Origin of the sequence: Bradyrhizobium sp. GCM10028915, assembly GCF_042666195.1 — a bacterium.
Taxonomy (GTDB): Bacteria; Pseudomonadota; Alphaproteobacteria; order Rhizobiales; family Xanthobacteraceae; genus Bradyrhizobium; species Bradyrhizobium canariense_D.
In genome coordinates this window covers 1-56,283 of the sequence record NZ_JBHTFN010000007.1, presented here as the reverse complement: position 1 = coordinate 56,283, position 56,283 = coordinate 1, and the positions used below count along the sequence as shown (strand labels likewise).

49 protein-coding genes and 1 tRNA gene are annotated in these 56,283 nt (G+C 64.5%); 27 read left to right on the top strand and 23 right to left on the bottom strand.

Annotation, left to right across the window (positions count from 1 at the left end):
* Positions 1 to 5: 5 nt before the first annotated feature.
* The 3 genes from acnA to ACFQX9_RS05545 all read left to right on the top strand — a co-directional run bounded on the left by acnA (position 6) and on the right by ACFQX9_RS05545 (position 4,698).
* Positions 6 to 2,726, top strand: a complete 2,721-nt coding sequence (acnA, locus tag ACFQX9_RS05555) for an aconitate hydratase AcnA (RefSeq protein ID WP_018459820.1) — start codon at positions 6 to 8, stop codon at positions 2,724 to 2,726.
* A 234-nt stretch (positions 2,727 to 2,960) separates the two neighbouring features.
* A complete protein-coding gene (locus ACFQX9_RS05550; protein ID WP_085348698.1) occupies positions 2,961 to 3,737 on the top strand; it encodes a thioredoxin family protein in 777 nt (258 codons plus the stop codon).
* A 592-nt stretch (positions 3,738 to 4,329) separates the two neighbouring features.
* The gene (locus ACFQX9_RS05545; RefSeq protein WP_377787062.1) at positions 4,330 to 4,698 is read left to right on the top strand and encodes a DUF2794 domain-containing protein; all 369 of its coding nucleotides are present in this window, start codon (positions 4,330 to 4,332) and stop codon (positions 4,696 to 4,698) included.
* 92 nt (positions 4,699 to 4,790) lie between these two features.
* Here the strand turns inward: ACFQX9_RS05545 and ACFQX9_RS05540 are convergent, their stop codons facing one another.
* The 4 genes from ACFQX9_RS05540 to ACFQX9_RS05525 all read right to left on the bottom strand — a co-directional run bounded on the left by ACFQX9_RS05540 (position 4,791) and on the right by ACFQX9_RS05525 (position 9,901).
* Positions 4,791 to 5,321: a GNAT family N-acetyltransferase gene (locus ACFQX9_RS05540; protein ID WP_377787059.1), complete on the bottom strand. Its 531-nt coding sequence runs from the start codon at positions 5,319 to 5,321 to the stop codon at positions 4,791 to 4,793.
* A 228-nt stretch (positions 5,322 to 5,549) separates the two neighbouring features.
* A complete protein-coding gene (locus ACFQX9_RS05535) occupies positions 5,550 to 6,341 on the bottom strand; it encodes a Bax inhibitor-1/YccA family protein (protein ID WP_007598855.1) in 792 nt (263 codons plus the stop codon).
* Positions 6,342 to 6,611: 270 nt separating this feature from the next.
* Entirely contained in the window at positions 6,612 to 9,182 is a 2,571-nt protein-coding gene (locus tag ACFQX9_RS05530; protein WP_377787056.1) for an ABC transporter permease, read from the bottom strand.
* Positions 9,179 to 9,901 carry an ABC transporter ATP-binding protein gene (locus tag ACFQX9_RS05525; RefSeq protein ID WP_018459825.1) on the bottom strand — a complete coding sequence of 241 codons (723 nt, stop codon included), beginning with the start codon at positions 9,899 to 9,901 and terminating at the stop codon, positions 9,179 to 9,181. Before ACFQX9_RS05525 ends, ACFQX9_RS05530 begins: the two co-directional genes overlap by 4 nt.
* A gap of 55 nt (positions 9,902 to 9,956) precedes the next feature.
* Between ACFQX9_RS05525 and ACFQX9_RS05520 the strand changes: the two genes are divergently transcribed.
* The 12 genes from ACFQX9_RS05520 to ACFQX9_RS05465 all read left to right on the top strand — a co-directional run bounded on the left by ACFQX9_RS05520 (position 9,957) and on the right by ACFQX9_RS05465 (position 24,034).
* Entirely contained in the window at positions 9,957 to 10,592 is a 636-nt protein-coding gene (locus ACFQX9_RS05520; RefSeq protein ID WP_026233885.1) for an arylesterase, read from the top strand.
* Between the two features lie 174 nt (positions 10,593 to 10,766).
* On the top strand, positions 10,767 to 11,303 hold the full coding sequence (thpR, locus tag ACFQX9_RS05515; RefSeq protein WP_007598862.1) for an RNA 2',3'-cyclic phosphodiesterase: 537 nt from the start codon (positions 10,767 to 10,769) through the stop codon (positions 11,301 to 11,303).
* Between the two features lie 217 nt (positions 11,304 to 11,520).
* Positions 11,521 to 12,705 (top strand): cell division protein ZapE, encoded by a 1,185-nt coding sequence (gene zapE / locus ACFQX9_RS05510; RefSeq protein WP_085348694.1) that lies wholly within the window; start codon positions 11,521 to 11,523, stop codon positions 12,703 to 12,705.
* 183 nt (positions 12,706 to 12,888) lie between these two features.
* Positions 12,889 to 13,857, top strand: a complete 969-nt coding sequence (mdh, locus tag ACFQX9_RS05505; protein ID WP_007598869.1) for a malate dehydrogenase — start codon at positions 12,889 to 12,891, stop codon at positions 13,855 to 13,857.
* Positions 13,858 to 14,077: 220 nt separating this feature from the next.
* Positions 14,078 to 15,274, top strand: coding sequence for an ADP-forming succinate--CoA ligase subunit beta (sucC, locus tag ACFQX9_RS05500; RefSeq protein WP_027566399.1), 1,197 nt, complete (start codon positions 14,078 to 14,080; stop codon positions 15,272 to 15,274).
* A 4-nt stretch (positions 15,275 to 15,278) separates the two neighbouring features.
* Positions 15,279 to 15,758 (top strand): DUF1579 family protein, encoded by a 480-nt coding sequence (locus ACFQX9_RS05495; protein WP_007604324.1) that lies wholly within the window; start codon positions 15,279 to 15,281, stop codon positions 15,756 to 15,758.
* Between the two features lie 34 nt (positions 15,759 to 15,792).
* Entirely contained in the window at positions 15,793 to 16,677 is an 885-nt protein-coding gene (sucD, locus tag ACFQX9_RS05490; protein ID WP_007604325.1) for a succinate--CoA ligase subunit alpha, read from the top strand.
* Between the two features lie 137 nt (positions 16,678 to 16,814).
* Entirely contained in the window at positions 16,815 to 19,784 is a 2,970-nt protein-coding gene (locus ACFQX9_RS05485; protein ID WP_085348693.1) for a 2-oxoglutarate dehydrogenase E1 component, read from the top strand.
* Between the two features lie 179 nt (positions 19,785 to 19,963).
* A complete protein-coding gene (odhB, locus tag ACFQX9_RS05480) occupies positions 19,964 to 21,199 on the top strand; it encodes a 2-oxoglutarate dehydrogenase complex dihydrolipoyllysine-residue succinyltransferase (protein ID WP_026233886.1) in 1,236 nt (411 codons plus the stop codon).
* 52 nt (positions 21,200 to 21,251) lie between these two features.
* Entirely contained in the window at positions 21,252 to 22,013 is a 762-nt protein-coding gene (locus ACFQX9_RS05475) for an SDR family oxidoreductase (RefSeq protein ID WP_018459834.1), read from the top strand.
* 56 nt (positions 22,014 to 22,069) lie between these two features.
* Complete coding sequence (gene lpdA, locus ACFQX9_RS05470) at positions 22,070 to 23,470, top strand: dihydrolipoyl dehydrogenase (protein WP_085358293.1); 1,401 nt, start codon at positions 22,070 to 22,072, stop codon at positions 23,468 to 23,470.
* 33 nt (positions 23,471 to 23,503) lie between these two features.
* On the top strand, positions 23,504 to 24,034 hold the full coding sequence (locus tag ACFQX9_RS05465; RefSeq protein WP_085348691.1) for a hypothetical protein: 531 nt from the start codon (positions 23,504 to 23,506) through the stop codon (positions 24,032 to 24,034).
* 144 nt (positions 24,035 to 24,178) lie between these two features.
* Here the strand turns inward: ACFQX9_RS05465 and ACFQX9_RS05460 are convergent, their stop codons facing one another.
* The gene (locus ACFQX9_RS05460; protein ID WP_026233888.1) at positions 24,179 to 24,769 is read right to left on the bottom strand and encodes a DUF4337 domain-containing protein; all 591 of its coding nucleotides are present in this window, start codon (positions 24,767 to 24,769) and stop codon (positions 24,179 to 24,181) included.
* Between the two features lie 117 nt (positions 24,770 to 24,886).
* On the opposite strand from ACFQX9_RS05460, the gene ACFQX9_RS05455 reads away from it, so the two are divergent.
* On the top strand, positions 24,887 to 25,459 hold the full coding sequence (locus ACFQX9_RS05455) for a hypothetical protein (protein WP_085358291.1): 573 nt from the start codon (positions 24,887 to 24,889) through the stop codon (positions 25,457 to 25,459).
* A gap of 4 nt (positions 25,460 to 25,463) precedes the next feature.
* Here the strand turns inward: ACFQX9_RS05455 and ACFQX9_RS05450 are convergent, their stop codons facing one another.
* Complete coding sequence (locus ACFQX9_RS05450) at positions 25,464 to 26,429, bottom strand: tyrosine recombinase XerC (RefSeq protein ID WP_377787045.1); 966 nt, start codon at positions 26,427 to 26,429, stop codon at positions 25,464 to 25,466.
* Positions 26,430 to 26,540: 111 nt separating this feature from the next.
* Here ACFQX9_RS05450 and ACFQX9_RS05445 point away from each other — a divergent pair, with 111 nt between their 5' ends.
* A complete protein-coding gene (locus ACFQX9_RS05445) occupies positions 26,541 to 28,751 on the top strand; it encodes a primosomal protein N' (protein WP_377787042.1) in 2,211 nt (736 codons plus the stop codon).
* A gap of 197 nt (positions 28,752 to 28,948) precedes the next feature.
* Here the strand turns inward: ACFQX9_RS05445 and ACFQX9_RS05440 are convergent, their stop codons facing one another.
* The gene (locus tag ACFQX9_RS05440; RefSeq protein WP_085348687.1) at positions 28,949 to 29,458 is read right to left on the bottom strand and encodes a septal ring lytic transglycosylase RlpA family protein; all 510 of its coding nucleotides are present in this window, start codon (positions 29,456 to 29,458) and stop codon (positions 28,949 to 28,951) included.
* 639 nt (positions 29,459 to 30,097) lie between these two features.
* On the opposite strand from ACFQX9_RS05440, the gene ACFQX9_RS05435 reads away from it, so the two are divergent.
* From ACFQX9_RS05435 to ACFQX9_RS05410, 6 genes are all read left to right on the top strand, one after another.
* Positions 30,098 to 30,658 (top strand): F0F1 ATP synthase subunit delta, encoded by a 561-nt coding sequence (locus tag ACFQX9_RS05435; RefSeq protein ID WP_027566412.1) that lies wholly within the window; start codon positions 30,098 to 30,100, stop codon positions 30,656 to 30,658.
* Positions 30,658 to 32,187 (top strand): F0F1 ATP synthase subunit alpha, encoded by a 1,530-nt coding sequence (gene atpA, locus ACFQX9_RS05430; protein WP_018459843.1) that lies wholly within the window; start codon positions 30,658 to 30,660, stop codon positions 32,185 to 32,187. The genes ACFQX9_RS05435 and atpA overlap by 1 nt, the downstream gene beginning before the upstream one ends.
* A 151-nt stretch (positions 32,188 to 32,338) precedes the next feature.
* Positions 32,339 to 33,214 (top strand): F0F1 ATP synthase subunit gamma, encoded by an 876-nt coding sequence (locus tag ACFQX9_RS05425; RefSeq protein ID WP_377787038.1) that lies wholly within the window; start codon positions 32,339 to 32,341, stop codon positions 33,212 to 33,214.
* A gap of 52 nt (positions 33,215 to 33,266) precedes the next feature.
* Positions 33,267 to 34,709: a F0F1 ATP synthase subunit beta gene (atpD, locus tag ACFQX9_RS05420; protein ID WP_007598896.1), complete on the top strand. Its 1,443-nt coding sequence runs from the start codon at positions 33,267 to 33,269 to the stop codon at positions 34,707 to 34,709.
* A gap of 86 nt (positions 34,710 to 34,795) precedes the next feature.
* Positions 34,796 to 35,203, top strand: coding sequence for a F0F1 ATP synthase subunit epsilon (locus tag ACFQX9_RS05415; RefSeq protein WP_018459845.1), 408 nt, complete (start codon positions 34,796 to 34,798; stop codon positions 35,201 to 35,203).
* A gap of 151 nt (positions 35,204 to 35,354) precedes the next feature.
* A complete protein-coding gene (locus ACFQX9_RS05410) occupies positions 35,355 to 36,986 on the top strand; it encodes an adenylate/guanylate cyclase domain-containing protein (protein WP_018459846.1) in 1,632 nt (543 codons plus the stop codon).
* 78 nt (positions 36,987 to 37,064) lie between these two features.
* Here ACFQX9_RS05410 and ACFQX9_RS05405 read toward each other — a convergent pair whose 3' ends face one another.
* The 10 genes from ACFQX9_RS05405 to proB form a co-directional block, all read right to left on the bottom strand.
* Positions 37,065 to 37,565 carry an RNA pyrophosphohydrolase gene (locus ACFQX9_RS05405; protein ID WP_018459847.1) on the bottom strand — a complete coding sequence of 167 codons (501 nt, stop codon included), beginning with the start codon at positions 37,563 to 37,565 and terminating at the stop codon, positions 37,065 to 37,067.
* A gap of 166 nt (positions 37,566 to 37,731) precedes the next feature.
* Complete coding sequence (locus tag ACFQX9_RS05400; RefSeq protein WP_018459848.1) at positions 37,732 to 38,235, bottom strand: RNA pyrophosphohydrolase; 504 nt, start codon at positions 38,233 to 38,235, stop codon at positions 37,732 to 37,734.
* Positions 38,236 to 38,310: 75 nt separating this feature from the next.
* Complete coding sequence (locus ACFQX9_RS05395) at positions 38,311 to 39,543, bottom strand: divergent polysaccharide deacetylase family protein (RefSeq protein ID WP_085348684.1); 1,233 nt, start codon at positions 39,541 to 39,543, stop codon at positions 38,311 to 38,313.
* A gap of 144 nt (positions 39,544 to 39,687) precedes the next feature.
* Entirely contained in the window at positions 39,688 to 41,043 is a 1,356-nt protein-coding gene (locus ACFQX9_RS05390) for a S41 family peptidase (protein ID WP_018459850.1), read from the bottom strand.
* Positions 41,040 to 42,371 carry a murein hydrolase activator EnvC gene (locus tag ACFQX9_RS05385; protein WP_018459851.1) on the bottom strand — a complete coding sequence of 444 codons (1,332 nt, stop codon included), beginning with the start codon at positions 42,369 to 42,371 and terminating at the stop codon, positions 41,040 to 41,042. Before ACFQX9_RS05385 ends, ACFQX9_RS05390 begins: the two co-directional genes overlap by 4 nt.
* 33 nt (positions 42,372 to 42,404) lie before the next feature.
* Complete coding sequence (gene rlmH, locus ACFQX9_RS05380) at positions 42,405 to 42,887, bottom strand: 23S rRNA (pseudouridine(1915)-N(3))-methyltransferase RlmH (RefSeq protein ID WP_085348681.1); 483 nt, start codon at positions 42,885 to 42,887, stop codon at positions 42,405 to 42,407.
* A gap of 96 nt (positions 42,888 to 42,983) precedes the next feature.
* Positions 42,984 to 43,340, bottom strand: coding sequence for a ribosome silencing factor (gene rsfS, locus ACFQX9_RS05375; RefSeq protein ID WP_007598906.1), 357 nt, complete (start codon positions 43,338 to 43,340; stop codon positions 42,984 to 42,986).
* Positions 43,341 to 43,578: 238 nt separating this feature from the next.
* Positions 43,579 to 44,223, bottom strand: coding sequence for a nicotinate-nucleotide adenylyltransferase (locus ACFQX9_RS05370; protein ID WP_085348680.1), 645 nt, complete (start codon positions 44,221 to 44,223; stop codon positions 43,579 to 43,581).
* Positions 44,224 to 44,243: 20 nt separating this feature from the next.
* Entirely contained in the window at positions 44,244 to 45,539 is a 1,296-nt protein-coding gene (locus tag ACFQX9_RS05365) for a glutamate-5-semialdehyde dehydrogenase (RefSeq protein WP_085348679.1), read from the bottom strand.
* A gap of 227 nt (positions 45,540 to 45,766) precedes the next feature.
* Positions 45,767 to 46,888 (bottom strand): glutamate 5-kinase, encoded by a 1,122-nt coding sequence (gene proB, locus ACFQX9_RS05360; protein WP_377787028.1) that lies wholly within the window; start codon positions 46,886 to 46,888, stop codon positions 45,767 to 45,769.
* Between the two features lie 198 nt (positions 46,889 to 47,086).
* Here proB and ACFQX9_RS05355 point away from each other — a divergent pair, with 198 nt between their 5' ends.
* A complete protein-coding gene (locus ACFQX9_RS05355; RefSeq protein ID WP_018459857.1) occupies positions 47,087 to 48,052 on the top strand; it encodes a Bug family tripartite tricarboxylate transporter substrate binding protein in 966 nt (321 codons plus the stop codon).
* 138 nt (positions 48,053 to 48,190) lie between these two features.
* Here ACFQX9_RS05355 and ACFQX9_RS05350 read toward each other — a convergent pair whose 3' ends face one another.
* The 3 genes from ACFQX9_RS05350 to ACFQX9_RS05340 form a co-directional block, all read right to left on the bottom strand.
* Complete coding sequence (locus ACFQX9_RS05350) at positions 48,191 to 49,825, bottom strand: alkaline phosphatase family protein (protein ID WP_377787024.1); 1,635 nt, start codon at positions 49,823 to 49,825, stop codon at positions 48,191 to 48,193.
* A gap of 131 nt (positions 49,826 to 49,956) precedes the next feature.
* Entirely contained in the window at positions 49,957 to 50,997 is a 1,041-nt protein-coding gene (obgE, locus tag ACFQX9_RS05345; RefSeq protein ID WP_027566428.1) for a GTPase ObgE, read from the bottom strand.
* Positions 50,998 to 51,099: 102 nt separating this feature from the next.
* A complete protein-coding gene (locus tag ACFQX9_RS05340) occupies positions 51,100 to 51,579 on the bottom strand; it encodes a MaoC family dehydratase (RefSeq protein ID WP_377787021.1) in 480 nt (159 codons plus the stop codon).
* A 127-nt stretch (positions 51,580 to 51,706) separates the two neighbouring features.
* Here ACFQX9_RS05340 and ACFQX9_RS05335 point away from each other — a divergent pair, with 127 nt between their 5' ends.
* Positions 51,707 to 52,621, top strand: a complete 915-nt coding sequence (locus ACFQX9_RS05335; RefSeq protein WP_377787018.1) for a DMT family transporter — start codon at positions 51,707 to 51,709, stop codon at positions 52,619 to 52,621.
* 63 nt (positions 52,622 to 52,684) lie between these two features.
* Here ACFQX9_RS05335 and ACFQX9_RS05330 read toward each other — a convergent pair whose 3' ends face one another.
* The 3 genes from ACFQX9_RS05330 to rplU all read right to left on the bottom strand — a co-directional run bounded on the left by ACFQX9_RS05330 (position 52,685) and on the right by rplU (position 54,189).
* Positions 52,685 to 53,278 (bottom strand): GNAT family N-acetyltransferase, encoded by a 594-nt coding sequence (locus ACFQX9_RS05330; RefSeq protein ID WP_377787015.1) that lies wholly within the window; start codon positions 53,276 to 53,278, stop codon positions 52,685 to 52,687.
* A 155-nt stretch (positions 53,279 to 53,433) separates the two neighbouring features.
* Complete coding sequence (gene rpmA / locus ACFQX9_RS05325) at positions 53,434 to 53,703, bottom strand: 50S ribosomal protein L27 (RefSeq protein WP_018459863.1); 270 nt, start codon at positions 53,701 to 53,703, stop codon at positions 53,434 to 53,436.
* Between the two features lie 96 nt (positions 53,704 to 53,799).
* Positions 53,800 to 54,189 (bottom strand): 50S ribosomal protein L21, encoded by a 390-nt coding sequence (gene rplU / locus ACFQX9_RS05320; protein WP_007598925.1) that lies wholly within the window; start codon positions 54,187 to 54,189, stop codon positions 53,800 to 53,802.
* A gap of 333 nt (positions 54,190 to 54,522) precedes the next feature.
* Here rplU and ACFQX9_RS05315 point away from each other — a divergent pair, with 333 nt between their 5' ends.
* Positions 54,523 to 55,662, top strand: coding sequence for an ROK family protein (locus ACFQX9_RS05315; RefSeq protein WP_018459864.1), 1,140 nt, complete (start codon positions 54,523 to 54,525; stop codon positions 55,660 to 55,662).
* Between the two features lie 418 nt (positions 55,663 to 56,080).
* Positions 56,081 to 56,170 (top strand) — tRNA-Ser (locus ACFQX9_RS05310).
* Positions 56,171 to 56,283: the final 113 nt, after the last annotated feature.

Sequence of the window (56,283 nt, the reverse complement as noted above, 5' to 3'; positions counted from 1 at the left end):
CCTACATGACCTCGCTCGACAGCTTCAAATGCAAAAAGACCCTCAAGGTCGGCGCCAAGACCTATGTCTATTACAGCCTGCCCACGGCCGAGAAGAATGGTCTGAAGGGAATTTCGAAACTCCCCTACTCGATGAAGGTTTTGCTCGAGAACCTGCTCCGCAACGAGGACGGCCGCTCGGTCAAGAAGGAAGACATCGTCGCGGTGTCGAAGTGGCTGCGCAAGAAGTCGCTGGAGCATGAGATCGCCTTCCGCCCGGCGCGCGTGCTGATGCAGGACTTCACCGGCGTGCCCGCCGTGGTCGATCTCGCCGCGATGCGCAACGCGATGCAGAAGCTCGGGGGCGACGCCGAGAAGATCAATCCGCTGGTGCCGGTCGATCTCGTCATCGACCACTCCGTGATCGTGAACTTCTTCGGGGACAACAAGGCCTTCGGCAAGAACGTCACCGAGGAATACAAGCAGAACCAGGAGCGCTACGAGTTCCTGAAATGGGGCCAGAAGGCGTTCTCGAACTTCTCCGTCGTGCCGCCCGGCACCGGCATCTGCCACCAGGTCAATCTCGAATATCTCTCCCAGACGGTGTGGACCAAGAAGGAGAAGATGACGGTCGGCAAGAAGACCGGCACCTTCGAGGTCGCGTATCCCGACTCGCTGGTTGGCACCGATTCCCACACCACCATGGTCAACGGCCTTGCCGTGCTCGGCTGGGGTGTCGGCGGCATCGAGGCGGAAGCCTGCATGCTCGGCCAGCCGCTGTCGATGCTGCTGCCCAACGTCGTCGGCTTCAAGCTGAAGGGCGCGATGAAGGAAGGCGTCACCGCGACCGACCTCGTGCTGACGGTGACGCAGATGCTGCGCAAGCTCGGCGTCGTCGGCAAGTTCGTGGAGTTCTTCGGCCCCGGCCTCGACCATCTCTCGGTCGCAGACAAGGCAACCATCGCCAACATGGCGCCCGAATATGGCGCGACCTGCGGCTTCTTCCCGGTCGATGCCGCCGCACTGGATTATCTCAAGACCTCCGGCCGCGCCTCGGCGCGCGTCGCGCTGGTGCAGGCCTATGCGAAGGCGCAAGGGCTGTTCCGTACCGCCAAGTCGCCCGATCCGGTGTTCACGGAAACGCTGACGCTCGACCTCGGTGATGTCGTGCCCTCGATGGCCGGCCCGAAGCGCCCCGAAGGCCGCATTGCGCTGCCGTCCGTGGCCGAGGGCTTTTCGCTCGCGCTCGCCAGCGAATACAAGAAGGCCGAGGAGCCGGGGAAGCGCTTCGCCGTCGACGGCAAGAACTTCGACATCGGCCATGGCGACGTCGTGATCGCCGCGATCACCTCCTGCACCAACACCTCGAACCCGAGCGTGCTGATCGGCGCCGGTCTTCTGGCGCGCAACGCCGCCGCGAAGGGCCTCAAGGCAAAGCCGTGGGTGAAGACCTCGCTCGCCCCGGGCAGCCAGGTGGTGGCGGCCTATCTCGCCGATTCCGGTCTCCAGGCCGATCTCGACAAGGTCGGCTTCAACCTGGTCGGTTTCGGCTGCACCACCTGCATCGGTAATTCCGGTCCGCTGCCCGAGGAGATCTCGAAGTCGATCAACGACAACGGCATCGTCGCGGCTGCGGTGCTCTCCGGCAATCGCAACTTCGAAGGCCGCGTCTCGCCGGACGTGCAGGCGAACTATCTGGCTTCGCCGCCGCTCGTGGTCGCCCACGCGCTCGCGGGCACCGTCACCAAGAACCTCGCCGTCGAGCCGCTCGGTGAAGGCAAGGACGGCAAGCCGGTTTACCTCAAGGACATCTGGCCGACGACCAAGGAGATCAACGCCTTCATGAAGAAGTTCGTGACCGCGTCGATCTTCAAGAAGAAGTATGCCGACGTGTTCAAGGGCGACACCAACTGGCGCAAGATCAAGACGGTCGAGAGCGAAACCTATCGCTGGAACATGAGTTCGACCTATGTGCAGAACCCGCCCTATTTCGAAGGCATGAAGAAGGAGCCGGAGCCGGTCACCGACATCGTCGAGGCCCGCATCCTCGCCATGTTCGGCGACAAGATCACCACCGACCACATCTCGCCGGCCGGTTCGATCAAGCTCACCTCGCCCGCCGGCAAATATCTCAGCGAGCACCAGGTGCGTCCGGCCGACTTCAACCAGTACGGCACGCGGCGCGGCAACCACGAAGTCATGATGCGCGGCACCTTCGCCAATATCCGCATCAAGAACTTCATGCTGAAGGGCGCCGACGGCAATATTCCGGAAGGCGGTCTCACCAAGCACTGGCCCGACGGCGAGCAGATGTCGATCTACGATGCCGCGATGAAATACCAGCAGGAGCAGGTGCCGCTGGTGGTGTTCGCCGGCGCCGAATACGGCAACGGCTCCTCGCGCGACTGGGCCGCGAAGGGCACCCGTCTGCTCGGCGTGCGCGCCGTGATCTGCCAGAGCTTCGAGCGCATCCACCGCTCCAATTTGGTCGGTATGGGCGTGCTGCCCCTGACCTTCGAGGACGGCACCTCCTGGTCGTCGCTCGGTCTGAAGGGCGACGAGAAGGTCACGCTGCGCGGCCTCGTTGGCGACCTCAAGCCGCGCCAGAAGCTGACCGCGGAGATTGTCTCCGGCGACGGTTCGCTGCAGCGCGTTTCGCTGCTCTGCCGCATCGATACGCTGGACGAACTCGAATACTACCGCAACGGCGGCATCCTGCACTACGTGCTACGCAAGCTCGCGGCGTAAGCGCGGATTTGTGAACGGTGGCTCACTGCGAAGTGAGTAGTAGGTTACACGAAGGCGGCCTATCACAAGGCCGCCTTCACGCGTTTGCGGCAGGCTTCAGATGGGCCCGCCCGGCACAGAACCTCCCCTTGTACGGTTCTTGGACGGACAACAAATGTGTGAGGCCCGTAAGATTACGGTGACCATCCGGCGGTAAGATTTCCCTCTCACGAGCAATGGTGTGCGGCGTTCGACATGACAACAATGACGGCTTCTCATCTGGTTTCACGCTGGTCCGGTGCCCTCTGGTCGGGAGCTCTTGGTCTCTGTGCAATCGTCGCCGTCATCCGCCCTGCCGAGGCTGATCCTCGCGCCGTTGTCGAATTGTTTACCTCGCAGGGCTGCTCCTCCTGCCCGCCGGCCGACAAGATCATCGGCGACCTCGCCCGCGATCCCTCGATCATCGCGCTGAGCATGCCGATCGACTATTGGGACTATCTCGGCTGGAAGGACACATTGGCCGATTCGCGCTTCTCTGCACGGCAGCGTGCCTATTCGCGCATGCGCGGCGACCGCGAAGTCTACACGCCGCAGGTCGTGGTCAACGGCTCCACGCATGTCGTCGGCAGCGACCGCACCGGCATCGAAAGCGCCATCGGCAAAACCGAGACGGGCACTGGTGTGATGAGCGTGCCGGTGACGATGTCGCTCGCGGGCAAGCAGATCAACGTCTCGGTGGCCGCGAGCAAGGAGCCGACGGCGTCCCACGGCGAGGTCTGGATCTGCTCGATTGCGAAGTCGGTGCCGATCGCGATCAGCCGCGGCGAAAATCGCGGACAGCAAGTGATCTATCACAACGTGGTGCGCAACCTGCTGAAGGTCGGCGACTGGACCGGCCGCCCGGAAAGCTGGACGGTGCCGATCGAGAACCTCACGCGTGACGGCGTCGACGGTGCCGTGGTCTATGTCCAGGACGGCAGCCGGGAGAGACCGGGCCCGATGCTGGGCGCGGCGTACACGTCGCTGCACTGACGCGCACTTCGAATCGTCCGACTCAAGCACACTCTCAATCCTCATGGTGAGGAGGCGCGTCAGCGCCGTCTCGAACCATGCAGGCCCTGCTGAGGCAGCTCGGCCTCGATCCTTCGAGACGCCGCTTCGCGGCTCCTCAGGATGAGGGGAAAGGGTTTTTGCTGAGATGCTGAGATATCCGTCGAGGCAGAAACATCCCGACCCAAACAAATCGACTCAAACAAAAAAGGACCAACTCGCGTTGGCCCTCCTTGTCGTGCGAACAGACCCGATCCTGACGGCCCCGGGGGGCTGGGGGCTGAGGAATCCGGAACCGAAAGGACCGGGTCAACGCACATAGGTCTTTTCGCAACGCAGGGCGGCAGTCGCTTGGCGGAAAAGCGGCGACACTATGATTCCTGCTAACGATCCCGTGACGGTTTGCCGCGACAGAGTTCCACCGCTGCGTGTGGGCGGATTGGCTCCGATTCCAAGGTCCTTCTAAGGGCCCTTGCGGTGGGGAACAGTTGGCGCGATCATGCAACCGTCATGATCCGCGGTCGAGGGACGGTCTTCGCGGACGCGGTCATGCTGATGCGACAGGAGGCGGCCTATGAGTCTGTCGGAGGACACCGATCCGAGCGAACAGCGTGCGGCAGCGCGCCCCGCCGCTTCGAATGCGCAACTGAGCCGCGTGACGTTCAACCGGCTCGAGCTGCACCGTATTCTCAATCTCTACGGCCGGATGGTTGCCGAAGGCGAGTGGTGCGACTATGCCATCGACTTCCTCAGGGATCGCGCTGTGTTCTCGGTCTTTCGCCGCGCCTCGGAAGTGCCGATCTATCGTATCGAGAAGGATCCGCGCCTCGCGCGCAAGCAGGGCATGTACAGCGTGATCTCGGCGACGGGCTTGATCCTGCGCCGCGGCCACGAACTGGAGCGCGTGCTCCTGGTGATCGATCGCAAATTGGCGGTGGTGTAGCAGGGATCCAGTAGCCCGGGCGAGCGTAGCGACATCCGGGTCTTTGCTTGCAGCGTTCCCGGGTATCGCTTCGCTCACCCGGGCTACGGGCCTTACTTCCCCGGCACGCTCTTGGCGCCCTCGCCGAGGCTCCGCTGCATCATTACCGTGTCCAGCCAGCGGCCGAATTTCAGCCCGACGCTGGGATGCGTGCCGATCATTTTGAAGCCGGCCCTGGTGTGCACGCCGATCGAGCCGGCATTGGTGGAATCCCCGATTACCGCGATCATCTGACGGAAGCCGCGTGCCTCGCATTCGACGATCAGCCGCTCCAGCAGGAGCGCCCCGATGCCGCGGCGGTGGAAGGATGGATCGAGATAGATCGAGTTCTCGACCGTGAAGCGGTAGGCCGGGCGGGGCCGGTAGGCACCGGCATAGGCGTAGCCGGCGACGCGCCCGTCGAGGATGGCGACGAAATAGGGGTAGCCGCCATCGATCAGCGTGCGGTAGCGGCGCGTCATCTCGGCAAGGTCGGGCGGCTCCAGCTCGAACGTCGCGGTGCCCTCGCGGACAGCCTGCCGATAGATGGCCGTGATGGCGGGGAGGTCGGCCTCGGTGGTGGGCCTGATATCGGGTACGGACATGCCGCAAGATTAGAGCCTTCCCGGGGCGGCTGGAAGAGGCAACCGTGCTTCCTCATACTCCGTCCTTGCGAGGAGCCCTTGCGACGAAGCAATCCAGAAATGCACCAGCGGAGGGACTCTGGATTGCTTCGCTGCGCTCGCAATGACGGTGGGTGTTGAGAGGCTCGCCCCAAACAAAAACCCCGGCCTCTCGGCCGGGGCTGGTGTCGTTCGCTCTGGGCCGGGCGCTTAGTCGCGCTGGCCGAGGAGCTGCAGGAGCAGCGTGAACAAGTTGATGAAGTTCAGGTACAGCGACAGCGCGCCGGTGATGGCCGCACGCTCTGCGATGTCACCGCCGGCCGAAGCGTAACCGTAGATGTAGTCGTTCTTCAGCCGCTGGGTATCCCAGGCGGTGAGGCCCGCGAACACCAGCACGCCGACCACCGACACGACGAACTGCAGCACCGAGCTCGCCAGGAACAGGTTCACCAGGCTCGCGATGACGATGCCGATCAGGCCCATGAACAGGAACGAACCCATTCCGCTCATGTCACGCTTGGTGGTGTAACCGTAGAGGCTGAGCGCGCCGAAGGTCGCCGCGGTGATGAAGAACACCCGGACGATCGAGGTGTGGGTGAACACCAGGAAGATCGAGGACAGCGAGACGCCCATCAGTGCCGCGAACACCCAGAACAGGATCTGGGCGGTCGAAGGAGCGAGCCGGTTGATGCCTGCCGAGATCACGAACACCATGGCGAGCGGCGCGAGCATGAACAGCCACTTCAGGGGGCTGACGAACATCGCGTAGCCGAACGGCGTCAGGAACAGCTTGCCGACCCGCACGGCTTCCGGGGTCGGAACGTCCGTCACGGCGGCCATGTAGACGCCGAGGGCGGCAAGGCCGGTGATGGCCAGGCCGATGCTCATGTAGTTGTAGATGCGCAGCATGTAGGCGCGCAGGCCGGCATCGACCGTCGCGGCGTCAACACGCCCGGCGGCCCTGCCGAAAGGAGAAGCGTAATTGCGGTCTAGGTCCGACATGGTCGAATTCCCGTTGGTTGGTCCGGTCCGGCATGAGGGTCGCCATGCCGCCGGTTCGTCAAATTCTATCTCGGATACCGATGTCTGCCGACTAAATTCTGGCTCACAATCGGGGCTCCGAACCCATTCGATATGTGGGAAACTAACACATTCGCTGCAACCGTCCACGCGCGGCTGAATGTCGCCCTTCCCTGCAATCCAGACGAGCGGACGTGGTTAATCGCTGGAATCGTGCGATTTCGCTCCCGTGCCGCCGCCCGCTACCATTTGTCACAAATTCCGCAACACCGTGGCGGGCTTTTTGTTCAACGCCAGCAGGGTGCCGGCGAGCCCGAGGCCGACCGTGACGACCAAGGCAGCCGCGACCACGCCGGCTGCGCTGCCGCCCTGCCAGACGAAAGTGAGGGTCATCAGCCGGGTCACGATCATCCAGGCCGCGACGCTGCCGGCGAAAACGCCGAAGACCGCGGTGGCAAGTCCGATCAGGAGGTATTCGAGCGCATAGGCGCCGAGCAGCCGCAGCCGGGTCGCGCCCAGGGTCTTGAGGATCACCGCATCGTAGACCCGGTGGCGATGGCCGGCGGCGAGCGCGCCGCCGAGCACCAGGATCGCCGAGATCAGGGTCACCGCGCTGGCGCCGCGGATCGCCAGCGCCAGGTTGGTCACGACCGAGCCGACCGTCTCCATCACCTCGCGCACGCGCACGCTCGTCACCATCGGATAGGCGTCAGCGACCTCCTTGATGATCTTGCCGTCGCCGGCCGCATCGCCGCCGGCTTCCGTCAGCGTCGCGATGTGGGTGTGCGGCGCGCCCTTGAATGCGTTCGGTGAGAACACGAGGACGAAATTGATGCCGAGGCCCTGCCAGTCGATGCTGCGCAGATTGCTGATCTTGGCGGGGATGTCGCGGCCGAGGATATTGACCACGACCTCGTCGCCGAGCTTGAGGCCGAGTCCATCCGCGATCTTCTTCTCCATCGAAACCAGCGGCGGGCCGGAATAATCGGCGCTCCACCACTCGCCCTCGACCACCTTGGAGCCCTTCGGCAGCTCGGCGGTATAGGTCAGGCCGCGGTCGCTCTGCAGCACCCACTCGGAATCGGTGCTGGGCTTGAGCTCCTCGGCGCGGACACCACGGGATCCGACGATCCGTCCGCGCAGCATCGGCACGTCGTCGACTTTCGCGCCAGGGGCGATCTGGCGCAGGTATGTGTCGAACTGCTCGGCCTGCGTGCTCGGAATGTCGATGAAGAAGAACGATGGCGCGTGCTCGGGCAGCGCCGCCAGGAACTGCCGGCGCAGATTGCCGTCGATCTGGGTGATGGTGACGAGCACGGCGAGCCCGAGCCCGAGCGACAGCACGACCGAGGGCGTCAGCGCGCCCGGCCGGTGGATGTTGGCAATCGCAAGTCGCAGCATCGGCCATCGCGTGCGCGGCAGCCGCCGCGCGATGGTCATCAGCAGGGCGGCAACGCCGCGGAGCAGCGCGAACACGACCACGGAGGAGGCCACGAACACCGCGGCGATGCGCTTGTCGAAGGACAGCCCGATCACGACCGCGATCAGCAGCGCGATCACGACGGCCATGAAGACGAGATAGCTCCAGCGTGGCCGATGCCATTCGGAGCTGATGGTGTCGCGGAACAGCGCCGCCACCGGCACATCGTGCACCCGGCCGAGCGGCCACAGGCCGAAGGCAAGCGCCGTGAGCAGCCCGTAGACGAACGACAGCGCGAGCTCGTCGGCATGCACCGCCGGCACCACCGGCAGGGGCAGCAGCTTGCCGAATAGGCCGACGATCGCGAACGGCATGGCGGCGCCTAGTGCGAGGCCGATCACTGAGCCGATCGCGGCGAGCAGGAGAACCTGGGCGAGATAGATGCCGAACACGTCGCGCCCGGTGGCGCCGACGGCCTTGAAGGCCGCGATCACCTCGAGCTTGTGGTCGATATGGGCCTTGACGGCATTGGCAACGCCGACGCCGCCGACCAGCAGCGCGGCGAGGCCGACCAGCGTCAGGAACTGCGTGAAGCGGTTGATGTTGCGCTCGAGCTGCGGCGAGGCATTGGAGCGGCTGCGGACCTCCCAGCCGGCCTGCGGCGCGGCGTTGCGGGCGTCCGCGATGAAGGCGTCGGTGGCGCGCTCGTTGTTGGCGATCTCCGGCAGCTTCACACGATAGACCCAGCGCACCAGGCTGCCGGGTTGGACGAGCCCTGTCGCGCGCAGGCCCGCTTCGCTGATCAGGAAGCGCGGGCCGAAGCCGATGCCGCCTGCGAGCTTGTCGGGCTCGGCTTCGACGGCGCTGCGGATCTGGAACGTCGCAGCCCCGACGGTGACGCGATCGCCGGTCTTGAGCGACAGCCGCGCCAGCAGTGTCGGATCGGCGGCCGCGCCGAACGCGCCGTCGCGCTCCGCGAGCAACTCGGACATCGGCAGCGGCGGCGCCAGCGTCAGCTGGCCCAGCATCGGATAGGTGTCGTCGACCGCCTTCATCTCGACCAGGGCCAGCTTGCCCTCGGCCGAGCGCGCCATGCCGCGCAGTGTGGCGGCGCTCGAGACGGTGCCGCGCGAACGCAGGAAGGCGACTTCCTCCGGCTTCGCCTCGCGCTGAAACAGGACGAACGACACGTCGCCGCCGAGCAGCGTACGGCCTTCGCGGGCGAGGCCGTCGCTCAGGCTCGCCGAGACCGAGCCGACGCCAGCGATGGCCATCACGCCGAGCGCGATGCAGGCAATGAAGACGTAGAAGCCGCGCAGGCCGCCGCGCAATTCGCGCAGCGCGTAACGCAGCGACAGCGCGACGCCGTTGGGCTTCGCAAACGGTGCGGCAGCAGCACTCATGCCGGCGCCGACTGCGTGTCGATGCGCCCCGAACGGAGGCGGATCACGCGATCGCAGCGCTGCGCGAGCGAAGAATCGTGCGTGACCAGCACCAGCGTCATGCCGCGCTCGGCATGCTTGCTGAACAGGAGGTCGACGATCTGTTGTCCCGTGGCTTCGTCGAGATTGCCGGTCGGCTCGTCGGCGACGAGGATCGCTGGATCGGGTGCCAGTGCGCGGGCCAGCGCCACGCGCTGCTGCTCGCCGCCGGAGAGTTGGGTCGGATAATGATGCAGACGGTCGCCGAGCCCGACCGATTGCAGCTCCTGCGCCGCGCGCTTTGCGGCGTCGGGATTGCCCGCAAGCTCGAGCGGCACCGCGACATTCTCCAGCGCGGTCATGGTCGGGATCAGATGGAAGGACTGGAAGACGATGCCGACCTGGCGGCCGCGGAAGCGGGCCAGTGCGTCCTCGTCGAGGGCATTGAAAGGCGTGCCGTTGACCACCACCTCTCCGCTATCAGGACGCTCCAGCCCCGCCATCACCATCAGCAGCGTGGATTTGCCCGAACCTGACGGGCCGATCAGGCCGATCGTCTCGCTCCGGCCCACGCGCAAGCTGATATCCTTGAGGATGTGAACGCGTGCCGCGCCCGTACCCAATGACAGATTGACGTTGGAGATGGCGATGGTGTCGGCCGAACTGTCGGCGAGCGAAGAGGAAGAGATGCGAGTGTCCATGGTCCGGTCATATGGCAACTCCGCCCGCGCGGTCGAGAGGCGTTACGGATTGTTCATGCACATAGCCGTGTTGATGTTCGCTTTGATGACCGTCGCAAATCCGGCATGGGCTGAGGCGGCGAAACCGATCAAGCTGGTGGTTCTCGGCGATTCCCTGAGCGCGGGTCTTGGCCTCCCGGCCCAGGAAGCGTTCCCCACAAAGCTTCAAAAAGCTTTACAAGACAAAGGCATAGAGGTCGGCATGACCAATGCCGGGGTATCCGGCGACACCTCCTCGGGGGGCCGTGACCGGCTCGACTGGTCGGTCCCTGACGGAACCGACGGTGTGATCATCGAGCTCGGCGCCAATGATGCGTTGCGCGGCATCGATCCCGATTTGACCCGCACCGCGCTGACCGAGATCGTCCAGCGCCTCAAGGCGCGCAAGATCGCGGTGATGCTGTGCGGCATGCTGGCGCCGCCGAATTACGGCGCGGATTATGCTGCGCGCTTCAATTCGATTTATCCGGATCTGGCGAAAAAATTCGGCGTGCCGCTCTATCCGTTTTTTCTCGATGGTGTCGCGGCCGATGCCAAGCTCAACCAGGCCGACGGCATTCATCCGACCGCGGCCGGCGTCGATATCATCGTCAAGAATATCTTGCCTACGGTTGAGGCATTCCTTGGCACCATCGCTGAGCAACGGCGTTGAAAACCAGGCAGCGCTAACCGTAATTCCCAGGGTTTTACCGGAGTAAGGCGCGCGATGCTTCGCAGGGTCACACAACTGCGATAGGAATTAGGGTACCGGTGATTCGTCGCCGGCTCTAAAATTTGGATATGATCTTGCCCTGGGATCATGCCCAAGCATCGGGAGTGCGAAACGATGCCGCGTTTGTTCACTGGTCTGGAAATTCCGGCCGAGATTGGCCAGTCGCTTTCCAATTTGCGGGGCGGCCTTCCCGGCGCCCGCTGGATCGATCCCGAAAATTACCATGTCACCCTGCGCTTCATCGGCAATATCGATGGCATGTCCGCCAACGAAATCGCCTCGATGCTGTTTCGCGTCGACCGTAAGCCGTTCGAGGTGAAGGTGCAGGGTTTGCAGAGTTTCGGCGGACGCAAGCCGCGCGCGGTGGTCGCCACCATCGTGCCGAGCAAGCCGCTGATGGAATTGCAGGCCGAGCTCGAGCGCCTGATGCAGCGGATCGGCCTCGACCCGGAAGGCCGCAAGTTCATCCCGCATGTCACGCTGGCCCGGCTGCACGACGCCACCGACCGTGACGTCGCCGATTATCTCTCGCTGCGTGGCTATTTTCCCAGCAAGGCATTCACGGCCGAACGTTTTGTTTTGTTCTCGTCCCGCGCCTCAACCGGCGGCGGCCCGTATGTGGTCGAGGACGCCTACGAGCTGTGTGAGTAGCGAAGCTCTCGTGCCCCGGACGCTGCGCAGCGCGAAGCGGTGCGCTGCAGAGCCGGGGCCCATTACGCGGCGATAGACGAACGGTCCTGTACGAAACAGTCGGTCCCGGCTCTGCGCAGCGTCACTGCGTGCCGCAGCGCGTCCGGGACACGGAATGCATAGCGCCCCGCCCCAATTCACGGCTTGCAATTTCCGCTCATCTCTGGCGGTAAAGAGCATGCTCTCGACCCCCAGTTCCTCATTCCGCGAGGCCTATCAGGCCCAGATCGCGTCCGGCGCGATCGAGCCCGACGCTGCGCAGGCTGAAATCGCCGACGCCTATGCCGCGCTCGACCAGCGGCTCGCCGATTACAAGCCGCCGCGCAAGCAGGGCCTGCTCAGCCGCCTGTTCAGCAGCGACAAGGACGAGGCGCCGCACGGGCTCTACGTCCATGGCGAGGTCGGCCGCGGCAAGACCATGCTGATGGATCTGTTCTTCCAGCACTCGACAGTCGAGCACAAGAGGCGCGCCCATTTCCACGAATTCATGGCCGAGGTGCACGAGCGCATCTACGATTATCGCCAGGGCATCGCGCGCGGCGAGATTGGCGACGGCGACGTCATCGCGCTGACCGCGCATGCGATTTTCGAGGAGAGCTGGCTGCTCTGTTTCGACGAATTCCACGTCACCGACATCGCGGACGCGATGATCCTGGGCCGCCTGTTCGCAAAGCTGCTGGAGCTCGGCACCGTGGTGGTCGCGACCTCCAACGTCGCGCCTGACGACCTCTACAAGGGCGGCCTGAACCGTTCGCTGTTTCTGCCCTTCATCAGGCAGATCACCGACCACATGGACGTGCTGCGGCTCGACGCGCGCACCGACTTCCGGCTGGAAAAACTTCAGGGCGTACCGATGTGGCTGACGCCGGCAGACACCGAGGCGGACGCCGCGCTCGACCGCGCCTGGTCGAAGATGTCAGGCGGCGCCAAATGCAAGTCGCGCGATATTTCGATCAAGGGCCGCATCCTGCACGTGCCGTGCTCGGCCCACGGCGTGGCGCGCTTCACGTTCGCCGATCTCTGCGACAAGCCGCTCGGGGCATCCGACTATCTCAGGCTGGCGCACGACTATCACACCATCCTGGTCGACCATATTCCAGTGATGGATTTCTCCCAGCGCAACGCCGCCAAGCGTTTCATTACGTTGATCGACACGCTGTATGACAATGCTGTGAAGCTGATGGCCTCCGCCGATGCCAACCCGATCTCGCTCTATCTTGCCAATGAGGGCAACGAGGCCAACGAGTTCAAGCGCACCGCGTCGCGCCTGATCGAAATGAGCTCGGAATCCTATCTGGCGCTGCCTCACGGCCGCAAGGATTCCACCGCCAGCGGCTCGACCAAGGGCTTGGTCGAGACTTAAGTCCTATTTGCCAGCGCTGTCATTCCGGGCTCGGCGCTTCCCCAAGCCCCGGAATGACGAGGTTGCGCTTGAATAGGCGGCAAGCCCGACAATTGGGCAACCCGTGACTTGAACGGGGGAGGCGAAAGGGATAACCACCCGTCTCAGTTTTCCCCTCCTTACGTGTCTAAAGGACAGGCTCACATGGCGCGCGACAAGATTGCTTTGATTGGCTCCGGTCAGATCGGCGGAACGCTGGCTCATCTCATCGGCCTGAAAGAGCTGGGCGACGTGGTGATGTTCGACATCGCCGAGGGCGTGCCGCAGGGCAAGGCGCTCGACATCGCGCAGTCCTCGCCGGTCGACGGCTTTGACGCGCACTATACCGGCGCCAACTCCTACGAGGCGCTCGACAACGCAAAGGTCTGCATCGTCACCGCCGGCGTGCCGCGCAAGCCCGGCATGAGCCGCGACGACCTCCTCTCCATCAACCTCAAGGTCATGGAACAGGTCGGCGCCGGCATCAAGAAGTACGCTCCCGACGCCTTCGTCATCTGCATCACCAACCCGCTCGACGCGATGGTCTGGGCCCTGCAGAAGGCCAGCGGCCTGCCGCACAAGAAGGTCGTCGGCATGGCCGGCGTGCTGGATTCGTCGCGCTTCCGCTACTTCCTGGCCGACGAGTTCAACGTTTCGGTCGAAGACGTCACCGCCTTCGTGCTGGGCGGCCATGGCGACACTATGGTGCCGCTGGTAAAATACTCCACCGTCGCCGGCATCCCGTTGCCCGATCTCGTCAAGATGGGCTGGACCTCGCAGGCGCGCCTCGACGAGATCGTCGACCGCACCCGCAACGGCGGCGCCGAGATCGTCAATCTGCTCAAGACCGGCTCGGCCTTCTATGCTCCGGCGGCTTCCGCGATCGCGATGGCCGAGAGCTATCTGCGTGACAAGAAGCGCGTGCTGGCCTCGGCCGCCTACCTGAACGGCGAATACGGCGTGAAGGACATGTATGTCGGCGTGCCCGTCGTGATCGGCTCCAAGGGCGTCGAGCGCGTCGTCGAGATCGAGCTCGTCGGCAAGGACCGCGAAGCCTTCGACAAGTCGGTCGGCGCAGTGCAGGGTCTGGTTGACGCCTGCAAGAAGATCGCGCCCGATCTTCTGGGCCGCTAAACCCAACATTCCCCGCCGAAGATCGAAAAACCGGTCTTCGGCGGTTTCACTTCCGGGCCCGCGCTGCAACTCTTGTAGAGGACGGGGCGGGCTCCGGATCGGCAGTCCAGAGATCGATGTCAGAGAATCCGGGTTGCAGTTCCTGTGGTATATGGTATGCCAGCCACAAGACTGAGGTGGGCCTACGAGGTCACCGCCCGCGGGTTCAGGGAGCGACCATATGAATATCCATGAATATCAGGCCAAAGCGCTGCTGAACGAGTTCGGTGTCGCGATCTCCAAGGGCGTTCCGGTCCTGAAGGCCGCTGATGCGGACGCGGCGGCAAAGGCACTCCCGGGCCCGGTCTGGGTCGTGAAGAGCCAGATCCACGCCGGCGGCCGCGGCAAGGGCAAGTTCAAGGAAGCCTCGGCCGGCGACAAGGGCGGCGTCCGCATCGCCAAGTCGGCCGCGGAAGTTTCCGAATTCGCCAAGCAGATGCTCGGCGCCACGCTCGTCACCATCCAGACCGGCCCCGCCGGCAAGCAGGTCAACCGCCTCTACATCGAGGACGGCTCCGACATCGACAAGGAATTCTACCTCTCGATCCTGGTCGACCGCGAGACCTCTCGCGTCTCCTTCGTGGTGTCGACCGAGGGCGGCGTCAACATCGAGGACGTCGCGCACAACACGCCTGAGAAGATCGTGACCTTCTCGATCGATCCCGCGACCGGCATCATGGGCCATCACGGCCGCACCGTCGCGAACGCGCTGAAACTTTCCGGCGATCTCGCCAAGCAGGCCGAGAAGCTCACCGCGCAGCTCTACGCGGCCTTCGTCGCGAAGGACATGTCGATGCTGGAGATCAACCCGCTCGTCGTGACCAAGCAGGGCCAGCTCCGCGTGCTCGACGCCAAGGTGTCGTTCGACGACAACGCCCTGTTTCGTCACCCCGAGGTGCTCGCGCTGCGCGACGAGACCGAGGAAGACGCCAAGGAAATCGAGGCGTCCAAATACGACCTCAACTACGTCACCCTCGACGGCAATATCGGCTGCATGGTCAACGGCGCCGGTCTCGCGATGGCGACGATGGACATCATCAAGCTCTACGGCATGGCGCCGGCGAACTTCCTCGACGTCGGCGGCAGCGCCAGCAAGGAAAAGGTCGCGGCCGCCTTCAAGATCATCACCGCGGATCCCAACGTGAAGGGCATCCTGGTCAACATCTTCGGTGGCATCATGAAGTGCGACGTGATCGCCGAGGGCGTCACGGCCGCCGTTCGTGAAGTCGGCCTCAGCGTGCCGCTGGTGGTTCGCCTCGAAGGCACCAATGTCGAGCTGGGCAAGAAGATCATCCGTGAATCCGGCCTGAACGTGGTGCCGGCTGACAATCTCGACGACGCCGCGCAGAAGATCGTGAAGGCCGTCAAGGGAGGCTGAGGCCATGACCCAGGACCATCTCGCTGCATCATCCCCGCTGCCGGAGCACGCGCGTCTTGCCGCGTTCGCCGGTGAATGGAATGGCGAAGAGGTGGTCTTTCCGTCGCGGTGGACGGAGGGTGGAACGGCGACTTCTCGCGTCGTGGCCCACATGGATCTCAATGGCTTCTATCTGATCCAGGACTCGGTCCAGACCCGCGACGGCAAGCAGAGCTTCGCCACCCACGGCATCTTCACCTTCGACCGCGAAGACCGGACCTACAAATTGTTCTGGTACGATTCGCTCGGCTACACGCCGCCCTCGCCCGCCTCCGGCGGGTGGGTCGGCAAGACCCTGACGCTGGTGCGCGGCTCGCTCCGCGGCAATGCGCGCCACGTCTATGAAATCATCGACGACGATTCCTATTCGTTGAAGATCCAGTTCTCGCCGGACGCGGAAGGCTGGGCCGACGTGCTCACCGGCGTCTACCGCCGCATCCACTGACCTCTCACTCGTTAGTTTCGCGAAAGCAGACCTCATGTCCATCCTGATCGACAAGAACACCAAGGTCATCTGCCAGGGCTTTACCGGCAAGAACGGCACCTTCCATTCGGAGGCCGCGATTGCCTATGGCACCAAGATGGTCGGCGGCACCTCGCCCGGCAAAGGCGGCGCGACGCATCTGGGGCTGCCGGTGTTCGACACCGTGCGCGAGGCGCGTGAGAAGACCGGTGCCGATGCATCGGTGATCTATGTGCCGCCGCCGGGCGCGGCCGATGCGATCTGCGAAGCCATCGACGCCGAGATCCCGCTGATCGTCTGCATCACGGAAGGTATCCCGGTCATCGACATGGTCAGGGTGAAGCGTTCGCTGGCCGGCTCCAAGTCGCGCCTGATCGGGCCGAACTGCCCGGGCGTCATGACCGCCGGCGAGTGCAAGATCGGCATCATGCCAGCCAACATCTTCAAGACCGGCAGCGTCGGCATCGTCTCCCGCTCCGGCACGCTGACCTACGAAGCCGTGTTCCAGACCACCCAGGAAGGCCTCGGCCAGACCACCGCGGTCGGCATCGGCGGCGACCCGGTCAAGGGAACCGAGTTTATCGACGTGCTGGAAATGCTGCTCGGCGACCCCAAGACCGAGTCGATCATCATGATCGGCGAGATCGGCGGTTCCGCCGAGGAGGACGCCGCCCAGTTCCTCAAGGACGAGGCCAAGCGCGGCCGCAAGAAGCCGATGGTCGGTTTCATCGCCGGTGTCACGGCCCCTCCCGGCCGTCGCATGGGCCACGCCGGTGCGATCATTTCGGGCGGCAAGGGCGACGCCGGTTCCAAGACCGACGCGATGAAATCGGCTGGAATTACAGTGTCGCCATCTCCCGCGCGCCTCGGCCACACGCTTGCCGAAAAATTGAAAGCTTGATTCACACCTTCGTAATTTTCCGGGCGAAGTTTCGCAGCAAATAGGGTAAATGGTGCCTGTCGCGCTGGTCCTCTGCCGGGGAGCCCAGCGCCAGCGCCGTTTGTTATGCGCGAACCGAAATCGCCAGGAACTCAAGTATGTCTCGCCAAGACGCGAACGCAGCCTTTGCCCTCTCCTCCTTTTTGCAGGGCACCAACGCCACCTACATCGACGAAATCTACGCCCGCTACGAGAAGGACCCGTCCTCGGTGGATGCCGAGTGGCAGGACTTCTTCAAGAGCCTCAACGACCAGCCGGGTGACATCAGCAAGAACGCCCAAGGCCCGTCCTGGGAGCGCGCCAACTGGCCGCTGACCCCGCAGGATGATCTGACCTCCGCGCTCGACGGCAATTGGGCGGAAGTCGAGAAGACGGTCGGAGCCAAGATCGCGGCCAAGGCGCAGGCCAAGGCCGGCGATAAGAGCGGCGGCCTCTCCTCCGCCGACCTTCTCCAGGCCACCCGCGACTCGGTCCGGGCCCTGATGCTGATCCGGTCCTACCGCATGCGCGGTCACTTCCACGCCAAGCTCGATCCGCTCGGCATCGAAGCCCAGCGCAATCGCGAAGAGCTCGACCCGCGGACCTACGGCTTCAGCGAAGCCGATTTCGAACGCAAGATCTTCCTCGACCATGTGCTCGGTCTCGAATACGCCAGCTTGCGCGAAATCACCGCGATCTGCGAGCGCACCTACTGCCAGACGCTCGGCGTCGAGTTCATGCACATCACCAACGCGGCGCAGAAGGCGTGGATCCAGGAGCGGATCGAGGGGCCGGACAAGGAAATCTCGTTCACCCGCGAAGGTCGCCGTGCCATCCTGATGAAGTTGGTCGAAGCCGAAGGTTTCGAGAAATTCTGCGACACCAAGTTCACCGGCACCAAGCGCTTCGGCCTGGACGGTGCTGAATCGCTGATCCCCGCGCTCGAGCAGATCATCAAGCGCGGCGGCAATCTCGGCGTGAAGGAGGTCGTGCTGGGCATGCCGCATCGCGGCCGCCTCAACGTGCTGACCCAGGTGATGGGCAAGCCGCATCGCGCGCTGTTCCACGAGTTCAAGGGCGGTTCGGCCAATCCTGATGCGGTCGAAGGCTCGGGCGACGTCAAATATCACCTCGGCGCGTCCTCGGACCGCGAGTTCGACGGCAACCGCATCCATCTGTCGCTGACCGCCAACCCCTCGCATCTGGAGATCGTCGATCCCGTCGTGCTTGGAAAAGTCCGCGCCAAGCAGGACCAGCACGGCGATCCGCCGGATATGCGCATCTCGGTGATGCCGCTCCTGATGCACGGCGACGCCGCGTTCGCCGGCCAGGGCGTGGTCGCGGAATGTTTCGGCCTGTCGGACCTGAAGGGCTACCGCACCGGCGGCTCCGTGCACTTCATCGTCAACAACCAGATCGGCTTCACCACCTATCCGCGTTATTCCCGTTCGTCGCCTTACCCGTCCGACGTGGCGAAGATGATCGACGCGCCGATCTTCCACGTCAACGGCGACGATCCGGAAGCCGTCGTGTTCGCGGCCAAGGTCGCGACCGAGTTCCGCCAGAAATTCCACAAGCCCGTCGTCATCGACATGTTCTGCTACCGCAGGCATGGCCATAACGAGGGCGACGAGCCGGCTTTCACGCAGCCGGTGATGTACAAGAAGATCGCGGCCCATCCGTCGACGCTCGAGCTCTACGCCCGCCGCCTCATCAGCGAAGGCGTGCTGACCGAGGGCGAGGTCGAGAAGGCCAAGGCCGACTGGCGCGCGCGGCTCGATGCCGAGCTCGAAGCCGGCTCCGGCTACAAGCCCAACAAGGCCGACTGGCTCGACGGCAAATGGGCCGGCTTCAAGATCGCCGATCAGGAAGAAGATGCGCGGCGTGGCGTCACCGGCGTCGACATCGCCGCCCTGAAGGACATCGGTCGCAAGATCACCAAGGTGCCGGACGGTTTCCGCGTCCACCGCACGATCCAGCGCTTCCTAGAAAACCGCGCCAAGGCGATCGACGGCGGCACGGGCATCGACTGGGCGACCGGCGAAGCGCTGGCGTTCTGCACGCTGCTCAACGAGAACCACCATGTCCGCCTGTCCGGACAGGATTCGGAGCGCGGCACTTTCTCGCAGCGCCACTCGGTCCTGATCGATCAAGAAGACGAGAGCCGCTACACGCCGTTCAACCATCTCGGTCACGAGCAGGGCCATTACGAGGTCATCAACTCGCTGCTGTCGGAAGAAGCCGTGCTCGGCTTCGAATACGGCTATTCGCTCGCCGAGCCGAACACGCTCACCCTGTGGGAAGCGCAGTTCGGCGACTTCGCCAACGGCGCGCAGGTCGTGTTCGACCAGTTCATCTCCTCGGGTGAGCGCAAATGGCTGCGCATGTCCGGCCTCGTCTGCCTCCTGCCGCACGGCTATGAAGGCCAGGGACCGGAGCACTCCTCGGCGCGTCTGGAGCGCTATCTGCAGATGTGCGCGGAAGACAACATGCAGGTGGTCTATCCGACCACGCCGGCGAACTACTTCCACGTGCTGCGCCGGCAGCTTCATCGCGAGATCCGCAAGCCGCTGATCGTGATGACGCCGAAGTCCCTGCTGCGTCACAAGCGGGCGGTGTCGCGTCTCGAGGAGCTCGCGAAGGGAACGACCTTCCACCGCATCCTCTATGACGACGCCCAGATGCTGCCGAGCGAAGCGATCAAGCTCGTTCCCGACGAGAAGATCCGCCGCATCGTGCTCTGCTCGGGCAAGGTCTATTACGACCTCTACGAGGAGCGCGAGAAGCGCGGCATGGACGACATCTACCTGATGCGCGTCGAGCAACTGTATCCGGTGCCGCTCAAGGCGCTGGTGGCCGAACTGTCGCGCTTCAAGAAGGCCGAAGTGGTGTGGTGCCAGGAAGAGCCGCGCAACATGGGTGCCTGGCACTTCATCGAGCCCTATCTGGAATGGGTGCTGAACCAGGTGAACGGTGCGAGCCGGCGTCCGCGTTATGTCGGCCGCGCCGCCTCCGCCGCGACCGCCACGGGTCTGATGTCGAAGCATCAGGCGCAGCTGAAGGCGTTCTTGGACGAAGCATTGAGCTGAGAAGTTTTTACACCTCGTCATGCCCCGCCTTGTGCGCAATTGCGCACTGGGGCGGGGGATCCAGTATTCCGCGCCGCCCGTCTCTATCACGACTGTCACGGCGTACTGGATCGCCCGCATCCGCGGGCGCTGACATCTGCACCTATGTCCGCATTGGCGATCTCCTTAAGGAAAAGACCATGACTGAAATTCGTGTGCCGACCCTCGGCGAATCCGTCACCGAGGCCACCATCGGCCGCTGGTTCAAGAAGGCCGGCGATCCCGTTGCCGTCGACGAGCCCTTGGTGGAGCTCGAGACCGACAAGGTCACCATCGAAGTCCCGGCGCCCTCCGCCGGCACGCTGAGCGAGATCATCGCCGCCGATGGTGCCACCGTCGCCGTCGGCGCGCTGCTCGGCCAGATTACCGAAGGCGCCGCCGGCGCTGCCAAGCCGGCAGCTGCGCCCGCGAAGCCCGCGGCTGCCGCTCCTGCGGCCGCTGCTGCTCCCGCCGCGGCGAAGGCGCCACCGGCCGATGCGCCGCTCGCTCCCTCCGTGCGGAAGCTCTCGGCCGAGACCGGCGTCGACGCCTCGACCGTTCCCGGCTCCGGCAAGGACGGGCGCGTCACCAAGGGCGACATGCTCGCCGCGATCGAGCGTGCGGCCTCGGCGCCGACCCCCGTCAACCAGCCGGCCGCAGCGGTTCAGGTCCGCGCACCGTCGCCGGCCGATGACGCCGCCCGCGAAGAGCGCGTCAAGATGACCCGGCTGCGCCAGACCATCGCGCGCCGCCTCAAGGACGTGCAGAACACCGCCGCGATGCTCACGACCTTCAACGAGGTCGACATGACCAACGTCATGGCGCTGCGTGCTCACTACAAGGATGCGTTCGAGAAGAAGCATGGCTCGAAGCTCGGCTTCATGGGCTTCTTCACCAAGGCCGTCGTCCAGGGGTTGAAGGACATCCCGGCCGTCAACGCCGAGATCGACGGCACCGATCTGATCTACAAGAACTACTATCACATCGGCGTCGCCGTCGGCACTGACAAGGGCCTCGTCGTGCCCGTGGTGCGCGACTGCGACAACAAGTCGATCGCCGACATCGAGAAGGGCATCGCCGATTTCGGCCGCCGCGCCCGCGACGGCCAGCTCAAGATCGACGAGATGCAGGGCGGCACCTTCACCATCACCAATGGCGGCATCTACGGCTCGCTGATGTCGACCCCGATCCTGAATGCGCCGCAGTCCGGCATCCTCGGCATGCACAAGATCCAGGAGCGGCCGATGGTCGTCGGCGGCAAGATCGAGGTCCGCCCGATGATGTATCTGGCGCTGTCCTACGATCACCGCGTCATCGACGGCAAGGAAGCCGTGACCTTCCTGGTTCGCGTCAAGGAGAGCCTGGAAGATCCGGCGCGCCTGGTGCTCGATCTCTGATCGCTGATGCTCTGCGAGCGCCGTCGCCTTTCGCGACGGCGCCTGTCGAACTATGGAGGCGCGCGTGACGGATAAAGTCGTTGTCATCACCGGCGGCAGCCGCGGCATCGGCCGTGCGACCGCAATTGCCGCCGCGGCACGCGGCTTCCGGATCGTTGTCGGCTATGCCAGCAACAAGACGGCCGCCGATGAGGTGGTCGCCGAGATCGCGGCCAGCAACGGCAAGGCCATCGCGGTGAAATGCGACGTCGCCGAGGAAAGCGACATCCTGGCGCTGTTCAAGGCCGCGGACGCGTTCGGCACGCTCGGCGCGCTCGTCAACAATGGCGGTATTGTCGGGACCAGCGGCGTGCGCGTCGACGAGATGTCGGCCGAGCGCATCCAGCGTGTGATGGCGGTCAACGTCACCGGCTCCATCCTCTGCGCGCGCGAAGCCGTGAAGCGGATGTCGACCAGGCACGGCGGCCAGGGCGGCGTCATCGTCAATCTGTCGTCGGTTGCGGCCAAGCTCGGCGCGCCGAACACCTATGTCGACTATGCCGCGTCCAAGGGCGCGATCGATTCCTTCACCATCGGCCTCGGCTATGAGGTTGCCGGCGAGGGCATTCGCGTCGCGGGCATCCGCCCCGGCCTGATCGACACCGAAATCCACGCTGCCGGCGGTGAGCCCGACCGCGCCCATCGCCTGGCCCATATGGTGCCGATGAAGCGCGTCGGTACGGCCGATGAAGTCGCCAATGCCATCGTCTGGCTGATGTCGGACGATGCCTCCTACGTTACCTCAGCCATTCTCGATGTGTCCGGCGGACGCTGACGCGCCGCGGGGACGCTGACACATCCTTCAACGCTAAACTTACGGGACTTTCTCTCATGGCTACCTACGATCTCGTCGTCATCGGCACCGGACCGGGCGGTTATGTCTGCGCGGTGCGTGCAGCGCAGCTCGGCATGAAAGTCGCCGTGGTGGAAAAGAACGCGACGCTCGGCGGCACCTGCCTCAATGTCGGCTGCATGCCGTCGAAGGCGCTGCTGCATGCCTCCGAAATGTTCGAGGAGGCCGGGCATTCCTTCGCCAAGATGGGCGTCAGCGTCTCCGCGCCGAAGCTCGATTTACCTGCGATGATGAACTTCAAGCAGCAGGGCATCGACGGCAACGTCAAGGGCGTCGAGTTCCTGATGAAGAAGAACAAGATCGACGTGCTCAAGGGCGCCGGCAAGATTCTCGGCACGGGCAAGGTCGAAGTCTCCGCCGACGGCAAGTCGCAGGTCATCGAAACCAAGAGCATCGTGATCGCCACCGGCTCGGACATCGCGCGTCTCAAGGGCATCGAGATCGACGAGACGCGCATCGTGTCGTCGACCGGCGCGCTGTCGCTGGACAAGGTCCCCGGCAAGCTCTTGATCGTCGGCGCCGGCGTGATCGGGCTCGAGCTCGGCTCGGTCTGGCACCGTCTCGGCGCCGAAGTCGTCGTGGTCGAATTCCTCGACCGCATTCTGCCCGGAATGGACGGCGAGATCGCCAAGCAATTCCAGCGCATCCTGGAGAAGCAGGGCTTTGCCTTCAAGCTCAGTGCCAAGGTCACGGGCGTGGACACCTCCGGCAAGACGCTGAAGGCGACGATCGAGCCCGCCGCGGGGGGCGCTGCCGAGACGCTGGAGGCCGACGTCGTTCTCGTCTGTATCGGCCGTGTGCCGTACACGGAGGGGCTCGGCCTGAAGGAAGCCGGTGTTGCACTCGACAATCGCGGCCGCGTGCAGATCGACCCGCATTTCGCCACCAGCGTGAAGGGCGTCTATGCCATCGGCGACGTCGTCGCGGGCCCGATGCTCGCGCACAAGGCCGAGGATGAAGGCGTCGCGGTTGCCGAGATCATCGCCGGGCAGGCCGGCCACGTGAACTACGATGTTATCCCAGGCGTCGTGTATACCACGCCGGAAGTATCCTCCGTCGGCAAGACCGAGGAGGAGCTGAAGCAGGCGGGCGTGGCTTATACGGTCGGAAAGTTTCCCTTTACCGCCAACGGGCGCTCCAAGGTCAACCAGACCACCGACGGCTTTGTGAAGATTCTCGCAGATGCGAAGACCGATCGCGTGCTCGGCGTGCACATTATCGGCCGCGAAGCCGGCGAAATGATCCATGAGGCAGCCGTTCTCATGGAGTTTGGCGGCAGCGCGGAGGATCTCGCGCGCACGTGCCACGCGCACCCGACCCGCTCGGAGGCCATCAAGGAAGCCGCGCTTGCAGTCGGCAAGCGGGCCATCCATATGTAGGTCGCGCCCAGCGCCGAATCGGGCGGGAAACACATGCTACGCCGCCTGCTTCAACCGGTCTGGGTCCTGCTTGCGATCATCTTCCTGATCGAAGCCTGGCTGTGGGACCATCTCGAACCGATCGTCGCGCGGGTTGTCGCAATCGTCCCGCTTGCGCGGTTCAAGCAATGGCTGTCGGACCGCGTCGATGCGCTGTCGCCGGCGATGACGCTGATCGTGTTCGCTGTACCGATCGTCCCGCTGTTTCCGCTCAAGCTGGTTGGCCTGTGGCTGCTCACGCACGAATACTGGACCAGCGCGGTCTTCACCATCGTGTTCGCAAAGCTGCTCGGGGTCGGCGTCACCGCCTTCGTGTTCGACGTGACGCGCGACAAGCTGATGGAGATGGCGTGGTTCGAGCGGCTCTATGATCTGGTGCTGAAGCTGCGTGCCAAGGCCGCCGAGCTGGTCGATCCGATCAAGCGACGCATCAAGGAGCTGATCGCCGGCAACGGCGAAGGCTGGTCCTCCCGCACGCTCCGCCTGATCCAGCGCTTTCGCAAGAGCGTGCACGAAGCGCGTTGAGCGTCGCCACTTGTTCAGTGTCATTGCCCGCGAAGGCGGGCGATCCAGTATTCCAGAGACAGTGAGGCTAGAATCGAGAGGCCGCGGCGTACTGGATGCCCCGCCTTCGCGGAGCATGACAGCGGAGTATGTAGCGTCAACGCCTCAATGCAGATGCAGCAGATGCGGCGACCATGCGCCGAGCATGGTCATCCCAAGTCCGGCAAGCGACAGCAGGCCCGCGATCCAGGCGAGCGGCAGCATGCCGGTGATGATGGTGGCTGAGGCCAGCACGATGCCGATCTGGAAGGCGGCGGACGCCAGCTCGAAGTGATGATATTTCGCAGTCGCCTCGTCGCGCTCATGCTCGGCGTGCTTGGCCTTTTCGGCCAGCTGCTCGGTGCCTTCGCCGGTCTCCGGCTCGGAGCGGTAGCGCTGCGCGGTCTTCTGCCAGTCCTCGATCTGCTTCTGCACGGCCACCTTGTTGGCCTCGTCGCTCGCCGCGCCGAGGATGAGCTTGCCCTGGTCGGCCATGGTCTGCACCACGGTGCGGCGGATGCTCTTGGCCTGGAAGAACGCCCAGAGGTTGGAGGCCTCGACGTTCTTGCTGATCGATTCGGTCTGGGCGCCCTTGCCGAGCGTCTCGGAGATCGCCAGGAACAGCGCCAGAACCGCGATCAGGAGCGCGATCTTCTTGTTCGAGCCGGACGCGTGTTCGGCGTGCTCGGCATGCTCCATGCTTTCATGTGCGCTCATAAATCCCTCCTGCCTGTTTACCAACGATTGACCGAACTGCGCGACGGGCGCAAGTGGCAAGCCGCGATGGCCGTTGCAATTAAGGGTTTCGCGTCGGGGCTGATCTAGTCCTGTCCCATGACCACAGCGGAATTCATCGCAGCCTGCGTCTGGCCTTCCATCCTCGTCTCCGCGTTTGCGCTGCTGAAGGCCCGCAACACCGCGGCCTTTCCGTTCGTCGGCAAGATTGTCCTCGCGCTTGGCCTGACCTACATCGGCCTGTTGCGGTTTTATGACAAGAGCTCGATCATCGCAGTCAACGACGTCCATGTCGGCCTCGTTGTTCTGGGCCTGATTATCGTCGGCTCGCAGCTGCGACAACCTCCGCTGTACGGCTCATGGCGTGACCAGGCGAAGGCGTTCGCCTCGATGATCCTGATCGTGCTGCTCGGCAGCGGTCTTGCATGGTATGCCGGACGAATGCTGTTTCTCGATCACCTGACGTCCCGCCTTGTGATCGAAGGCCGTGTCGATCGTGCGTGGAGGTCAGGTAGCCGCCGCAAAGCGGACTATCTCGTTCGCATCGCGGGCCAACCGGTGAAGGTCACGGCGCCGCTGTACGAGCGGCTGGAGACGTTCAGGCCGATGGTCCGCGTCGAGGTCGGGCGCGGCTCGAACTACGTCTACGATATCGAGTATCTCGCCAACTGAGCCGCTATCGGCGCGGATGCGCGCTGGCATAGACTTCCAGCAGCCGCTCGGCATCGATGCCGGTATAGATCTGCGTGGTCGAGAGCGAGGCATGGCCGAGCAATTCCTGGATCGCGCGCAAATCGCCGCCGCGTGACAACAGGTGCGTGGCGAAGGAATGCCGGAGGGCGTGCGGCGTGGCGCTGTCGGGCAGGCCGAGCGCGCCGCGCAGCCGCTCCATCGCGAGCTGGATGATGCGCGGGCTCAAGGGCCCGCCGCGTGCGCCGACGAAGATCGGCCCCTCCGCCGGCAGCGGATGCGGGCACATGGAAGCGTATTCTTGCACCAGTGCGAGCACGTTCTGGAGCACCGGCACCATGCGGGTCTTGTTGCCTTTGCCCGTCACGATCAGCACGTCGCCTTCACCGGGACGCGGGACCTCGCGGCGCGTCAGCCCCAGCGCTTCGGAGATGCGCAGGCCCGAGCCGTAGAGGAGAGCCATCACGGCGGCGTCGCGCGCAAGAATCCAGGTCTCGCGGTCCTCGCCGGCGCGCTCGTCGGCGTCCGCAAGACGTTTGGCCGACGCCATCGGCAGCGGCTTGGGCAGGCTCTTTGCGACTTTCGGCGCGCGGATCGCCGAGAGCGCCCCGACCTTGCCCTTGCCTTCGCGCTCGAGGAAGCGGCCGAACGAGCGCAGGCCCGCGAGCGCGCGCATCAGCGAGCGGCCGGCAATATCGTCGGCGCGGCGCATCGCCATGAAGGCTCTGATATCGGTGGCCTCCAGCGCGCCGAAACGCTTTAGCGTCACTCGCTCGCCCCAATGGCCGCAGAGGAAATTCAGGCATTGCCGCAAATCGCGGGCATAGGCTTCCAGCGTCTTCGGCGACAGCCGCCGCTCCGCGCCGAGATGCGACAGCCAGCGCGTCATCTCCTGCGCGATATCAGGATCGGCGCTGGCGAGGTCGATTTGTGGGGCGGCCGCTTTGCTCATGCGCTCTGGACGTGGTGATTCCACTCAGTATATCGCATCACACTCGTTTATCGTTCGCTAAGGCCGCCTCAGGGCGCTAGCCTTGAAGCCCTCGGGTTCCGATTCCCCTCCATGGATCACACGTCGCGCAGCAACGCCGTCTCCGCCAACGCGACCCGCATGGTCGACGTGCTGGTGCCGGTCGCGCTCGACCAGACCTATTCCTACAAGGTGCCGCGCGGGATGGAGCTGAAGGCGGGCGACATTATTGGCGTGCCGCTCGGCCCGCGCGAGGTGCTCGCCGTGGTCTGGGCCGAAAACGCCAATCCTGATCCGCGCCTGCACAACCGCCTTAAGGAGGTCAGCGAAAAGCTCGACATCCCGCCGCTGAAGCCCGAGCTGCGTGCGGTCGTGGACTGGATCGCCAATTACACGTTGAGCCCGCGCGGCATGGTGCTGCGCATGTGCCTGCGGATGGGCGACAACCTCGGCCCCGAGCGGGTGCGCGCCGGCGTGCGCCTGGTCGGCGATCCGCCAAAACGTCTGACGCCGGCGCGGCAGCGCCTGATCGAGGTGCTGTCGGACCGGCTGCTGCACGGCAAGTCCGAGGCGGCCAGAGAGGCCGGGGTTTCGGCCGGCGTGATCGACGGCCTCGTCGACGAAGGAACGCTCTCGGTCGAGCCGATGCCCCCGCCGCCGCCGCCGCCGGCCCCAGATCCGGATTTCAGCCGGCCGGATTTTTCGCCGCTTCAGCGCGCCGGGGTCGATGCCATGCGCGCACTCGCCGCCAACGGCAGCTTTCACGTCGCGCTGCTCGACGGTGTCACCGGCTCGGGCAAGACCGAGGTTTACTTCGAAGCCGTCGCCGAGGCGATCCGCCGCGGAAAACAGTCGCTCATCCTGATGCCGGAGATCGCGCTCACCGGCCAGTTCCTCGATCGCTTCGCGCAGCGCTTTGGCGTGCGCCCTCTGGAATGGCATTCCGAACTGACGCCGCGCACCCGCGCGCGCAATTGGGCGGCGATCTCCGAGGGCAGCGCGCCGGTTGTGGTCGGCGCGCGCTCAGCGCTCTTTCTGCCCTACGCCAATCTCGGCCTCATCGTGGTCGATGAAGAGCACGACCAAGCCTACAAGCAGGACGAGGGCGTGCATTATCACGCCCGTGACATGGCGGTGGTGCGCGCGCATATCGCAAAGGTTCCGATCGTGCTGGCGTCGGCGACGCCGTCGGTCGAATCCGAGGTCAATGCGCGCAAGAACCGCTATCAGCGCATCGCTCTGCCGTCGCGCTTCGGCGGCCAGCACATGCCACATATCGAGGCCATTGACATGCGCCGCGAGCCGCCGGCGCGCGGCCGCTTCATCTCGCCGCGGCTGGCGTCCGAGATCAGGACCGCGATCGAGCGGCGCGAGCAGGCGCTACTGTTCCTCAATCGCCGCGGTTATGCGCCGTTGACGCTGTGCCGCGCCTGCGGCCATCGCTTCGCCTGCACCATCTGCGATGCCTGGCTGGTCGATCACCGGTTCCGCCAGCGCCTCGTCTGTCACCATTGCGGCTTCTCGATGCCGCGCCCGCAAACCTGTCCGCATTGCGCGGCGGAGGAATCGCTGGTCGCGGTCGGGCCCGGCGTCGAGCGCTTGCAGGAGGAGGCGGCGGCGCTGTTCCCGGAGGCCCGCACCATGGTGCTGTCGAGCGATCTCATCACCTCGATCGAGACGATGCGCTCCGAGCTGAACGACATCGCGGAGGGCCGCGTCGACGTCATCATCGGCACCCAGCTCGTCGCCAAGGGCCACAATTTTCCGCGGCTCAATCTGGTGGGCGTGGTCGATGCGGATCTCGGCCTGTCCAATGGCGATCCGCGCGCCTCCGAGCGCACCTGGCAGTTGCTCAACCAGGTGATCGGCCGCGCCGGGCGCGAGCAGGGCCGTGGCATCGGTTATCTCCAGACCCACCAGCCCGATCATCCCGTGATGAAGGCGCTGATCGCCTGCGACCGCGAAGCGTTCTACGATAGCGAGATCGATTTGCGCGAACGCACGCTCTATCCGCCGTTCGGGCGGCTCGCGAGCCTGATCATTTCCGCCGGCGACCGGCCGAGCGCCGAAGGCTTTGGCCGCCACCTCGTTGCGCTCGCGCCGCGCGACGAACGCGTTGTGGTGCTGGGCCCGGCGGAAGCCCCGCTCGCAGTGATCAAGGGCCGCTACCGCTTCCGAATCCTGGTGAAATCAGCGCGCGGCTTCGACCTGTCGGATTATCTGCGCAACTGGCTTGCCGCATGCCCGAAGCCGAAGGGCAATCAAAAGCTCGAAGTCGACGTCGATCCGCAGAGCTTTTTGTAAGGAGCTGCAAAACTCCCCGTCATTGCGAGCGCAGCGACTTGTCCGCCGAAGCTTTAGCGAAGGCGGAAGCAATCCAGAATCCCTCCACGGAGGCAGTCTGGATTGCTTCGTCTCTCCGCTCCTCGCAATAACGGCGGAAGAACAAACAAAAAGCCCGCCGTCCCCCAAGACGGCGAGCTTGTTTCAGGCGTCGCGCTTTAGGAGACGACTTCGGCAGTGACGCGGCCGACGCCGGCGCCGGTGAGGCCGATGGCACGGGCAGCGCCCGTGGAGAGGTCGAGGACACGGCCGCGGATGAACGGGCCACGGTCGTTGATGGTGACGATGACGCTCGAGCCGCCATGGGTGACACGCAGCTTGGTGCCGAACGGCAGTGAACGGTGTGCCGCGGTCATGGCGTTCTGGTTGAAGCGCTGGCCCGAGGCGGTCCTGCTGCCGGACTCGTTCCCGTAAAAGGAAGCCATGCCGGAGAAGGAACGTCCGGTGCCCTGCGACGGCGTCATCGATGCATTGGCGTTACGCCAATCGGAGGTCGTGTTGGCATCGGTCTGGGCGTGGTGGCGGTGATGATGGTGGGAATAGCGATGGTGATGGCGGGATTTGGCGGAAGCTTCGGTGGCAGTTCCCCCGATGAGAAGAGTTGCGGCAACGAAGGCGATCGCCGTACGCGGCCGGGTCACTGAGCCCAGCGTCTTCAAACAAAGCATATATTGGTCCCTAACTAGTATTGCCACATATGTGGCAAGTGGAGCCCCCGTAAGTTTGCGAGCGGGATCGCGTTTCGATTCCTAATGAGGCATGAATTTGGCAGTAAATCCGTTCTGTGTCGCCCTGTAATATCTTGTTACCGGCGGGGATATTCGGCCGACATTCCGTAATATTGGAATTTAACGATTTGTTAACCTCCATATTACTTACGAATACTGTAAAACGAAGTCATCGATTTCCGCATTTAGAATTCAGAAAGTATTCGGCGAGTGGAGCCGGGAGGGCCGGAATAACGCCTCAGCGATCCGTGTTCATGGCCGCTATGCGCTGAGGGCAGGAACCAATCGCCGGCCTCGGCTCAGGGGTGGGCTTAAGCGCTGTGGCAATTCCGCGGCATGCAAGGTCGTCGTCGCGTCGTCGTGGAGTGCGACGAACTGGCGACAGAACGCTTTAATTTGGCGTCATGTTGCACGTGCGCGCCTGCTATGTTAGCAAAGCCGCGATTTTAGCGAGCCCGGCACTTCCGTGCGGGGTCGAAAATCGAAGTCCCGCTTGAATTCCAAGGGCTTGGATCGCTAGGCGCCGCTTCGTGGCGACGGTTTTTCCCTTGCGAGTTTGACAGCAAAAAGAGCACGTCTGTGGCTGCAGAAGATACGTCCGTTTCCGGTGTGTCGGGCCGTTATGCAACGGCCTTGTTTGAACTGGCCCGCGACCAGAAAGTGGTCGACGAGGTCAAAGCCGATCTCGAAAAATTCGAGGGCATGCTGAACGAAAGCGCCGATCTGAAGCGCCTCGTCCGCAGCCCTGTGTTCGCGGCCGACGCCCAGTCCAGGGCCCTCTCGGCCGTGCTGGACAAGGCCGGCATCGCCGGCATCTCCGCCAATTTCCTGAAAGTGCTGACCGCCAACCGCCGCCTGTTCGCGGTGGCTGACGTCATCCGCGCCTATCGCGCCCTGGTCGCCAAGTTCAAGGGCGAGGCGACGGCCGACGTCACCGTGGCGGAGGCGCTCTCGGACAAGAATCTCGACGCCCTCAAGGTTGCCCTGAAGTCGGTGACCGGCAAGGACGTCGCGCTCAACGTGAAGGTCGATCCCTCGATCATCGGTGGCCTCGTGGTCAAGCTTGGCAGCCGAATGATCGATAGCTCGCTTCGCACCAAACTCAATTCGATCAAGCACGCGATGAAAGAGGCAGGCTGATGGACATCCGCGCCGCGGAAATTTCCGCGATCCTCAAGGACCAGATCAAGAATTTCGGCCAGGAAGCTGAAGTCTCCGAAGTCGGACAGGTGCTGTCCGTCGGCGACGGTATCGCTCGCGTTTTCGGTCTGGATAACGTCCAGGCCGGTGAAATGGTCGAATTCGAGAACGGCACCCGCGGCATGGCGCTGAACCTCGAAACCGACAACGTCGGTATCGTCATTTTCGGCGCTGACCGCGAGATCAAGGAAGGTCAGACCGTCAAGCGCACCCGCGCCATCGTGGACGCGCCGGTCGGCAAGGGCCTGCTCGGCCGCGTCGTCGACGCGCTCGGCAACCCCATCGACGGCAAGGGCCCGATCCAGGCCGACAAGCGCATGCGCGTCGACGTCAAGGCGCCCGGCATCATTCCGCGCAAGTCGGTGAACGAGCCGATGGCGACCGGCCTCAAGGCGATCGACGCCCTGATCCCGATCGGCCGCGGCCAGCGCGAGCTGATCATCGGCGACCGTCAGACCGGCAAGACCGCGATCGCGCTCGACACCATCCTCAACCAGAAGCCGCTCAACGCGCAGCCGGACGAGAACATCAAGCTGTATTGCGTCTACGTCGCGATCGGCCAGAAGCGCTCGACGGTTGCCCAGTTCGTGAAGGTGCTGGAAGAGCAGGGCGCGCTCGAATATTCGATCATCGTCGCCGCCACCGCGTCGGATCCGGCACCGATGCAGTACATCGCGCCGTTCACCGGCTGCACCATGGGCGAGTACTTCCGCGACAACGGCATGCACGCCGTCATCATCTATGACGATTTGTCCAAGCAGGCCGTCGCCTACCGCCAGATGTCGCTCCTGCTGCGCCGCCCGCCGGGCCGCGAAGCCTATCCGGGCGACGTGTTCTATCTGCATTCCCGCCTGCTCGAGCGCGCGGCGAAGCTGAACAAGGACCAGGGTTCGGGCTCGCTGACGGCGCTGCCGGTCATCGAAACCCAGGCCAACGACGTGTCGGCCTACATTCCGACCAACGTCATCTCGATCACCGACGGCCAGATCTTCCTGGAAACCGACCTGTTCTTCCAGGGCATTCGCCCCGCGGTGAACGTCGGTCTGTCGGTGTCGCGCGTCGGCTCCTCGGCACAGACGAAGGCCACCAAGAAGGTCGCCGGCAAGATCAAGGGCGAGCTCGCGCAGTACCGCGAAATGGCGGCGTTCGCGCAGTTCGGCTCCGACCTCGACGCCTCGACCCAGCGCCTGCTCAATCGCGGCTCGCGTCTGACCGAGCTCCTGAAGCAGCCGCAGTTCGCGCCGCTGAAGATGGAAGAGCAGGTCTGCGTGATCTGGGCCGGCACCAACGGCTATCTCGACCCGCTGCCGGTTAACAAGGTGCGCGCGTTCGAGGACGGTCTGTTGTCGCTGCTCCGCGGCAAGAACGTCGAGATCCTCAACGCGATCCGCGACAGCCGCGATCTCTCCGACGACACCGCCGCCAAGCTGAAGTCGGTGGTCGAAGGTTTCGCCAAGAGCTTCGCATAAGAACGGTCGCATGGCCGGGCTTCTTGTCCCGGCCTTCCGTGCCTCACTGCATGGAGACGAAGACGTAGATGCCCGGGACACGCCCGGGCATGACGACTGGGATAGGCTAGCGGCTTGATCCAAGGGATCGAACCGCCGGGGTGAACGAAGAATGGCGTCACTTAAAGACATGCGCGTCCGCATCGCCTCCACCAAGGCGACGCAGAAGATCACCAAGGCCATGCAAATGGTCGCGGCGTCCCGGTTGCGCCGCGCGCAGCAAGCGGCCGAGGCGGCGCGGCCCTATGCCGACAAGATGAGCGCGGTGATCTCCAACATCGCCAGCGCTGCCGCCGGTTCGCCCGGCGCCCCGGTGCTGCTGGCCGGCACCGGCAAGGATCAGGTTCACCTGCTGCTGGTCTGCACCGGCGAGCGCGGCCTGTCCGGCGCGTTCAACTCCTCGATCGTGCGCCTCGCGCGCGAGCGCGCCCAGTCGCTGATGGCGCAGGGCAAGGAAGTCAAATTCTTCTGCGTCGGCCGCAAGGGCTACGAGCAGCTCCGCCGCCTGTACGACAAGCAGATCGTCGAGCATCTCGACCTGCGCGGCGTTCGTCAGCTCGGCTTCGTCAACGCGGACGACATCGCCAAGAAGGTTCTGGCCCGCTTCGACAACGGCGAATTCGATGTCTGCACGCTGTTCTACGCGCAGTTCAAGTCGGTGATCGCCCAGGTCCCGACCGCGCAGCAGATCATTCCGCTGACCGTGGAAGAAAAGGCGGCGACCGCGCCGTCGACGTCCTACGACTATGAGCCGGAGGAAGACGAACTCCTCTCCGGCCTGTTGCCGCGGAACATCGCGGTGCAGATTTTCCGTGCGCTGCTGGAAAACAACGCCTCGTTCTATGGCGCGCAGATGAGCTCCATGGACAACGCCACCCGCAACGCCGGCGAAATGATCCGCAAGCAAACCCAGATCTACAACCGAACCCGTCAAGCCCAGATCACCAAGGAGCTGATCGAGATCATCTCCGGCGCCGAGGCGGTCTGACGCACGAACCAAACGACGGTCGTTCAAGTAAAGAATTTCGAAGGAGAGCTTCATGGCTACAGCAGCTACCCAGGTCGGTCGTGTCACCCAGGTCATGGGCGCCGTCGTCGACGTTCAGTTCGAAGGCCATCTGCCGGCCATTCTGAATTCGTTGGAAACCAGGAACGGCAACATCCGCCTCGTGCTGGAAGTTGCGCAGCATCTCGGTGAGTCCACCGTGCGCACGATCGCGATGGACGTGACCGAAGGTCTGGTCCGCGGCCAGGAAGTGACCGACACCGGTCAGCCGATCTCGGTTCCCGTGGGTGCGGGCACGCTCGGGCGCATCATGAACGTGATCGGCGAGCCGATCGACGAAGCCGGTCCGATCCAGTCCGAAGGCATGCGCGCCATCCACCAGGAAGCGCCGAGCTACACCGACCAGTCGACCGAAGCTGAAATTCTCGTCACCGGCATCAAGGTCGTCGACTTGCTCGCGCCCTACGCCAAGGGCGGCAAGATCGGCCTGTTCGGCGGCGCCGGCGTCGGCAAGACCGTGCTGATTCAGGAGCTGATCAACAACGTCGCGAAGGCGCACGGTGGTTATTCCGTGTTCGCCGGCGTCGGCGAGCGTACCCGCGAGGGCAACGACCTCTATCACGAGTTCATCGAGTCCAAGGTCAACGCCGATCCGCATAATCCGGATCCGAGCGTCAAGTCGAAGTGCGCGCTGGTGTTCGGCCAGATGAACGAGCCGCCCGGCGCTCGCGCCCGCGTCGGCCTCACCGGTCTGACCGTCGCCGAGCACTTCCGCGACCAGGGCCAGGACGTGCTGTTCTTCGTCGACAACATCTTCCGCTTCACCCAGGCCGGTTCTGAAGTGTCGGCGCTGCTCGGCCGTATCCCGAGCGCCGTGGGTTACCAGCCGACGCTCGCCACCGACATGGGCGCGCTGCAGGAGCGCATCACCACCACGCAGAAGGGTTCGATCACCTCGGTGCAGGCCATTTACGTTCCGGCCGACGACTTGACCGACCCGGCGCCCGCGACCTCGTTCGCGCATTTGGACGCCACCACGGTGTTGAACCGCGCGATCTCGGAAAAGGGCATCTATCCGGCGGTGGACCCGCTCGACTCGACCTCGCGCATGCTCTCGCCGCTCGTCGTCGGCCAGGAGCACTACGACACCGCGCGTCAGGTCCAGCAGGTGCTGCAGCGCTACAAGTCGCTGCAGGACATCATCGCCATTCTCGGCATGGACGAGCTTTCGGAAGAGGACAAGCTGACGGTGGCCCGCGCCCGCAAGATTGAGCGCTTCCTGTCGCAGCCCTTCCATGTCGCCGAAATCTTCACCGGCTCGCCCGGCAAGTTCGTCGACCTCGCGGACACCATCAAGGGCTTCCGCGGCCTCTGCGAAGGCAAGTACGACCACCTGCCGGAAGCCGCCTTCTACATGGTCGGCACCATCGAAGAGGCGATCGAGAAGGGCAAGAAGCTGGCGGCCGAGGCGGCCTAAGCTGCGAAGGGCGAGCAGGGAGTGGCGAATAGTCGCGCCGCTCCCGCTCCATTCGCAATTCGCTACTCACCATTCGCAGGTTTCCAATGGCCACCTTCCACTTCGATCTCGTCTCGCCGGAAAAGCTCGCCTTCTCGGGCGAGGTCGACCAGGTCGATATCCCCGGCGTCGAAGGTGACTTCGGCGTGCTGGCGGGACACGCGCCGGTCGTGGCCGCGATCCGGCCCGGCATTCTCACCGTGACCACCGGCGGCAAGCACGAGAAGATCATCGTGCTCGGCGGTATCGCCGAAGTCTCCGAGAAGGGCCTGACCGTACTCGCCGACGTCGCGACCTCGCTGGCCGAGCTCGACCGCGCGCAGTTCGCCGCGACCATCTCGGAGATGGAAGAGGGCTTGAAGGAGCACGAAGGCAACGAGCTCGATCAAGCCATCGCCCGGCTCGACCACTTCAAGAGCATCCAGCAGCAGCTCAGCAGCACGGCGATGCACTAAGCCCCGGTGCACTGCGCCGGGGCCCGAACTGAAAATTCCTGAATAAGTTCAGCGCTCGTCACGGGAGTGGCGGGCGCTGAAACTTTGTTGCACGGCGCCGCCGATAGCGCCATTCTGCGCCCGCGAACTTTGTTCCGGGGGCCGACCGCAGATGAAACGCAAGATCGCAGCGATTTTCGCGGCCGATATTGCCGGTTACTCGCGACTGGTTGCGGAAGACGAAGAGGAGACGCTGCGGCGTCTCGCCGCCTATCGCGAGGTCGTCGATGATTTCATTGCCAGGGCGGGCGGACGCATCTTCAACACCGCGGGCGATGCCGTGCTTGCGGAATTTCCAAGCGCAGTCGATGCGGTGCGCTGCGCGATCGACATTCAGGAATCCCTGCGAACCCGCAACATGGCCTATCCGCCGAGCCGGCAGATGTCGTTCCGCATCGGTATCACCATCGGTGACGTGGTCGAGCGCGACGGCGATCTGCTCGGTGACGGCGTCAATATCGCCGCCCGGCTCGAGGGCCTCGCCGAGGTCGGGGGCATCTGCGTCTCCCGCGCCGTGCACGAGCAGGTCGCCAACAAGCTGTCGGTGCAGTTCGCCGATATCGGCGCGCAGGAGGTCAAGAACATCCCGACGCCGGTGCACGCCTACATGGTGGCGATGCGGCGCGGGGACGGTAGCTACGCGACGCCGCAGATCAAGAAGGTGACGAAGGCTGAGGCCGCGCCGAACTGGATGTGGCCGCTGGTGGTCGGTGTCGTCTCCGTCGTCGCCATCGGCGTCGGCGGCTTCCTCTATTTCACCAAGCTCGAGACGACCAGGGCGCCGGCGGTTGCAGTGACCGCGCCAAGCCCAGCATCAAGTCCGATGCCCAACGCGGCTGCGGCAGCAGCGCCAAGCCCGTCATCCACCATGGCGGCGAAAGCGCCGATGCCCATGCCGGCACCATCGGCTTCACCGATGGCCGGCAAGTTTCCTGCCGACAGCGTCCCCTTCATCAACGAGCGCATCCGCAACTACCTGGCCGGCGACTATTCCGCTGCCGGCGACTACAAGGCGTTCGCACTCAATGTCGGCGGGTTCACCGGCGCGTCGTTGAATCAGCCGAACGAGGAAGCCGCGCGCAACGCCGCACTCGATCAGTGCCAGAAGCGCGCCGATGCCGCGCAGTCGCCGCGGCGTTGCGAGCTCTATGCAGTCGGCAACAATGTGGTCTACACGCACGGCAAACCGCCGATGCCGCCGCAACCGTTCGTCCGGCATGATGCCATGACCGAGCGCGCCTTCGCCTCGAAAGACTTTCCGATGGTGCGCGATCCCGCCAAGGTCCGGCTCGAGAACATGTTCGTGCCCGCGGCAAAATCCCGCGCGGTCGCGCTCGGCCCCGGCGGCCAATATTTCATGGTGATGGGCGCATCGTCCACCGACGATGCCGCGCGGCGTTCACTGGAATCGTGCGGTGCGATCGCCGGCGTCGCCTGCCTGGTCGTTGCGGTCGACGAGAATTTCGTCGTGCCGATCCCGACCCTGCTCCGGATCACCGGCTTCTTCCATGCGGCGTCGAACGCCTCGATCATCGCAGATGCGCGCGACGAGGTCGTGCGCAAGCTCGCCGACGGCATGGGCTGGAACGCCGTCGCGGTCGGCACCGCGGGCCGGCCGGGCCTCGGCCTCAAGGCCGCGGACGAGCAGACCGCCGTCAATTCCGCGCTCGCCGACTGCGCCAAGCGCGACAGTGACTGCCACCTCATCGCAATCGGCCCGTTCACGGTGGGACCGATCAACTAGGCTCACGCAAATTTCCGGGCAAAGTTCTCTAATGATTTCAACCCCGTTCTACTGTGCATGGGGTTGTTTTTCGCGTTTTTAGTTCGCGAACGGCGCAAACTGCTGCGCCACTGCGCTGTAGACGTGGCGGCGGAACGGCACCACGACATCGGGGACGCGGTCGAGCCGCTCCCAGCGCCAGGCGTCGAACTCGGCGGGCTGCCCGTTGCGCGGCGTCAGCGGATCGATCTCGTCATCCTTGCCGGTGAAGCGTAACGCGAACCATTTCTGGCGCTGGCCGCGGAATTTCGCCAGCCGATGCGTCTGCGGCCCGTCATAAGGCGGGAATTCGTAAGTCAGCCAGTCGGTCTCGCCGAGATAGGATGCGCTCTTGACGCTGGTCTCTTCCCAGAGCTCGCGCAGCGCGGCATCGCGCAAATCCTCGCCCTCGTCGACGCCGCCCTGCGGCATTTGCCAGTCCAGACCCGGCAGGATGATCTCGGGTCCGTCGCCCTTGAAGCGGTGCCCGATCAGCACGCGGCCATCGGCATTGAACAGCGCGATTCCGACATTGGGACGGTAGGGTTTTTCAGTGCTCACGCGCGGATCTCTCGTCGTCATTTCAGGCTGTGCATTAGAGCGTTTTCGAGCGAAGTGGATACCGCGGTTCGCGTCAAGAAAACGCGTCAAAATAAAAAACTAGAGCCCCGTTCCGATTCTATCGGAACGGAACGGCTCTAGCATCAACCTGGAATGGCGACTTGAACTAATCCTGCGCCAGTGCGGAAAATTCCTTCACCACGCGCTCGTAGACCGGGCGCTTGAACGGGACGATCAGCCCGGTCAGGTTCTTCATCGGCTCCCAGCGCCAGCTCACGAACTCGGCCTTGTGGCCGCCGCCGGGCTTTTCGACGTTGATCTCGCTATCCTTGCCGGTGAAGCGGACCGCGAACCATTTCTGGCGCTGACCGCGGTAGCGGCCCTTCCAGGTGCGCCCGGCGACCGTGCGCGGAATGTCGTAAGTGAGCCAGTCCGGAACTTCGCCGAGCCGCTCAACTGAACGCACGCTGGTCTCCTCATAGAGCTCGCGCTTGGCGGCCTCCCAATTGTCCTCGCCGGGATCGACGCCGCCCTGCGGCATCTGCCAGACATGGGTGTCGTCGACATGCTCGATGCCGCCGGCACGCCGGCCGATGAACACCAGTCCGTCCTTGTTGAGCAACATCACGCCGACGCAGGTCCGGTAGGGCAGATCCTCGTAACGCGCCATTCCGCCAGACCTCTCGCATGCTGTCGGTAAGGCTTAAGCAGGCCCCGCGGGCCTGTACCATACCAATCCGTTGATTTAGCTGGATTTTGATTTCAGCATCGCGGTTGTCAATGGCACCAAAAGGATACCTCGGTCGCCCAATGTCTTGGTCCAGGCGCCGATGCGTTCGATCGAAACCGGGAGGGCGGAGGCGGTGCCCACGGCCACCCCGCGCTCGCGCGCCGCCGCTTCGAGCTTGGTCAGGGCGCGGTCGATCTCGGCCGGGGTCGGCACCGCGTCAATCGCGATATCGCCCTTGCCGAACGGCATCGCCTGGCTGCCGGCCGCTTGCGGCGCGATGCTGCGGGGCGAGGAGCCGTCGTCGAAGAAGCCGAGGCCGCGCTTGGCCGCCTCGCGGATGATCGGCTGCATCGCCGGCTCCGTTGCGATGAAGCGGGCGCCCATGAAATTGGTGAGGCCGGCATAGCCCTGCATCCGGCTCAGATGCCAGTACAGGCGGTCCATGTTCTGGTCGGCACTCAGCGAGGTCAGCAGCGTCTGCGGTCCCGGATCGTTGTCGGGGAAGTCATAGGGCTCCATCGGGATCTGGAGGAAGATCTCGTGGCGCTGGGCGCGGGCGCGCTCGGCGAGTTTTCCTGGATCGGACCCATAGGGCGTGAAGGCCAGCGTCACCGCCGCTGGCAACCGCATGATGGCATCGGTGGTCTTGGCGGCGCCGACGCCGAGGCCGCCGATCAGGATCGCGACCACCGGCATCTTGGCGGCCTTGGCGCGGTCGGCATCCGCCGCATAGACGTTGAACGGCTTCAGATCCCCGGAAACCGCGGGGATCATGCCATAGCGCGATTTCTCAAGAAGTTTTGGGTCGATCCCGGCCATGACGGGCGGCGGTGCGGCGGCCGCCGCCGTCTCGCTTTTGCCGGCGGCATCGCCGCCGATCACCACGTCGTGGCGCATGCCGGTGGAACCGTCGATCATGGTGACGGTCTTCTGCTCGCCCGCCTGCTTCGGTGCGTCCTTGGTCTGTTGCTTGCTTTCCTGCTTGCTGTCCTGGCCATGGCCGGCCGCGGCCGGCTTGTCGTCGCCAGCCTTGTCTGCGGCATTGGGTTCGCGGATCGCGAGCCGCGTCATTGGCTCGCCGCCGAGCGGATCCTTGTTGAAGATGGCGAAGCCGGCAAAGGTGACCAGGAACAGTCCGAGCAGGACTGCGAGCAGCTGCATGGCCGTGAACGGCAGCCGCAGCCGGCGTTTCCGGCGCGGCTTGTCCCGTCCGAGCGGGGCGCTCAGATCATCGGCCGTTTCAGTCATGCGCGATCCCGAATCACTCAGCAATGACGATACCACGCCGGGGTCAAGCGGCGGCAGGCCGGGATAGGCCGGGGATATCAGGAGTTTCAAGCAAAAAGGGCGGCTCCGGGAGCCGCCCTTTTCGTCAGATCGCGATGCGCCGACCTAGTTCGCCGCTTTGGGCTTGTCGGTCGTGGCCTTGTCGCCGCCCGGCGTGGGCGCCGCGGACGCGCTGTTCTTGATGCCGTGGAGCAGATCGTCGGCGAGCTTGAGCGCCTTGTCGTCCTTGGCGTCCGGCGGAACGTAGGACTGCGAGCCGGTCTTCTCGTCGCCGTCGTTCTTGAGATGGCCGCGCAGCGAAGCTTCGCCCTTGGTGTCGGTGCGCGACTTCAGCTCGTCCGGCACGTCCTGCAGCACTTCGATGTCGGGCACGATGCCCTTGGCCTGGATCGACTTGCCCGACGGCGTGTAGTAGCGCGCCGTGGTCAGACGCAGCGCGCCGTTGCCGGAGCCGAGCGGAATGATGGTCTGCACCGAGCCCTTGCCGAACGAGCGCGTGCCGACGATGGTCGCGCGCTTGTGGTCCTGCAGCGCACCGGCGACGATCTCCGACGCCGAAGCCGAGCCGCCGTTGACGAGCACGATGACCGGCTTGCCCTTGGTGAGGTCGCCGGTATGCGCGGTCCGGCGCTGGGTCTCCTCGGCATTGCGGCCACGGGTCGAGACGATCTCGCCCTTCTCCAGGAAGGAGTCGGAGACGGTGACCGCTTCCTCGAGCAGGCCGCCCGGGTTGTTGCGGAGGTCGATGACGTAGCCCTTCAGCTTGTCGCCGATCTGATTCGAGAGGTTGGCGACCTCGCGCTTCAGGCCTTCGGTGGTCTGCTCGTTGAAGGTGGTGATGCGGATATAGGCGATGTCGTCGGCCTCGACGCGGGCGCGCACCGAGCGGACGCGGATGTTATCGCGCACCAGCGTGACGTCGATCGGATTGTCCTGGCCCTTGCGGATGATCTTCAGCTTGATCTTGGTGTTGACCGGGCCGCGCATCTTCTCGACCGCCTGGTTCAGGGTCAGGCCCTGCACCGCCTCGTCGTCGAGATTGGTGATGATGTCGTTGGCCATGACACCGGCGCGCGAGGCCGGGGTGTCGTCGATCGGCGAGACCACCTTGATCAGGCCGTCTTCCATCGTGACTTCGATGCCGAGGCCGCCGAACTCACCGCGGGTCTGCACCTGCATGTCGCGGAAGCTCTTGGCGTCCATGTAGCTCGAATGCGGATCGAGACCGGTAAGCATGCCGCTGATCGCGGATTCGATCAGCTTGGTGTCGTCGGGCTTCTCGACATAGTCCGAGCGCACGCGCTCGAACACGTCGCCGAACAAATTGAGCTGGCGATAGGTGTCCGCAGTGGCGGCTCGCGCGCTGGAGCCCATGAAGACCGCGCGCGGTTGCGTCACGAACAGCGTCAGCGCCGCACCGGTGGCCGCGCTGAGGAGGATAACTGAAGTCTTGCGCATCATCCGCGAACCTTCTCGCCTTCATTTGCGGCCCACCATGGGCCTGGATCGATTGGAGTGCCGTCTTTGCGGAACTCGACATAGAGCACAGGTTGACTCGCGTTCGTGGCGAGAATGGAGGCGACTTGAGAGGTCGACCCCATGGTCGCGACAGGCTCCCCCGTGAGCACGAATTGTCCGATGTTGACCGAAATGCGCTCCATCCCGGCGATCAGCACATGATACCCGCCCCCGGCATTGAGGATCAAGAGTTGTCCATAGCTGCGGAACGGGCCGGCATAGACCACCCAGCCATCACACGGCGTCGTGACCTGGGAGCCGGGCCGCGTCGCCAGCGAAATGCCCTTCTGGACCCCGCCGAGCCCGTCCGAACCGCCGAAATCCCTGATCTTGTTACCGTTAACCGGAAGAGGCAGGAGGCCCTTGGCCGCGGCGAAGGCCATCGCAGGGGTGGTGCGGGAACGATCCTTGAATGTGCCGGGGCCGGTCTTGGCGCTGGCGGCCGCGTTTGCAGCCGCCTTGGCCTCGGCCTGCTTGGCGGCCTCAGCTGCTTTCTCGGCCGCCTTGGCGGCGCTTTGCAGATCCTGCTCCATCTTGGCGATCAGCCCCTGGAGATCGCCGACCTGTCTTGAGAGCGCAACGGCGCGCGCGTTCTCGGCGTCGAGGTCCTTTTCGCGCGACGCCTGCTGACGCTGCCGTTCGTCGACCAGAGCCGCGAGCCGGGTCTGGTCGTTGCGCACCTTGTCGCGGTCGGAGGCAAGCTGGTCGCGCTCGGTCGCGATGGTCTTGCGCAAGGCCACGAGCTCGCCGAGCTCGCCCGCGATCTTCTCGGCACGGCCGCGCAACTCCGGCACCACGGCACCGAGCAGCATCGCCGTGCGCAGCGATTGCAGGGCATCCTCGGGCCGTACCAGAAGTGCCGGCGGCGTCCGCCTTCCGGCGCGCTGCAAGGCCGCCAGCACCTCGACGATGTCGGCGCGGCGTGAATCGAGCGAGCTGCGCATCGCCTGTTCGCGGCCGTTCAGCGATCGCAGCCGCGCTTCGGCCTCGTCGATCTTGGTCTCGACGGTGCGCACATTGGCGGCGGTGTCGATCAACTGTTGATTGAGCTGGGTGCGGTCCTGGCCGAGCGAGGTGATCTCGGCCTTGAGCTTGGCCTGCGCTTCCTCAGCGCTCTTCTTGCTGGCGCGCGCGGCTTCGAGCTCCTGCTCGCGCTGCTTGATCGCATCGGGCGCTACGGCCGCAGTCTGCGGTGCAGGCGTCTGAGCTTGCGCGAGGCTTGCGCCGGCAACGCCGGCGATCAGCAGCAGGTTGAAAATCGGCGCTCGCATCGCTTTAAGCAAAGGTGCTCGTTGTGGCGCGGATCACGCGCGGTGATAGGGGTGGCCCGCCAGAATGGTGGCGGCCCGATAAAGCTGTTCCAGAAGCATGACGCGGACCATTTGATGCGGCCAGGTCGCAGAGCCGAACGCGATCGCGAGCTTGGCCTTACGGCGCAATTCGGGCGAAAGTCCGTCCGCCCCTCCGATCATGAAGATAGTATGACCGGCACCCTCGTCGCGCCAGCGCCCGAGATGCCGTGCGAATACGGTCGAATCCAGATTCTGGCCGCGCTCGTCCAGCGCCACCAGGACCGACTTTTCGGGAATATGGGCGGAGATCGCCGCGGCCTCTTCGGCCATCCGCGTCGCCGTATCGCGCGCGCGGCTTTCGGGCAATTCGTGGATGGCGAGCTCGCGGAATCCGAGCTTGCGGCCGGCCTCGTCGAACCGCTCGAAATAGCGCTCGGCAAGCTCCCGTTCGGGGCCCTGCTTCAGCCGGCCCACCGCAATGACGGCTATGCGCATGATATGTTCAGGGTCGCGTTTTCTGGACCGCGCGCGATCTGCGCGCGCACGACGCTAGCATGCGCGTCAGCCGATTCGAAATCGGCCAGCAGCCTCTCAGATCGCCTTCGCCGCCCCTGGGCCCTGCGTGTACAATCTCTCGAGACTGTAGAACTCGCGGACCTCGGGTCTGAACACGTGCACGATCACATCGCCGGAATCGATCAGCACCCAGTCGCAATTGGGCAAGCCCTCGACGTGGATGTTCTTGATGCCGTTTTCCTTGAGGCCTTTGGCGACGTTCTCCGCGATCGCGCCGACATGCCGGTTCACCCGGCCGGTGGTGACGATCATGTAGTCGGAGTAGGCCGATTTGCCGCGAAGGTCGATGGTCACAGTCTCTTCCGCCTTCATGTCGTCGAGGCGGGAGAGGATCAGGCTCAGCGTCTTGTCGGCGTCGGGTTGCGCCTTCAAGGCCGCAGCTTTGGTCGATGTTTTACGCGTCGGCTTGGCAACCTTGGGTAAAACAGACTTCGGTGAAGCCGTCTTGGGTGAGGCTGTCTTGGACAATACAGATGTGGTCAGGGACCATTCCTTTCACTGTATCGCGAACGCCGAATCCGGCGCCCACTGGTTACACTACATCATGTGGGGTTAAGGGTTTCAATATGCCAGAGAGCCCGAAGACCGCATGGCGTTCGCACAATCTGACTCACTTCGTACCTTTCCAGCTTCCGTCCGGGTTCCGTAAGCCGGTCGACGAGAGATTCAGCTTCATTCCGGTCAGGAATACCCAGGCCGGGGCGGCCCGATCCGCAAGCAATGGCGCCTCATTCTCCGGCATCCGATAGCGCCTGAGCGCCTGGGCGGCGGGAGAGGCGAGGGCGCGAAAACTCTGCGGCGGACGGTCGATGACCGCGATCGGCACCTGGTCGGCGATGCGCCGCCAGTGCTGCCAACGATGGAATTGAGCGAGGTTGTCGGCGCCCATGATCCAGACAAAGCGCAAGCCCGAGAGGCGGCGGCGCAAGGTGTTGATCGTATCGATGGTATAGCGCGTGCGAATGACGGATTCGAGACAGCTCACCTCGATCCTGGGATCGTCGGCCATTTCGCGCGCCGCCTGCATGCGCGCGCCGAGCTCATGCAGCGCGCCGTTCTCCTTCAGCGGATTGCCTGGCGTCACCAGCCACCACACGCGATCGAGCTGGAGTCGTTTCAGCGCGAACTGGCTGATCGCGCGATGGGCCTGGTGCGGCGGGTTGAACGAGCCGCCGAGCAGGCCGATGCGCATGCCCGAGGTATGGGTCGGTATGGCCTGCGCGAAGAAACGTGGCGCGACGAAATTGTTGCTCAATGCCCCGCGCCCTGCGTCGTCTACGGCCGCGTCTGCCCGGTGCCGTGAACGCGATATTTGAAGCTCGTCAGCTGCTCGGCGCCAACCGGGCCGCGGGCATGGAATCTGCCGGTGGCGATGCCGATCTCGGCGCCGAAGCCGAACTCGCCGCCGTCGGCGAACTGCGTCGAGGCGTTGTGCAGCACGATCGCGGAATCGACCTCGCTCAGGAATTTTTTCGCAGCGGTCTCATCGGCGCTCACGATCGCATCGGTATGGTGCGAGCCGTGGTTCTGGATATGCGCGATCGCGCCGTCGACGCCGTCCACCACCTTCGCTGCGATGATCGCATCGAGATATTCGGTGTCCCAATCGTCCGCGCTCGCGGGTTTGACGCGCGCATCGATCTTTTGCACGGCGTCGTCGCCACGCACTTCGCAGCCGGCCTCGATTAGCATCTCAACCAGCGGCTTGAGGTTTTTACCGGCTGCGGCGCGATCGACCAGCAGCGTCTCGGCGGCGCCGCAGACGCCGGTGCGGCGCATCTTGGCGTTGAGCACGATCGATTTCGCCATGGCGAGGTCGGCGCTGCCGTCGACGTAAATGTGGTTGACGCCTTCGAGATGCGCGAACACCGGCACGCGCGCTTCCTGCTCGACGCGCGCGACGAGGCTCTTGCCTCCGCGCGGCACGATCACGTCGATGGCGCCATTCAATCCCGACAGCATCTGGCCTACCGCCGCGCGGTCGCGCGTCGGCACCAGCGTGATGGCAGCCTCGGGAAGGCCCGCTTCGCGCAGGCCCTGCACCAGGCAGTCATGGATCGCGCGGCAGGAGCGGAAACTGTCGGAGCCGCCGCGGAGGATCACGGCATTGCCCGACTTCAGGCACAGCACGCCGGCGTCCGCCGCAACGTTCGGCCGGCTCTCGAAGATCACGCCGACGACGCCGAGCGGCACGCGCACGCGCTCGATGGTCATGCCGTTCGGCCGTTGCCAGCTCTCGGTGACGATGCCGACGGGATCGGCAATGCCGCGCACGATGCCGATGCCCTCGGCCATGCCCTCCACCCGCGCCGGCGTCAGCGTCAGGCGGTCGATGAAGGACGAGGTGGCGTTGCCGGAGGCGCGGGCCTCGGTGACGTCCTCGGCATTGGCGGCGAGGATCGCAGCTGAATTGTTGCGGATCGCCCGCGCCATGGCCTCGAGCGCCCGGTTCTTCTGCTCCGGCGGCGCCAGCGCCAGCACGCGCGCGGCAGCGCGGGCACGGGTACCGAGATCGGTCATCAGCGCCTGAAGATCGGCATTGCCGTCGACGGCTTTGAGGGGGGCGGCCATGGGAGTTTCAACCTTCTGCTAAGGCAGTGTCCTAGCACGGAAATCCCGCTTTTGCGAAGGGCGGGGCGGGTATGGCTGGTCTCCCGGTGTTGTGCCACCTCGGCCACTGGCCCAGCTCCGACGTCGTGGCCGGGCTTGTCCCGGCCATCCACACCTTGCCGCCAGCAAGAAAGAACGTGGATGCCCGCGATAAGCCCGGGCATGACGGTTTGGGTGTCTGTCGGCCCTTACCCGCCCACCACCAGATCATCCCGGTGGATCATCTCGGACCGCCCGCTGATGCCGAGGATGGCCATGACATCCGGGGAGGAGCGGCCCTTGATCCGCTCGGCATCGTCGGCGTCGTAGGCGATCAGGCCGCGGCCGACCTCGCTGGTGTCGGGGCCGCGCACGATCACGGCGTCGCCGCGGGCGAACTGGCCCTCGACCTTGATCACGCCGGCCGGCAGCAGGCTGGCGCCGGCGCGCAGGGCCGCGACCGCGCCGGCGTCGATCGTCAGCGTACCCTTCGGCTCAAGCGAGCCCGCGATCCAGCGTTTTCGCGAGGTGATGGGATTGGCCGGCGTCAGGAACCAGGTGCAGCGGCCGCCATCGGCGATCGCCTGCAACGGATGCTCGATCTTGCCCGAGGCGATCAGCATATGCGTGCCGCCGGTGGTCGCGATCTTGGCGGCTTCGACCTTGGTGCGCATGCCGCCGCGCGACAGCTCGGACTCGGCGTCGCCTGCCACAGCCTCGATCTCGGAGGAGATGCTGTCGACGACGGGAATGAGCTTGGCGTTCGGGTTGTTCTTCGGCGGGGCGTCGTAGAGCCCGTCGATGTCGGACAGCAGCACCAGCAGGTCGGCGCTCGCCATCGTGGCGACGCGCGCGGCGAGGCGGTCGTTGTCGCCGTAGCGGATCTCGTTGGTGGCGACCGTGTCGTTCTCGTTGATCACGGGGATCGCGCGCCACTCCAGCAGCTTGCCGATAGTGGAGCGCGCGTTGAGATAGCGGCGGCGCTCCTCGGTGTCCTGCAGCGTCACCAGAATCTGGCCGGCGCCGATGCCGTGGGCGCCAAGCACCTCCGACCAGATGCGGGCGAGCGCGATCTGACCGACGGCGGCGGCTGCCTGACTCTCCTCCAGCTTCAGCGGGCCGCGCGGCAATTTCAGGCGGCTGCGGCCGAGGGCGATCGAGCCGGAGGAAACGACGAGCACGTCACGTCCCCCGCGATGCAGCTTGGCCATGTCGTCGGCGAGAGCGGCAAGCCAGGACGCACGCACCTCGCCCTTGTCGGAATCGACCAGCAGCGCGGAGCCGACCTTGACGACGATGCGGCGGAATTGACTGAGTTCGGGGCTGGTCATGTGTTTTATGTGCTGGCGCGTGTGGCGGATTGCTCAAGCTATGGAACGGCGGAGCAAACAAGCGGCGCCGCTAAGGCCCTGCTTTTGCAGCAGGACGATGGCCCGCGCAAGGCGCCGGCATGCTAAAGGATGAACGCCGGGTTGCCCCGGGCGGCCGTCCGGCTCTCATGCTGCCAACCATAACGGTGGAGGAAACCCATGGATCGCCGCAAATTCATGGTCCGGTGTCTGAGCCTGCCGCTGCTGGCGCAGGTGGGAGCGACGCGCGCACAGGCTGGGCTCACCAAGATCATCTTCCCGTTCGCGGCCGGCGCGGGCGGCGACACGCTGTGCCGGCTGATCGCGCAGGAGATGGCGCCGGCACTGCAGCGGACCATCGTGGTCGAGAACCGCACCGGCGGTGACGGCCTGATCGGCATCAAGGCGGTGAAGGGGGGAAGCCCCGACGGCAGCATGGTGCTGGTGACGACCGGACCCACGATGTACCTGCTGCCGATGGTCGAGACGATTCCGAGCTTCGATGCTGCAAAGGATTTCGTCCCGGTCTCGCTGCTGGCGCGCTTTGAATTTGCGCTGGTGATCAGCCCGGCGGTCGACGCTGTGGATTTCAAGTCGTTCGCGGCCTGGCTGAAGGCACATCCGGATAGGACCTCGTTCGGCGTACCCAGCAGCGGCACCATTCCGCATTTCATGGGCTCGAAGCTGGAGAAGGACCTCGGCATTCCCTTGAGCCGCGTGCCCTATCGCGGCAGCGCAGCTATCCTCAACGACCTCGTCGGCGGCCATGTTCCGTTCGGGATCACCACGCTGGCCGACGCGCTTGCGCAGCATCGCGCCAAGGGCGTGAAGATCATCGCGGTGAGCAGCGCGGAACGTTCGCCCTTTGCCTCAGAGGTGCCGACCTTGAAAGAGAGCGGCATCGATCTCGTCGCCGACGCCTGGTACGGCATGTGGCTTCCCGCCGGCAGCTCGCCGGAATTCGCAAGCAAGCTCGGCGCGGCCGCAAGCGCCGCGCTCGCCAAGCCCGAGGTGAAGGAGAAGCTCACCGCGATCGGTTTGATCCCGGTGGGCAGCAGCGCGGAAGGTCTGACCAAGGAGCTCGCCGCCAACACCGCGTTCTGGCAGCCGGTCGTGAAGGCGACGGGGTACAAGATCGAGAATTAGTTTCTGTTTGCGCTCCGCTCTCCGCCGTCATGGCCGGGCTTGTCCCGGCCATCCACGTGCACCCGCCACCTAACGCAAGACGTGGATGCCCGGGTCAAGCCCGGGCATGACGAGCTGAGAGAGGCTCTTTCCGCTCACTCACAGCTTCGCGCGCTGCGCGATCCCGTCCTTGATCGACGCCAGCTCCGCTTCGTCCCAAACACCGATCAAAATCCCGCCCTTCACCTGGAGCTGGTTGTCGGCATAGGCGGCGACCTTCTCGCGCGGCGTCGTGATGTGGTCGTTGGGATGCAGCGCCCAGTCGAACAGCTCGGCCTGCAGTCGAGCGATGACGCCGGCGCACTCGGGATCGTCGCCGCGATCCAGAAACTCTTCCGGATCGGTTTCGAGGTCGTACAGCATCGGGCGGAAGCCTGAGGCGTGGATGTATTTCCAGCGGCCGTCGAACACCATGAACAGGCGACAGCGTTCGATCGGCTGATTCAGCTTCAGCCGCACGTCCTGCATGACATAGTCGTATTCGGAGAACGCCACCTTGCGCCAATCCGGCGGACTCTCGCCGCGCAGCAGCGGCAGCAGCGAGCGTCCCTCGAGGATATGGCCCGGCACCTTGCCGCCGAAATAGTCGACGAAGGTCGGCGCGAGATCGATGGCTTCGACCAGCGCATCGTTGCGCGTGCCACGCGTCGCATCCGCCTCCTTCGAGGGATCGATGATGATGAGCGGGATCTTCGCCGACTGCTCGTGGAACAGATCCTTCTCGCCCATCCAGTGATCGCCGAGATAGTCGCCGTGATCGGAGGTGAACACGATCATGGTGGTGTCCAGCAGGTCGCGCTCCTCCAGGAACTTCATCAGCACGCCCATCTGGTCGTCGATCTGGGTGATCAGGCCCATATAGGTCGGGATCACCTTCTCGCGGGCATCGTCGCGCGCCATGTTGCGGGAGTAGCGCATGTCCATATAGGCGCCGAACACCGGATGCGGGTTCTGCCGCTCGCGCTCGGAGCGGATCACCGGGATCATGTCCGATGTCGAATACATGCTGGCGTAGGGTTCGGGCGCGATGTAGGGCCAGTGCGGCTTGATGTAGGACAGATGCAGGCACCACGGCCTGCCGTCGGTCTCGGCCTCGCCGATGAAATCCATGGCGCGTCGCGTCATGTAGGGCGTCTCGGAATGCTCGTCCGGCACGCGCGCGGCCTTGTCGGCATGCACGAGCAGCCAGCCGTTCTGGAGCGAGCCGTCCTCGGCCGCGCCTGAATTGGCCCAATGCTCCCAGGGATTGGGCGCATCAAAGCCCTGCTGGCGCAGATATTCGTCGTATTTCGGACGCGGCCGCCCCGTGGGATGCAGGCCGTCGTCACGCTCATAGGGCTCAAACCCGCATTCGGCGACGTGCACGCCGATCATCGATTCCGGCGGGATGCCGAGCGCCTTCATGCCTTCGAGATCGGGCGCCATGTGGGTCTTGCCGACCAGCACGTTGCGCACGCCGAGCTTCTTGAGGTGATCGCCGAGGGTGGGCTCGCCGACCCGCAACGGCCAGCCGTTCCAGTGCGAGCCGTGCGAGCGCATGTAGCGCCCGGTGTAGAACGACATCCGCGAGGGGCCGCAGATCGGCGACTGCACATAGGCCTTGCTGAAGAGCACGCCGCGCTTCGCCATGGCGTCGATGTTCGGTGTCTTCAGCGTGGGATGGCCGGTGCAGCCGAGATAGTCATAGCGAAGCTGGTCGCACATGATCCAGAGAACGTTCTTCGCGCGCGCCATGCGTGATCCCTGCCGTTTCTTGATTGTGGGATGCTGCGCTATCGAGGGCGCGAAGACAAGCTATTAGCGATGCACGCGTCTGCGGCCGTACATTCCAGCGTCGTCCTGGCCTTCGCCGGGACGACGAAAAATCAAACCGACCACGGCTCCGCTTCGGCCGCGCTCTTCGCTTTCGCAGACACCGGGCTCTCGCCGATCACATCCGCAAGAGCGCGCAGCGCTTCCTGCACGCCGTCACCGGTGACGGCGGAGAGCAGCAGCGGCGTCTTCTTGGCGGCGCGCTTCAGCCGCTCCTTCTGCTTCTTCAACTCGTCCGGCTCGACCGCGTCGATCTTGTTCAGCGCGACGATCTCGATCTTGTCGGTGAGCTGCCCGGCATAGGCGTCCAGCTCCGTTCGCACCGTCTTGTAGGCCTTGCCGGCGTGTTCGCAGGTCGCATCGATGAGATGAAGCAGCACGCGGCAGCGCTCGACATGGGCGAGGAAGCGGTCGCCGAGACCGACGCCTTCATGCGCGCCTTCGATCAGGCCCGGAATGTCCGCCAGCACGAATTCGCGGCCGTCGGCATTCACGACGCCGAGCTGCGGATGCAGCGTGGTGAAGGGATAGTCGGCGATCTTCGGCTTGGCCGCGCTGACCTTGGCGAGGAAGGTCGACTTGCCGGCATTCGGCAGGCCGACGAGGCCGGCATCCGCGATCAACTTCAACCGCAGCCAGATCCAGCGCTCCTCGCCGGGCTGGCCGGGATTGGCATTGCGCGGCGCGCGGTTGGTCGAGGTTTTGAAATGCGCGTTGCCGAAGCCGCCATTGCCGCCTTCGGCCAGCACGAATTTTTCGCCGACAGTGGTGAAATCGTGGATCATGGTCTCGCGATCTTCATCGAAGATCTGCGTGCCCAGGGGGACCTTCAGCACGATCGACTTGCCGTTGGCGCCATGGCGGTCCGAGCCCGAGCCGTTCTCGCCCTTCTGGGCCTTGAAGTGCTGCTGGTAGCGATAGTCGATCAGCGTGTTCAGGCCGTCGGCGACCTCGATGATGACATTGCCGCCGCGGCCGCCATTGCCGCCGGAGGGGCCGCCGAATTCAATGAATTTTTCGCGGCGGAACGCCACGCAGCCGTTTCCGCCGTCGCCGGAGCGGATATAGACCTTTGCTTCGTCTAGGAATTTCATGGGCCATAGGTAGGCCAGCCGGTCCCGCGCGGCAACCCGGATAGACCCGCAAATCGGCCGAATTTCCGCGATTTTGGGGCGTGCTTAACCCCGGGGACGACGTTAGTTGGGCCGGCGCCGGATCAGGAATTTCTGCGTGCCCTCCAGCACCAGCTCCTTGCGCTGGTTGAACACGGTGCTTTTGAGCGTCACCGCGCCGGTCGAGCGTCCCGGCACCAGCTCAATGACCTCGAGCGCGGGATAGATTGTGTCGTCGGCGAAGACAGGTTTGAGGAACCGGCTGGATTGCTCGAGGAAGCCGACCAGGGAGTCCTCGACCATGAACGGAAACAGGCCGGCGCCGGGTGCGGTGTGGATCAGCGTCTGGAAACCGTGGGCGAGCAGATGCGGCATGCCGCGGCAGCGGCAATACTCCACATCGTAATGCACCGGATGGGTGTCGCCGCTCGCGGTCTGGAACGCCGCGAACACGGCCGTGGTCTGCGTGCGGCTCGGCAGCACGAAGCGCTCGCCGACCACGAAATCCTCAAACCAGCGTTGCGCGGGGATCATGCGATGCCGGGCCGGGTCGAAGTCGGTCATGGCTAAGCTCTTTCCTGGCTCTCTTGTGAGACACCTGTCGCTACCGCGACGCGGAGAGTGCGACAATCCGTTCAATTCGTCCAACGCGGGCTTGTCGTGACGGCCTGCGTCATTACAACGGCGCTCGATGCCCCTGTTCAAGAATCTATCGGCCTATGACGAACGCTCGGCGCGCCTTGCCGGGATTGCGCTCATGGTGCTGTCGATCTTCATGTTCTCGTTTGGCGATGCCATGGGCAAGTTCCTGGTCGGGACTTATTCGGTGGGGCAGCTGCTGTTCCTGCGCGCCTGCGCGGCGCTGCTGCTGCTGTCGCCGTTGGTCTGGCGGCAGCGTCACCAGTTCCTGCATCTGGAGCGGCCGGGCCTCCAGCTCTTTCGCGTCGTGCTGTCGACGCTGGAAGTGGCGGCCTTCTTCCTTGCGACGGTCTACCTGCCGCTCGCCGACGTCATCACCTATTATCTCGCCGGGCCCATTTTCGTCACCGCGATGTCGGCGATCTTTCTCGGCGAGAAGGTCGGCTGGCGGCGCTGGACGGCGATCCTGATCGGCTTCTGCGGCGTCCTGATCGCGCTGCGGCCCTCGGCGCAGACGGTGAGCCTGCCGGCGCTGATCGCGCTTGGCGGCAGTCTTTCTTTCGCAACGCTGATGTTGATCACGCGCAGCCTGCGCAAGACGCCCGATATCGTGATGGCGTCGTCGCAATTCGTCGGCACGTTCTTGCTGGGCGCGGTGCTGTCGGCGTTCCACTGGGTGCCGCCGACATCGGGCAGCCTCGTGATCTTCGCGCTGGCGGGATGCGTCTCGGTCACGGCGCTGTTCTGCGTCAACCGATCGCTCAAGCTCGCGCCGGCCAGCGTCGTCGTGCCCTATCAATATTCGATGATCGTCTGGGCCGTGATCTTCGGCTTCGTCGTGTTCGGCGACGTGCCCAAAATCGCCACCATCGTCGGCGCCGCCATCATCATCGGCGCCGGGTTCTATATTTATTTGCGTGAGCGCGATCTGGGGCGCGGGGACGCGGATGTGAATCCGCCAGCGTGAACACAACCACGGTGTCGTCCCGGCCTTCGCCGGGACGACGGCGGAGAGCGTAGCCGCCTCCGCCTATCTCACCCTTCGCGCGCTGCTCCAGCTCTTCAGCGACGCCCACACGCCGCGCGAGAGACGGAAGCAGTCGACGGGCGTGGACGAGCCCAGCGCCAGGAAGCGATGCAGCTGGACGCCGCTCCACTGGAAGCCGCACTTCTCCAGCACGTTGCGCGAGGCCGGGTTGGTGACGCGCGCGCCTGCATAGAGATGATCGTCCTCGAACTCCTCGAAGAAGAAGTCGATCGCGCCGCGCGCGGCCTCGGTGGCAAAGCCCCGGCCCCAATGCTCGACGCCGAGCCAATAGCCGAGCTCGGCATTCTGGGGCGTGGAGCAGTCGATGCCGACCATGCCGATGGGGCCGCTGCCATGCTCGATCAAGAACACGGTCTCGCCGCCGGGCAGGGCGCTGGCGCGGATGAAGGCGATGGCGTCGTCCTGCGAATAGGGATGCGGGAGGCGCCTGGTGTTTTCGGCGACGCGACGGTCGTTGGCGAGGAGGGCGATGGTCCTGACGTCGGCGAGGGTCGGCCGCCGCAAGGTCAGCCGCTCGGTGGCGACGACGCTGGGTCTCGCCTCCCGCAAGGTCACGCTCGAAAAGTCCTGCAACATGTCCGGCTCCGTCGAAGTCACTAAAGTGAAAAGTGAGCACGCAAACGAAAGGGGAGGCCGGTTTCCCGCCTCCCCTGGAGCCTTCGATCTCTGTGATCTCAAGGACTCCGCCGGTTCGGTCTGGGACCCGGCGGACTCCAAATTTGATCCACCGTCTATTCAGCCGCCTCTGCGAGCGGGAGCACCGAGATGAAGGTGCGGCCGTTGGCTTTGGCCTGGAACGTTACGCGACCCTCGATCTTGGCGAACAAGGTGTGGTCCGTGCCCATGCCGACATTAAGGCCGGGATGCCAGGTGGTGCCGCGCTGACGCGCAATGATGTTGCCGGGAATCACAACTTCCCCGCCGAACGCCTTGATACCGAGGCGCTTGCCCTTGGAATCGCGACCGTTGCGCGATGAACCGCCTGCTTTTTTGTGAGCCATGGCTCGTCTCCGAAATCCTGAGTATTTCTAGATCAATTCCTTGACGGAATCATTTCACAATTTCTCACGCATCAATTCGTGATGGCGCGTGATCAATTATGCGGCGGCCTCTTCGGTGGTCGTTTCCTTGACGACCTTCTCCCGCTTCGGACGCGGCCCCTTGGTGGGCTTGGCGCCGTCCGTCAGGATCTCCGAGATGCGCAGCACCGTGATCTCGTCGCGATAGCCGCGCTTGCGGCGCGAGTTCTTGCGGCGGCGCTTCTTGAAAGCGATGACCTTGGGACCGCGCTTGTGGTCGAGCACCTCGACCGCGACGGAGGCGCCCGCGACCGTGGGCAGACCCAGGATCGGCGTGTCGCCGCCGACCAGGAGAACTTCATTGAGCTGCACGATCGAGCCGACTTCGCCTTCGATCTTGCCTACTTCCAGGACATCATCCGGAACGACGCGGTACTGCCGGCCGCCGGTTTTGATGACTGCGAACATCGTTGTTTTCCTTCGTGTTCATTCCCGGCCTCGCGACATATTGTCGGGGCCGGCTTTTTGTCAGTCGTTATGGGTTTATGCGAGTTTTGTGCGGGCGGGAGTTATCCCTTTGAAAACCCACGCAAAAACAAGCGGCGCGAGAAACGCCCCGCGCCGGTTGCGGGATTTATAGCCGCTGATCCCCGGGAGTCAAGGAAAAGCCGGCGAAAACGGCCCGGATTTGAAGCATTTGGGCCCGATCCGGCCCGCAGGCGAATTTCGGACCGCGCCGCAACCAACAGGTTCCCCCGCCGTTGTCCCGGCGAATTCGGTCACACGGGCAAGGGGCTTACCATGGCAACAGACGAGCTGGTCAAGACGACGACGGGCATCGCCCATCACGGCGCCGAGCGGCTGCCGTCGGTGGATATCGACAGCTTCAACATCGAGATGAAGGACGAGGACGGCTTCATCGGCGACCGCGCCAGCAAGGGCGCGTTCAGGGAGATCCTCGAGCGCTGGCGCAAGCCGCTGCGCAAGTCCGGCGAGGACCCGTTCGGCAAGGAGCCGTCGGACGAGATCAGCAAGAAGACGCTGGACGCCATCCTGGTCGGCGATGACACCGAGGCCTGGGCGGTGGTGCATAGCGCCATCGAGGACTTCGCCCAGGAGCTCGCTTACGTCACCCGCCGCTTCCTCAAGTCCAAGGCCTGGGCCAAGACCGAGCGCATCGTGGTCGGCGGCGGTTTTCGCGATTCCCGGCTCGGCGAGCTCGCGATCGCGCGCACCGAGATTATCCTCATCGCCGAGGGCTTCAAGATCGACATGCTGCCGATCCGCCATCATCCCGACGAGGCCGGCCTGATCGGCGCGCTGCATTTGGCGCCGTCGTGGATCTTCGAGGCCCATGACAGCATCCTCGCCGTCGATATCGGCGGCACCAACATCCGCTGCGGCCTGGTTGAGACCAGCTGGAAAAAGGCAAAAGACCTGTCGAAAGCCAAGGTCGTGAAGTCCGAGCTGTGGCGTCATGCCGACGACGAGCCGACGCGCGAAGGCGCGGTGAAGCGGCTGACGAAGATGCTGAAGGGGCTGATCACCGAGGCCGAGAAGGAAGGCTACAAGCTGGCGCCGTTCATCGGCATCGCCTGTCCCGGCGTGATCAACGCGGACGGCTCCATCGAGAAAGGCGCACAGAACCTGCCGGGCAATTGGGAGAGCAGCAAGTTCAACCTGCCGGCGAGCCTGCTCGAGGGCATTCCGCAGATCGGCGAGCACGACACCGCGATCCTGATGCACAATGACGGCGTGGTTCAGGGCCTCTCCGAGGTGCCGTTCATGCAGGACGTCGATCGCTGGGGCGTGCTCACCATCGGCACCGGCCTCGGCAATGCCCGCTTCACCAACCGCCGCAAGGACAACGGCAAGGACAAAGACAAAGACCGCGATTCTACGGAGAACGGGAAGAAAAAGGCCAAGTCCGACAAGGAGTAACCTTGACTGGTTAGGTTAAGGACCGGATTGCGTTGCGGTGCACCGCCCGCACGCTACGGTCGAAACCGTCGCCTCACCTGGCCGGCGAAGCCGCCCTTCCCAGCCAGTATTTCAATGAGCGGCACCGGGACCGCCAGTGTTTACCGCGTCTGGCGGTCCCACCCCGCCTTTTGCGGGTACCAGTGTTTCGGCACCGACGTGCCGCATCGGGCTCGCGCCGGGTCAGTGGCGAACGGCTCAGGCCCATTCCCGCGCAAACCGCCGCCGAAATCCGCGATCGCCCCCGATCATCACCGTGACTCGTGGGTCCAGCCGGAAAACCGGCCCGATTTTCGCCCTCGCAAGCCTTGTCTGGCCCGCCATCCTCGCCTATTAACGCCCGAACCACAGGGGCCATGCTCCTTACTTGGCGCCTTCAGGAGAGGTGGCAGAGTGGTCGAATGCACCGCACTCGAAATGCGGCATAGGTGCAAGCCTATCGGGGGTTCGAATCCCTCCCTCTCCGCCAACATCATCCGTGTCCGGCCCGAAGACATGGGTAACGGAACGTACCTAAGACATGGGTGACAGCCTCGTGCCGAACGGGTTGTCGAGAGGTTGCAGGGTTTTCTGCTCCAGGTC

Excerpts from the sequence above, each read along its gene's own strand:
- ACFQX9_RS05525 (WP_018459825.1), bottom strand. The coding sequence starts at position 9,901 with ATGGACACTCGCATCTCTTCCTCTTCGCTCGCCGACAGTTCGGCCGAC.
- rpmA (WP_018459863.1), bottom strand. The coding sequence starts at position 53,703 with ATGGCTCACAAAAAAGCAGGCGGTTCATCGCGCAACGGTCGCGATTCC.
- ACFQX9_RS05485 (WP_085348693.1), top strand. The coding sequence starts at position 16,815 with ATGTCTCGCCAAGACGCGAACGCAGCCTTTGCCCTCTCCTCCTTTTTG.
- rlmH (WP_085348681.1), bottom strand. The coding sequence starts at position 42,887 with ATGCGCATAGCCGTCATTGCGGTGGGCCGGCTGAAGCAGGGCCCCGAA.
- ACFQX9_RS05530 (WP_377787056.1), bottom strand. The coding sequence starts at position 9,182 with ATGAGTGCTGCTGCCGCACCGTTTGCGAAGCCCAACGGCGTCGCGCTG.
- lpdA (WP_085358293.1), top strand. The coding sequence starts at position 22,070 with ATGGCTACCTACGATCTCGTCGTCATCGGCACCGGACCGGGCGGTTAT.
- acnA (WP_018459820.1), top strand. The coding sequence starts at position 6 with ATGACCTCGCTCGACAGCTTCAAATGCAAAAAGACCCTCAAGGTCGGC.
- zapE (WP_085348694.1), top strand. The coding sequence starts at position 11,521 with ATGCTCTCGACCCCCAGTTCCTCATTCCGCGAGGCCTATCAGGCCCAG.
- obgE (WP_027566428.1), bottom strand. The coding sequence starts at position 50,997 with ATGAAATTCCTAGACGAAGCAAAGGTCTATATCCGCTCCGGCGACGGC.
- rplU (WP_007598925.1), bottom strand. The coding sequence starts at position 54,189 with ATGTTCGCAGTCATCAAAACCGGCGGCCGGCAGTACCGCGTCGTTCCG.
- ACFQX9_RS05445 (WP_377787042.1), top strand. The coding sequence starts at position 26,541 with ATGGATCACACGTCGCGCAGCAACGCCGTCTCCGCCAACGCGACCCGC.
- ACFQX9_RS05465 (WP_085348691.1), top strand. The coding sequence starts at position 23,504 with ATGCTACGCCGCCTGCTTCAACCGGTCTGGGTCCTGCTTGCGATCATC.
- ACFQX9_RS05385 (WP_018459851.1), bottom strand. The coding sequence starts at position 42,371 with ATGCGAGCGCCGATTTTCAACCTGCTGCTGATCGCCGGCGTTGCCGGC.
- ACFQX9_RS05520 (WP_026233885.1), top strand. The coding sequence starts at position 9,957 with ATGCACATAGCCGTGTTGATGTTCGCTTTGATGACCGTCGCAAATCCG.
- ACFQX9_RS05460 (WP_026233888.1), bottom strand. The coding sequence starts at position 24,769 with ATGAGCGCACATGAAAGCATGGAGCATGCCGAGCACGCCGAACACGCG.
- sucC (WP_027566399.1), top strand. The coding sequence starts at position 14,078 with ATGAATATCCATGAATATCAGGCCAAAGCGCTGCTGAACGAGTTCGGT.
- ACFQX9_RS05410 (WP_018459846.1), top strand. The coding sequence starts at position 35,355 with ATGAAACGCAAGATCGCAGCGATTTTCGCGGCCGATATTGCCGGTTAC.
- ACFQX9_RS05475 (WP_018459834.1), top strand. The coding sequence starts at position 21,252 with ATGGAGGCGCGCGTGACGGATAAAGTCGTTGTCATCACCGGCGGCAGC.
- odhB (WP_026233886.1), top strand. The coding sequence starts at position 19,964 with ATGACTGAAATTCGTGTGCCGACCCTCGGCGAATCCGTCACCGAGGCC.
- ACFQX9_RS05335 (WP_377787018.1), top strand. The coding sequence starts at position 51,707 with ATGCCCCTGTTCAAGAATCTATCGGCCTATGACGAACGCTCGGCGCGC.
- ACFQX9_RS05330 (WP_377787015.1), bottom strand. The coding sequence starts at position 53,278 with ATGTTGCAGGACTTTTCGAGCGTGACCTTGCGGGAGGCGAGACCCAGC.
- ACFQX9_RS05365 (WP_085348679.1), bottom strand. The coding sequence starts at position 45,539 with ATGGCCGCCCCCCTCAAAGCCGTCGACGGCAATGCCGATCTTCAGGCG.
- ACFQX9_RS05425 (WP_377787038.1), top strand. The coding sequence starts at position 32,339 with ATGGCGTCACTTAAAGACATGCGCGTCCGCATCGCCTCCACCAAGGCG.
- ACFQX9_RS05455 (WP_085358291.1), top strand. The coding sequence starts at position 24,887 with ATGACCACAGCGGAATTCATCGCAGCCTGCGTCTGGCCTTCCATCCTC.
- ACFQX9_RS05390 (WP_018459850.1), bottom strand. The coding sequence starts at position 41,043 with ATGATGCGCAAGACTTCAGTTATCCTCCTCAGCGCGGCCACCGGTGCG.
- sucD (WP_007604325.1), top strand. The coding sequence starts at position 15,793 with ATGTCCATCCTGATCGACAAGAACACCAAGGTCATCTGCCAGGGCTTT.
- proB (WP_377787028.1), bottom strand. The coding sequence starts at position 46,888 with ATGACCAGCCCCGAACTCAGTCAATTCCGCCGCATCGTCGTCAAGGTC.
- atpA (WP_018459843.1), top strand. The coding sequence starts at position 30,658 with ATGGACATCCGCGCCGCGGAAATTTCCGCGATCCTCAAGGACCAGATC.
- ACFQX9_RS05495 (WP_007604324.1), top strand. The coding sequence starts at position 15,279 with ATGACCCAGGACCATCTCGCTGCATCATCCCCGCTGCCGGAGCACGCG.
- ACFQX9_RS05535 (WP_007598855.1), bottom strand. The coding sequence starts at position 6,341 with ATGTCGGACCTAGACCGCAATTACGCTTCTCCTTTCGGCAGGGCCGCC.
- ACFQX9_RS05540 (WP_377787059.1), bottom strand. The coding sequence starts at position 5,321 with ATGTCCGTACCCGATATCAGGCCCACCACCGAGGCCGACCTCCCCGCC.
- ACFQX9_RS05550 (WP_085348698.1), top strand. The coding sequence starts at position 2,961 with ATGACAACAATGACGGCTTCTCATCTGGTTTCACGCTGGTCCGGTGCC.
- ACFQX9_RS05340 (WP_377787021.1), bottom strand. The coding sequence starts at position 51,579 with ATGACCGACTTCGACCCGGCCCGGCATCGCATGATCCCCGCGCAACGC.
- atpD (WP_007598896.1), top strand. The coding sequence starts at position 33,267 with ATGGCTACAGCAGCTACCCAGGTCGGTCGTGTCACCCAGGTCATGGGC.
- mdh (WP_007598869.1), top strand. The coding sequence starts at position 12,889 with ATGGCGCGCGACAAGATTGCTTTGATTGGCTCCGGTCAGATCGGCGGA.
- ACFQX9_RS05400 (WP_018459848.1), bottom strand. The coding sequence starts at position 38,235 with ATGGCGCGTTACGAGGATCTGCCCTACCGGACCTGCGTCGGCGTGATG.
- ACFQX9_RS05415 (WP_018459845.1), top strand. The coding sequence starts at position 34,796 with ATGGCCACCTTCCACTTCGATCTCGTCTCGCCGGAAAAGCTCGCCTTC.
- ACFQX9_RS05545 (WP_377787062.1), top strand. The coding sequence starts at position 4,330 with ATGAGTCTGTCGGAGGACACCGATCCGAGCGAACAGCGTGCGGCAGCG.
- ACFQX9_RS05450 (WP_377787045.1), bottom strand. The coding sequence starts at position 26,429 with ATGAGCAAAGCGGCCGCCCCACAAATCGACCTCGCCAGCGCCGATCCT.
- ACFQX9_RS05315 (WP_018459864.1), top strand. The coding sequence starts at position 54,523 with ATGGCAACAGACGAGCTGGTCAAGACGACGACGGGCATCGCCCATCAC.
- thpR (WP_007598862.1), top strand. The coding sequence starts at position 10,767 with ATGCCGCGTTTGTTCACTGGTCTGGAAATTCCGGCCGAGATTGGCCAG.
- ACFQX9_RS05440 (WP_085348687.1), bottom strand. The coding sequence starts at position 29,458 with ATGCTTTGTTTGAAGACGCTGGGCTCAGTGACCCGGCCGCGTACGGCG.
- ACFQX9_RS05395 (WP_085348684.1), bottom strand. The coding sequence starts at position 39,543 with ATGACTGAAACGGCCGATGATCTGAGCGCCCCGCTCGGACGGGACAAG.
- ACFQX9_RS05355 (WP_018459857.1), top strand. The coding sequence starts at position 47,087 with ATGGATCGCCGCAAATTCATGGTCCGGTGTCTGAGCCTGCCGCTGCTG.
- ACFQX9_RS05350 (WP_377787024.1), bottom strand. The coding sequence starts at position 49,825 with ATGGCGCGCGCGAAGAACGTTCTCTGGATCATGTGCGACCAGCTTCGC.